This is a genomic window from Stenotrophomonas sp. Steno-Z10-BAI, assembly GCF_056393115.1.
Window position 1 is genome coordinate 164,370 of record NZ_JBWJOZ010000007.1, and the last position, 57,257, is coordinate 221,626.

The window sequence follows — 57,257 nt, forward strand, 5'->3', positions numbered from 1 at the left end:
ACTGCTGCGCAAGATGATTTCGGTGGACCCGGTGGCCGGGCTCGGCGTGGAGAGTCTGTATCTGTTCCTGCCGGCGATCGGGTTCGCGCTATGGAGCGAGAATGGGCACGGGGGCGCTTTCTTCAGCGGCTGGGGCTGGCGCAACGATGCGCTGTTGATCTTCGGTGGTGCGGTGACGGCGCTGCCGTTGATCGGGTTTGCGTATGGGGTGAAGCGGATTCCGTTGTCGCTGGTGGGGATTCTGCAGTACATCGCGCCGAGTATCGGGTTGTTGTTGGGCGTGTTCTTTTTCCGCGAGCCATTCGATACGGCCAAGGCGGTGGGTTTCGCGGCGATCTGGACCGGGCTGCTGCTGTTCATCGGCGACGGTGTGTGGCGGTCGCGGGTGGGTGGTGCGTTGAGGCGCTGAAGGCTAAGAAGCTTGAGAGCTTGAGAGCTTGAGAGCTTGAGAGCGGGAGCCTTGGTTTGCCGGGCTGCTTGGCCAGGCGGGGTGTGGGTGGGTGCGCGGGACCCGCCGTGAACCCATCCATGGGGGCTCATATGCCGCCATCCATGGCGGCATATGGTCCCGCACACCCACCCACACCCCGCCTCCGACAGTGGGCTGGTGGCCAAGGTCAAAGCGACGGGCGGCTCGGCACTTCGGCGCCATTGCTGCTGCGCCAAGCGTATTGACCCGGTGGAAGCAACGACGGTCGAAGCGTGGACATGACAGAGCGCAGCCACGACAGAGCGTAGCCACGCCCGTCGAGCGAACTGGCGCGGAGTCTGTGAGGCAGAGCAAAGCAACGCTGAGCCGATCAAGCTGGGCGGATCAACGCCGAGCAGATCAAGAGCCGAGCAGATCAAGAGCCGACGCCGCGGTGCCGCTTTTCCGTTGCGCACCAGCCCATTGTCAAAGGGTGGGCACGGGTGGGTTGGCGGGACCATATGCCGCCATGGATGGCGGCATATGAGCTTACATGGACGTACTTGCAGCGGGTCCCGACAACCCACCCGTGCCCGCCCACGCCAGGGCGAGTCCAGCACTGAAGGCTCTTGCTCTGAAGGCCGTCGCTCTAAGGGCCGTCACTCTAAGAGCCATTGCTCCAATAACGAAGATCAAAAAAAAGACGGCGCCCGAAGGCGCCGTCTTACTTCCACTCAGCGGCTTGGAGAGAGTAAGCCGCAGATCAGAAAAGGTTGATCAGGCGAACCCGATCAGAAACGCTGCTGATACTTCATGTACATGTAGCGGCCGATATCGAACCCACCGTAGTACGTGAAGCTGCTGTTCGGCTGGCTGTACATGATCGGGCCCTGATGGTCGAACACATTGTTCACGCCCATCGAGACCGTGCCATTCCACGGCAGCACATAACGCACCTGGATATCGTGGAACGTGTTCGAACCCACCTTGTTGATGCCCTGGCGGCCCGTGTACGCCGAACTGAAGCCCGGATTGCTGCACTCCGTCGTGTACGCACAGTTCTCCTTCATGCTGGAGTAGTAACGCGCCGTCCAGCCCAGACCGAAGTTGCCGAACTGATAGTCCAGGTTGAGGTTCGAACGCACGCGGAAGTTGCCTTCCCAGCCCGTGTACTGACGCACCGGCGTGGTGTCGACGTTGTCGTTCTTGCGCTCCAGGTAATCCACGTACGTGGTGTTCCAGGAGACCGCGAACTTGCCGATCGCCAGCTCCGGCAGACGGTAACGGACCGACAGGTCATAGCCGGCCGTTTCCTGATAGCCCGCGTTCAACAGCGTGCGGTCCAGACCGTTGACCTGGCCGATGGTGCGGCCCGACTTGGCACGGGTGAAGCGGTCGCATGCGGCATCCACACCCAGCACGTAGCACTGGTTGAGCATGTCCGTGGCCGACTCACCGACGATCACGTCATTGATGCGGATCTTCCACCAGTCCAGGCTCAGGTCCAGGCCCGAGACGAACTCCGGGCTGTAGACCACGCCCACGGTCCAGGTCTTGGCGGTTTCCGGCTTCAGTGCGGCGTTGGAGCCCGAGCTGAAGTCCGTGCCACCCTGCTGGCCCGGTACCGTCGCGGCGGTGCCGTCAGCGGCGAGCTGGCGGAAGTTGGCCGGGACACCGTTGGCCAGGCAGCGCGCCAGGACCTGCGGATTGTTGGCGGCCGCGCCGAAGCTGGTGTCGCACGGATCGGTGTACGAATCGCGCGTGCTGGTGGTGCCGCCGTACAGATCTTCCACGGTCGGTGCACGGAAGCCGGTGCCGTAGGTGGCGCGCACCAGCAGGCTGTCGATCGGCTTCCACTTCAGGCCGAACTTGGTGTTCGTGGTCGAGCCGAAGTTGTTGTAGTCCGAATAGCGACCGGCCATGTCCAGCGACAGTTCACGCGCGAAGGCCATGTCGGCCAGCAGCGGGACCTGCAGTTCCAGGTAGACCTCGTTGAGCGAGTAATCGCCCTGGGTCGGCTGGCCGGTGGTGCCGGCGATCAGGCCCTTCTGGACCATCAGGTCCGGCGAGTAGCTGGCTTCTTCACTGCGGTGCTCCACACCCAGTGCACCCAGGATGTCACCGGCTGGCAGGCTGAACAGCGAGCCGGAGATGTTCGCGCTGGCCACCTTGGTGGTGCTCTGCATCGTGTCGGTGAAGCGGGTGAACAGGAAGTCCTGCACGTCCTGGTTGCTCAGCGAGCCCGGGCCGTTATAGCCCATCGGGGCCAGCGGGTTCCACGGGGTGCAGCCGGCGATCACGTTGCCGACGCTGCCGCAATGGGCGACGTTGTTGGCATCCAGGAACGACGGGCCGACCGACTGGTTCACGTTCGGCTGGTACATGCTGCCCGTGCCGATGCGCTCGCCTTCGTTGCGGTTGTACATGTAGCTGACGTTCCAGTCCCAGTACCGCGAACCGGTCTCGAAGCTGCCTTCCAGGCCCAGGCTGGCGCGCTTGGTGGTCAGGTTGTTCTCGGTACCGCGCGGCAGCTCTTCGGTGCGGTGCGCAAAGGCAACGTCGCGGCCGAACGGGTTGAACGCGCTGTCCTTGGAGAGCAGCGCACGCGAACCGGTGCTCTGGTACGGGTAGCCGGCCAGCTGCTTGCTGGACTCGCGCTCGCTGTACAGCGCATCGGCGACCAGGCGCAGGTCATCGGTGATCGAGAAGCCACCGTTGGCGAACACCGACTTGCGCTGCAGCCCGGTGACCAGGCTCATGTTGGTCTTGGTGTTGGCGTCGTTGGCCTTGTCCGCCGGCTTGAAATTGCCCAGCTGGGTCGGATCGCCGCCCGGGCCCACGCTGAGGTTCTTGCCATCCACGGTCGCGTAGCCCCACGGCGTGACACCGCTCAGGCCGTCGCCGGTGTGGCGCGGGCCATTCGGGTACGCGGTGAACTCACGTGCGCCGCCCAGGACCGGATCTTCGTCGGTGTACTCGCCGCCCACCGTTACCCAGCCACGCTCGAAGGTCTTGCCGAAGGTCGCGCTGTAGGCGGTCTTCTGGCCGTCGCCTTCGCTGTACTGGCCGACGTAGGCGCTGACTTCGGCACCGTCGAAGTTCTTGCGGGTGATGATGTTGACCACGCCGGCGATGGCGTCCGAGCCGTACAGGGCCGAGGCACCGTCGGTCAGCACTTCCACGCGCTCCACGATCGAGGACGGGATGGAGGCCAGATCGGAGTAACCGCCGGCGCTGACGCCCATGCGGCGGCCGTCGATCAGCACCAGGCTGCGTTCCGGGCCCAGGTTGCGCAGGCTCACGTACATGCCGCCGAAGTCGCGACCCGATTCCAGCGAGGAGGCACGGCTCATGCTCGGCGAGCCGGCGGCGGTGACGTCCTGCAGGATGTCGGCGACGTTGACGTAGCCCTTCTTCTCGATCTCGGCGCGGTTCAGCGCGACGACCGGCTGGGCCGATTCGACACTGGCCTGGCGGATGCGCGAGCCGGTGATCTCGATGCGATCCAGGTTGGTGGTGCCGTCATCGGCACTTTGTGCGAAGGCGGGGGCACTGCAGCTGGCGACAAGCGCGATGGCGATCGCGTTGCGCAGCGGATTGGTCTTCAAATACATCCGTGCGTTTCTCTTTCTCTGTAAAAACATTCGCCCGTTGGGGCGGCGTGGGGAACAACACACCACGACGTGGGGGGCGGGAGTCTAATGACTTTTCAAATTTTTTACTTTCATTTGAAAGCGTAAAAAGCGCTGTAAATGAACGATGGCTGACAAAACCACGCATTCAGACGAAACCTTTTTCACATCGTCGTGAGGTGCACACCAAACAGCACCCTCGCGTGGGGCCGAGGCAGCAATAGCGGCGAGGTGCGAAGCAACTTGAGTGGATACGACCTGCCGTCGCAGCCTGCGTACAGCTGCGCGCTCCACAGCTAAACGTGCAGTGAACACGCACGCATAAAAAAAGAACCGCACTCTTGCAAGTGCGGTTCCGAAGTTGCTATTTCGCGTGCGCGATCACGCGCAGGCGCGTTGTTCAAACGTATCGCTCAGGTCTCACGCAACGCCGTGGTGATCGGCAGCCGCGCTGCGCGCAGGGCCGGGAACAGGCCGCCGACCAAGCCGATGCCGAGCGCCCACTTCAAGCCTGTCCACAGCAGCTGCGGCGAGACCTGGAACTGGAACACCACCTGGCTGAAGTTGTTGCCCAGCGTGGAGACGGTGTAGTTGTTGAACACCAGCCACGCCACCAGCCCACCGAGCAGGCCGCCGAGCAGGGCCAGCAGCATCGTCTCCAGCATCACTGCGGTCACCACCGGCACGCCGCGGAAACCGATCGCCCGCATCGTTGCGATCTCACGCGCCCGTGTCGCCACGGCCGCATACATGGTGTTGAGTGCACCGAACACCGCGCCGATCGCCATGATCGCGCCGATCACCGTGCCCAGGATGCTGATCAGCTTGCTCAGGCCGCCGGACTGCTTGCGGTAGTAGTCGCGGGTGGTCTCCACATCCAGCTTCAGGCGCGGGTCGGCCTCCATGGCGTCCTTGAACTGCTTGAAGCCCGCCGCCCCTTCGGTGCGCACGTTGACCGACTGATACGCACTGCGGTTGTACGTGGTGGACAACGTCTGCGTGTCCGACCACAGCTCCGACTCATGCACGTCATTGGAGGCGAACACACCCACCACCGTCCATTCCTGCTTGCCCAGCTGCAGGGTCTTGCCGATCTCCAGGCCCTCGAACTGCGCCTGCGCGCCCTTGCCGACCACGATCTCGCGCAGGCCCGGCTTGAACCTGCGTCCCGCGATGATGCGCACGTTGTCGCGCACGGCCCATGCCTGCTCGCCGACGCCGCGGAACTGCACGTTGGTATCGCTGTGGTCGCTGCGCGAGAGCAGGCTGATCACCTGCGACAGCTCGGCGGAGATCAGCGGTTTGCCGTCGCTGCCGCGGGCCACGCCGGGCAGGTTCTCGATCAGCGGGACCTGGTCGCGCATGATCACCGAGTTGGTTTCCGCCTGCGAGCCGCCGCGCAGCACGATCGCCACGTCATCGCTGCCGCTGCGCTCCAGGGTGGCCTTGAAGCCATTGCCCATGGCCAGCATCGCCACCAGCACCCCGACCACGCCGGCGATGCCGACCACGATCACCGAGGAGGCACCCCAGCGCTGCGGCAGGCTGGCAATGCCGATCCGTGCAGCCGCCAGCGACAAGCGGCCACTGCGGGTCAGCACCAGCCACGCGGCCAGCAGCACCGCGATCGCCAACACCATCCACCACGGCAGCACGATCCACACCACCAGGGCGACCAGCAGCGCCACTACGGTCAATACGTTCCACATCCAGTGCGTTTTCATGGTGGTCTCCTCAGCGCCCCGCAAGTGCATCGACGATCTTCAACCGCTGCGCGCGCAATGCCGGCAGCAGGCCCACCACGATCCCGATCACCGCCATCAGGCACAGCGCCATCACCCACGTCTGCGCCGGCACGCCGGGCAGGCTGATCATGCCCTGGCTGCTGGCGCTGATCACCGGCATCACGACCGAGGCCAGGCCCATGCCGATCAGCCCGCCGAGCACGATCAGCAGCACCGACTCGACCATCACCAGCACCAGTACCGTGCCATCCTTGAAGCCCAGCGTCTTGAGGATCGCCAGCTCCGGGACGCGCTCGCGCACGGCCTGGGCCATGGTGTTGCCGGTCAGCAGCACGAGGGTGAAGAACACCGCGGCCATGATCCCGGTGACGATCAAACCGATATCGGCGAACTGCTTGGCAAACGCCTGCGAGAAGGAGGCCTCGGTCTGCGACTTGGTCTCATGGTCGGAGTTCAGCGACAGCGCATCGATCGCCTGCGCCACGCGTGAGGCGTGGGCAGGGTTCTCCAGTTGCACGGTGTAGAAACTGACCTGGTTCTTGATGTAGTCGTTGGATTCATCGAAGTAGCTCCAGTGCAGCATCATCTGGCTCTCCGCACCAGCGTTGTTGCGGTCCTTGGCCCGGTAGATGCCGCTCAATACCAGCGGCCAGTCGTTGCTGCCCTTGCGCGGGAAGATCGTGGCCTGCATCGGAATGGTGTCACCCACCTTCCAGCCGAAGCGCTTGGCCAGGGCTTCACCGACCAGTGCACCGGTGCGGGTGTTCTTGAATGCCTCGGCCTGCTCGGGCGGCAGCTCGAACTCCGGGTACAGGTCCATGTAGTTGTCCGAGACCGAGAAGCTCGGGAAGAAGTTCTTCTGGTCCTGGTAGATGCCGCCGAACCACATCGCGTAGTTGACCTTGCGCACGCCCGGGGTGGCTTCGATATCGCGCAGCAGCCGCAGGGGCAGGCTCTGGGTGATCGAGAGCTTGGAGGAGACCACCAGCCGCTTGGCGCCTTCGATGGTGTCACCGCCGGAGTTGAACGCTACCCGGACCGAATCGAGCATGCCGAACAGCAGGAAAGCCGCCACCACCGACAACAACGTCAGCAGGGTGCGGGTCTTGCTGCGGAACAGCTGTGCCCAGACCAGCGAGAAATATTTCATCGCCGCATCCTCCGTCAGTGGGCCGCTGGCGCGTCGGCCAGTTCGCCCTTGTCCAGGTGCACCGTGTGCGTGGCGTACTCGGCGGCCTTGGGATCATGGGTGACCATGATGATGGTCTTGCCGTGTTCGCGGTTGAGCTGCTGCAGCAGCCCCAGGATCTCCTCGGCGGACTGGCGGTCCAGGTCACCGGTGGGCTCATCGCAGATCAGGAAGGTCGGGTCGGAAACGATCGCACGGGCAATCGCCACGCGCTGCTGCTGGCCACCGGAGAGTTCATTCGGGCGGTGGCTGCGGCGGTCGGCCAGGCCGACCAGGGTCAGGGCGATCTCGGCGTTGCGCTTGCGCTGCGCGGCGCCCAGGTGCGTGAGCAGCAGTGGCAGCTCCACGTTCTTCTGGGCGGTCAGCATCGGCATCAGGTTGTAGAACTGGAACACGAAGCCGACGTGGTGGCTGCGCCAGGTCGAGAGCTGGCCGCCGCTCATGCGGTCGATGCGCTCGCCTTCGATCTCGATCTCGCCGGCGGTGGGCGTATCCAACCCACCGATCAGATTCAGCAGGGTCGTCTTGCCCGAGCCGGACGGGCCCATCAACGCGACGAAATCGCCGGCCTGGATGTCCAGGTCGATGCCGTGCAGCACCTGCACTTTCTCGGGGCCGCGCTGGTAGGTCTTGGTGATGTTGCGGAGCGAAACCAGGGTGGACATGGGTGGTTCTCCGTGGATCGGGAAGAAAGGGCATTCGGCGCGTCCGGGCGAGGGCCGCCGGGTTCCACAGTGACGGGCAGCCGCCACCGTGCGCGCCGTGACGGCACGAGGGAATCGCACTTGCCGCGAGCGTGAGAGTGGCTCGCGTGACGCAGCTGCTGACCCGTCAGGGGGTTTCGGTGACCTTGCTGCCGTCGTGCAGCTCGGCCGGTGGTGTGGTCACCACGACCTCGCCGGCGCTCAGGCCCCGGGTGACCTGGCGGTCGTTGTTGAGCGTGGTGCCCACGGTGATCGCGCGCTGTTCCACCCGCGCGTCGTCCTTGACCACGAAGGCGACCGTCTTCTGCTCGCGCTCCACGATCGCCGAGGCCGGGACGCGCACGCCCTGCGGTTTGGCGGCTTCGGCAGGCTGGGCGCTCTCCAGGAAGCTGACCCGCACGCCCATCTCGGGAACGATGCGTGGGTCCTTTGTCTTCAGCGCCACGCGCACTTTCACGGTGGCCTTGCCGCGGTCGGCGGTGGGGATGATCGCGATCACCTCGGCCGGAATTTTCCAGTCCGGGTAGGCATTGAGCGTGGCCTCGACCGGCATCTTCGGCTGCACGCGGCCGATGAAGGATTCGCCGACCTCGACTTCGATCTCCAGCGAATCCATGTCCACGATGGTGCCGATGCCGGTGCGGGTGAAGCCGCCGCCCGCCGACAGCGGCGAGACGATCTCGCCCGGCTGGGCAGCCTTGGCGGTGACCACGCCGGAGAACGGCGCGCGCACGATGTTGTTGTCCACGCCCAGGTCGGCGATCGCCAGCGAATCGCTGGCCACGGTGGTGTTGCGCTGGGCGGTTCTGAGCTGGGCGCGGAGGTTGTCGCGCTGAGCGATGGCCAGGTCGTACTGCGAGCGCGAGACCAGCTGCTGGCCAACCAGTGCCTGCAGGCGGCCCGCTTCGGCGTCGGCCTGGGCCACCTGGGCCTGCAGCCCGGCCAACTGGCTGCGTGCGGCTTCAAGCTGCGAGGCGGAGAGGCTGCGCTGGGCGTTGGCATCGATCGGGTCGAGTGTGGCCATCACCTGGCCCTCTTCCACGCGCATGCCTTCCTCGATCATCACCTCCCGGACCTTGCCGGTGATCTTGGCCGAGACGGTGGCCATGCGCCGAGCGACCACGTAGCCGCTGGCGTCGAGCACCGAGCTGCTGGCGCCGCCCTGCTGGATCGCCACCACGGGCGCGGTGGTCACAGCGATCGGGCGCTCGCGGCCGAGCACGAACCAGGCCAGGCCGGCCAGCACAATGAGAAGGACGATCGCCAGCACGATCCAGCGGCCACGTCGCGAGGGCGACGGGGGCGGCGAACCGGCCTTGCGGTCGATGCGGAGTTCCTTGAGCAGTTCAGCGGATGCGTTCATCGTGAGTCTGGACGGGGAATCGGGCCGAGTGTGACCGCATCGGCGGCCGAGGGGCAAACCGGCACGGTGGCCGGGGTGGTGCACAGCATGCCCGGCAGCCTGCGGCGCCGGCAGTGACAGCTGTCACCCGCATGGGCTGACGACGGCCACTGCGGTGGGCCGCGCCGATGACGGACGCTGTGGCTGTCCTCTTCGGGAGTCCGCCATGACTGAATCCATTGCCTCTCCAGTGGCCTGCCTTCGCTGGCACCGCTGTGGCCGACCTGGCATCTGGCCCAGCTGGCATTGCCGGCGGTCGGCCAGCCGGCGCAGGGCAGTGCTTGGGTGCATGTGGCCGTGCTGCTCTGCATTACCGTCATGGCGCTTGGGCTGGCACGGCGCCGCCTGCGGCGCATCGGCTGAAGTGGCATGATCGCGCCTGTTCGTTCTGCCCTGGAATCGTCCGTGTCCTTCAGTCGGCCCGCCTCCCTGTTGCGCCCTGCGCCGGATTCGGCCGTGGCCGAGAACCTGCGGCGCGGCAGATCGCCGTGGGTCGATGCGATCCACCTGCTGTGGACGCTGTGGGTGTTCCTGACGCCGTTGTTCGGCGGTGGCTACACGTGGCGCTGGGCGGCGCTGACCCTGCTGACCTATCCGGTGTTCCTGGTCCTGTACGCCGCTGTGCTGCTCGCACCGCGTTGCCACGCACCGCGCTATGCGCTGTCGATGGTGGTACTGGGGCTGGTGCCGCTGGCGTGGTACCCCTCGGCGGTGAGCTACTTCATTTTCGGCTGTGTCACCCTGCGCGTCTCGCGCCGCAGTGGCTACGGGCGCTATCTGCTGCAGCTGGTGGGCTTGAACGCGTTGTTCGTGGTGGTGGGTCTGTTGGCCCACTATCCGTGGCAGGCGCTGATCTGGATCCCGAGCATGGCAATGATCATCAGCCTGGTGGTCAATTTCGAAACCGCGAGCCATGAACAGGATGCAGCGCTGCAGCTGTCCCAGGATGAAGTGCGCCGGCTGGCGGCGACTGCCGAACGCGAGCGCATCGGCCGCGATCTGCACGATCTGCTGGGGCATACGCTGTCCTTGATCACCTTGAAGCTGGAGCTCTCGCGCAAGCTGGCCGACCGCGATCCGGTGGGCTCGCGCCGCGAAGTGGACGAGGCTGAAACGATCGCGCGGCAGGCGCTGGCCGAAGTGCGCAGCGCGGTGACCGGTATCCGCGCCAGCGATCTGGCCGCCGAACTGGCTTCGGCCCGATTGCTGCTGGAGTACCAGCATGTGCATCTGCACTACGCGCCGCCGCCGCCGATGCCGGTCGATACCGAGCGTGCGCTGTCGCTGGTGCTGCGCGAGGCGGTGACGAATGTCGCCCGCCATGCGCAGGCGCGGCAGGCGTTGATCACCTTCGAACAGGACGGGCGCAGTCTGTTGATGCAGATCCGTGATGACGGGCGCGGCGGCGTCCACGTTGATGGGAACGGGCTGACCGGGATGCGCGAACGCGTCGCTGCACTGCGTGGCACCCTGGCGGTGCAGTCGGCAAAAGGGGAGGGCACCTGCGTGACGGTGCGGGTCACCTTGCCGGCCGCGACCACCGCCGTGGTGGCGCCGGTGGAGATGCCGACCGCGCCGTCGCTGCCTGCCGGGGGCGCATCATGATCCGCATCGTGCTCGCCGAAGACCAGGCGATGGTGCGTGGCGCCTTGTCCGCGCTGCTCGGGCTGGAGCCGGACATCGAGGTGCTCGGCAGTGCGGCCGACGGCGAGGCCGCGTGGCGGATGCTGCAGCAGCTCAAACCGGACATCCTGGTCACCGACATCGAAATGCCTGGGCTGTCCGGGCTGGAGCTGGCGCAGCGGATCGCCCGCCAGGGGCTGCCGATCAAGGTGGTGATCGTCACCACCTTCGCGCGTTCGGGTTTCCTGCGCCGCGCGCTGGATGCCGGCGTCTGCGGCTACCTGCTCAAGGACGCCCCGGCCGAGCGCCTGGCCGATGCGCTGCGCCAGGTGCAGCACGGCGGCCGCGCGATCGACCCGCAGCTGGCATTGGATGCATGGTCGCAGGCCGATCCACTCAACGACCGCGAGCGTCAGGTGCTGCGCCTGTCCGGCGACGGCCGCTCGGCCAGCGAGATCGCCACCCAGCTCGGCCTCTCGCACGGCACGGTGCGCAACTACCTGTCCGAGTGCATCGGCAAGCTCGGCGTCGCCAACCGCATCGAAGCGTATCGGCTGGCGCGGCAGAAAGGCTGGCTGTAACGCGGTCGGTGGCTACCAGGATGCCAGGCAGCCTGATTTATCCGGCATCATCGTTGCGCTCTTTCTCCGGCCCCTTCGCCATCGCCTGGAACACGCCATCGCGGCGCACCCACAGGTGGAACAGCGCCGCTGACAGGTGCATCACCACCGTGGCGAACAGCACATAGGCGAGCAGGCTGTGTGCGTTGCGCAGGGCGGCGTACAGCGCCGGGTTGTGTGGCAGGATCGCCGGCAGGTGGACGCCTCCTCCCATCACGATCGGGTAGCCGCCGGCAGAGAGCATGCCCCAGCCGACCAGCGGCATCGCCAGCATCAGTCCGTACAGCACCCAGTGCGAGGCATGCGCGGCCGCGGCCTGCCAGGCGGGCAGATCGGCTGGCAGCGGCGGTGGGCGATGCCGCAGGCGGTTGTACAGGCGCACCAGCACCAGCAGCAGGATCGCGATGCCGAGTGGTCGATGCAGATCGATCAGCATCGGCCGCCAGTGCAGCGAAGCGACCATGGTCACACCGACGAACAGCATGGTCAGGATCATCGCCGCCATCAGCCAGTGCAGGACGCGTGCGAGGAGATTGAAATGGCCGGCATCACGGTTCATCGCGCACCTTCCTTGCCCGTCGCAACGGGTGCTTTGCCGCTGGCGATTTCGCGCTCGCGGCGATTGAACGATTGCGAATACACCGCCGAGCGTGCGGCCAGGATGGGATCATCCGTGCCCGCTACACCACTGGGCAGGATCAGCGGATCGTAATTGAGATCGCGGCACGCGCCGGTGGCCTGCGGCTGCATGCTGCTCAGGGTGAGTGTGCCGGCCTTCACCTGGCGGCGGTCCTCCGGCCAGACCTGCGAGGGATCATTGACCGGGTCGCCATCATTGGCGAGGGTCACCCACATATCCCAGCGCACCGGGCCCTGCGCCAGCCGCTGCGCGAACTCCTCACTGAGGAGATCATCGTCGGACTGCGCGCGCTGCTCCGGCGTCATGTCCTCGAAGGGCGCCTGCGGGCGCATGCTCCAGCGCACGAAGCGGTGGCTGCCATCGGTGGCGGTGAAGCGGAAACTGTTGACGCCGTTGTAGGTGGTGTTGGCCCAGCTGTTCGACCACGGGGCGGTCTTGGCCCACTGCTGGAAGGCACGCGCGGAGGGGTACTTCTCCAGCACGGCGGCCATCTTTGCCGGGTCCGGTTTACCGGTGGCCGGGTCCGGGATGCCGGCGCGGGTCTGTTCCAGGAAGGCCTCGGCAGTGGGCACCGCGAAGAACGGGAAGCTGTTCATCGCCATGCGCCATTCCTGGCCGTCGTCGCTGACCAGCTGCAGCGCCATGCTGCGCACGCGGGCCTTGTTGTCGGCGCCATGCGGGTCACCGCCGCCGATCGAGAGGCGGCCCAGTACCGGTACCTGGCGCTGGCGGAACACGCGTGCCGAACTCAGCGCCGCGCCCTCCGGTGTGCCCTGGAACACGCCGCTGACGCAGACACCTTTGGTATGCGCGCGGCGGAAGCCGGGCTGCGGGGGGCCGGTCGCCTCGATGGCATCGGTGAAGGTCTGCGCGGTGACGCGGTCGCGGCCGATCCAGCCGGCCAGCCAGGCAAAGGCCAGCACCAGGCCGCCGGCGATCAGGGCGATCAGGGCGATCCACAGCAACGGTGAGGGAGGGCGTGGGGCGCCCGGTTCGCGACCAGCGCGGGTATAGCCGAAGAGCGACATGTCCGGATTCCTGCCTTCACGATGCGTGTGGGTGGGCGACAGGAGCATGGTGTCAGAACCCGGCGCAGGCCGATATTCACATTTTCGACAACGTTTCAAAAACGACGATCCCCGCCGGGGCGGGGATCGTGTGGTTCAGCGCGTGCCGGGCATCACCCGGCCGTGCTTCAGGCGTAGCGCGTCTTGAGCATCGCCCACGCCGAGCGCAGCGCCAGCGCCTCGCCACCGGCCGGGCGGCCCGGGCGTTCGCCGTCGTTCCAAGCGTATACATCCAGGTGCGCCCAGGTCTGGCCTTCCGCGATGAAGCGCTCCAGGTACAGCGCGGCGGTGACCGAGCCGGCCATGCGCGAACCGGCATTGGCCAGATCCGCGATGTTGCTGTGCAGGTAGCGCAGGTACGGGCGCCACAGCGGCATGCGCCAGACCGGATCGCGCACCGATTCACCGGCCTGCAGCCACTGCTGGGCCAGGGTGTCGTCGTTGCTGAAGAGCGCCGGCAGATCCGGGCCGAGCGCGATGCGGGCCGCGCCGGTCAGGGTGGCGAAATCGAGCACGATCTCCGGCTGCTGCTCGCTGGCATAGGTCAGTGCATCGGCGAGGATCACGCGCCCTTCGGCGTCGGTGTTGTCGATCTCGATGCTCAGGCCCTTGCGGGTGGCGATCACTTCGCCCGGGCGGAACGCATCCGGACCGATCGCGTTTTCCACCGCCGGGATCAGCAGGGTCAGCTGCACCGGCAACTGCTGGGCCATGATCAGGCCGGCCAGGCCCAGTGCGTGCGCGGCGCCGCCCATGTCCTTTTTCATGTTGCGCATGCCGTCGCCCGGCTTGATGTCCAGCCCGCCGGTATCGAAGCACACGCCCTTGCCGACCAGCGCCACATGCGGCTGGCCCGGGTTGCCCCAGCGCAGCACGATCAGGCGCGGCGCGCGATGCGAGGCGCGGCCCACCGCGTGGATGGACGGGAAGTTCTGCTCCAGCAACGCATCGCCGGTGATCACCTCGATCTGCGCACCATGCGCGGTGGCCAGCTCGCGCGCGGCGTCTTCGAGCTGCTGCGGCCCCATGTCTTCGGTCGGGGTGTTGACCCAGTCGCGCACGCGCAGGCTGGCGGCGATCACGTCGCGCACTTCAGCCGAGGGCGTGGCGGCCAGCTGGGCCGGCGCGCGGTTCGGTTTGCGATACCGCGCGAAGCGGTAGCTGCCCAGGCCCCAGCCGAGCTGCAGCAGGGTCTCGATCTCCGGTGCCAGTGCATCCGCCAGCGTCCAGACGGTGCCTTCGGGCAGCGCGAACGGCGCATGCGCGTAGCTGTAGACATCCCCCGGGTCGCCCACACCGACGATGGCGCCGGCCAGGCCGTGTTCGCCCGGCAGCAGCACCACGCTGCCACCGCTGCCGTTGAACCGCTGCGCATCCAGCCACGCGCCGAGCGCGTCGGATTGCTGCGCACGCCAGCCGGCGTACTGCTCGCGGGTCATCACGTGCAGCGGCAGGGCGTTGCGCGTCTCGGAAGTGAAACCGTTGATCTGGGACATGGGATTCGAGTGCTCCTTGGGCGGCGGCTTACGCGTGCTGGGCGGATGCGTTCGCATCCAGCCAGTCGGCCAACCCGGTCAGGGTGTCGAACTGCAGATCGGGCTGCAGTGAAGGGTGGGTCCAGGTGTGTTCTTCGCGGTTGATCCAGCAGCCGCGCAGGCCGGCCTGCATCGCACCGACCACGTCCATCTCGGCGTGGTCGCCGACGTGCAGTACCTGGGCAGGTGCGATGCCGAGGCGATCGCAGGCGGCGTGGAAAATGCTGGCGGCCGGCTTGGCCGCACCGTGCTCGCGCGAGCCGAGCTGGAAGGTGAAGTGGTGGGACACGCCAATCCGCTGCAGGTCGGCATTGCCGTTGCTGAGCGCGGCGACCGGCACGCGCGCGGCGATCCGGGCCAGTGCGTCCATCGCATCCGGGTAGAACTCCACCTGGTTGCGCGCGGCGTAGAACGCCTCGTAGGCCGGTTCCAGCAGCGCCGGATCGGCGCCGCTTTTGTCCAGCGCCTCGCTCAGCGTCAACCGGCGCAGCGCGCTCAGGTCGTAGTGCAGGTGCGGGTTGTCATGGAAGGAGCGCTCGCGCAGTTCGCGCATCGCCGCCACCGGATACATCGCGGCGGTGGCGGGGCTGTGCTGGAGCATCCACTCGTACAACACCTGGTCGATGCGGGCGCCGATGGGGGCGAACGGCCACAAGGTGTCGTCGAGGTCGAGGGTGATGGCTTGGACTGGGAAATTCACCCCGCCATTCTACGCCTGCGCGCGCGGGCTTTCATGGCGCGCGCAGGCGCCGAGGTGAGGTGCTTCAGCGCAGGTCGTAGGAGCAGGCGATGGATGCCTGGCCCTCGTCCTGCCGCACGCTCAGGTCGTGGCGGCCCACTTCCAGCGTGTAGTCGCCGGCTTCATTGCGCGGAATCTTCGCCAGCGCTGCGATCTGGTCGATACCGGCCGTGCTGAAGTAGGCGGTATAGCTGTCGATGCTGTCCTCGCCGCTGGCGCCGTCGTACAGGTGCAGGCGGTTCACCGGCTGGCCCAGCACGAGCAATGGTTTGGTCAGCGCATACTCGCCATCGGACAGTTCGCCGTACGCCTGCAGCTCGGTCGGCTTGAGCACCTTTGCCAGCGCGGCGAACTGCGCAGGCGTCAGGTGACGCTTGCAGGTGACCGCCTCGATCAGCTGGCGGCTGGCCACCTCGGCGCTGGGTGGGGGAGCGGCCAACGTCGGGGCAGCAAGGGTGACAAGGCCGGCGAGGGCGAGGCAACGGACAGCGAGGGAAGACATCAGGGCCGGGATCCATCCGAAAAGGTGCCGGTATTCTGGCAGCACCGGGGATCGCGCGCCCAGCCGTATCCTTGCCCTGAACCGCTTATTCCAGCAGCTTGGCCCAGCCCTGGGTGCCATCCAGCCGCGCCAGCACCAGCTTGATGCAGACCAGCAGCGGCACCGCCAGAAGCAGGCCGATCATGCCCCACAGCCAGCCGAACACCATCAGCGCCAGGATCAGGATCAGCGGTGAGATCGCCATCCGGCGGCCGAGCACGATCGGCGTCACCACCTGGCCTTCGACGGTATGCAGGGCGAGATAGCACGCGGCCGGCAGCAGCGCCTGGAACGGATCACTGAACTCCACGAAGCCCATCAGCAGCATCAGCGCCACGCCGATCAGCGGTCCCACATACGGCGCGAAGTTCAGCAGCGCCGCCACGGTGCCCCACAGCAGCGCCTCCTGCAGCGAGATGCCGAGCAGCAGCAGGATGCCGGCGAACACCAGGCCGACCAGCGTGTTGATCACGGTGATGGTCAGCACATAGCGGGACACCTCGCGTTCGATCGAACGCAGGATGTCGGTCGTGAACCGTTGCTGCTGGCGGCTGGGGAACAGGGCGATGGCGTGCTTCTGCAGGCTCTGCCCGTAAATCATGAAGAACAGGGTCAACAGCACCACCGCCAGCACCGAAGCAGCCAACCGTGGTGCACGGGTCAGGACCTTGTACGGATCATCCATCTGGGTGCGCACGATCTGCACCCGGCGGCTGCCTTCGCCACCGGCCACCCGCGCGAAGTTCTCGGCGGCCTGGTTGGCCTGCTGCACCGGCTTGGTCAGGTTCTGTACCTGGCGGGCGACCTTGCGCAGCTGCTGCGGTGCCTCCTGGGCCCACTCCATCGCCGGGCCCACCAACTGCACGCCCAGTGCGGCAGCGCCGCTCAGGCCCACGCCAAGCACCAGCACCGCACCGAGGAAACGGGGGATCCAGATCTTCTGCAGCACCCGCAGGATCGGGTTGCCGACCAGCGCGAAGAACATCGCCAGCAGGATCGGCAGCACCACGTCCTGCGCCGCCCACAGGGTAAAGGCCACCGCCAGGGTGGCCAGGATCACCAGCGACATCGGCGCGCGTGGCCGGGGCGGGGAAGGTGCGACAGCGGCTTCAGCGGAAGGGGATACCGGAACGCTCATGCAGGTCGCACACTGGAAAGGAGCGTCATTATTGGGCAAGCCGGGTGCGCATGGCGTGTGGGGGGCGTGCAGACGAAGAAAGGCCCCGCGACGGGTATCGCAGGGCCTTTGGATAGTGCGTCCGAGCGCGGTGCGATCAGCGTTCGGACAGGTCCGTGGCGGCTTCCGCCGGTTGCGGCTGATGCGGCGAGGCCGGATCGGCACGCCGTTCCGGAGTGAGCCGTGGCGCGGCTGCTGCCGGAGCCCGAGCCGCCTGACGCGGCGCCTGATCGGTGGCGTCATCCACCTTGTCGGCCGCCTGCTCGGCGGTGTCAGCCGCTTCGCTGGCCTGCATCGAGGCGAACGCGGCCTGGGTACTGGCCACCAGATTGGAGACCGAGCCGATCATCTGCAGCCAACGCGCGCCCTGCACTTTCGCGCCGAGCCCGGTCGGCTCCAGCTTGCCGGCCAGGAAGCCGCCGGCGAGACCGACGGTGATGATGCGCAGCGGTGTCCATCCGGTACGCCAGACGGTGCTGAGGGTGGACCAGCTGCTGCGGGTTTTTTCGACCCGCACCGCCACCACCAGCTCGGCACGCTGGACGCGTTGCCGCAAGGCTTCGAAGTTCATCGCTTCACCCCCGTGGTATCCACGTCGGCATCGGGATCTTCATCGCTCGGTTCGTCATACAGGCCCAGCCGCGACAACTGGCGGCGGGTGGCATGCATGCCGGTATGGCGGAAGAAGAACGAGACCCGCCACATCGCGTAACCGGTGACGAGCAGGCTGACGATCGACGTGATCAGCAGCGAATGGAACCAGGACAGGCCCCATCGCTGCATCAGGGCGATCAGCGTACCGGCCAGCAACAACCAGGCCGACGCGCCGAATACGATCGCCACGCCGGCCCAGGCCAGTGCCCGGCCAAACGCGCTGCGCGCCAATGCGAAGTCGGCCGAGGCCAACCGTCGCAGGGAGCGCAGCGTGTGCTTGGCCGAATCCACCGTCTCGCGACCGGCCTCACCCACCTGGCGGATGCTCTCGTCCAGGCGGGGTGCTTTTTCACCGCTGTCCGGTGGCGGGGTATCCGCGCCACCGGGGGCGGGCGACTGGGCTTGATCGCTCACGCCGTTGCTTACTTGTCGCCGCCGCTGCGGGCCAGCTTGGCGATGATCCAGCCGGCGGCGAAGGCGACGCCGAAGGAGGCCAGCGGACGCTCACGGATCAGTTCGGCGGCGCTGTCGACCAGGTCCTTGCCCTTGTCCATCAGTGCATCGACCTGTTCCTTGGCAGCGGCACCACCGAACTCGGCCGCGGCCAGACCGGACAGCGCGGTATCGGACAGCTCGGCCTTGACGTTGGCCTTGCCGAGGCGCAGCTCATCACCGGCAGCGCCGGTGGCGCCCTTGATCGCACCGCCGGCAGCGGTGGCCGCCGACTTCAGGTGCGAGCCGGCTTCGCCCAGGTGTTCCTTCAGGTTCTCGGTATTGGTGGGGCTCATCGTGTATCTCCTGCTATGCGATGGGGAAGGTGACCGCGGACGATCCGACGGCAACGAACACAAGGTAATAGCATCGGCCGGGTGTAAGCGACGTTACGGCTGACGCCGCGTTCAGCGCATCACCAGCTGGCCGCCGCCATTTCCCCGGATGATCCTGAGCACCAGCTGCGCCGGGCGCTGCTGGAAGTTGGCGCGCCAGCTGGCGAGGTCGGCAAACTCACCTGCCGTTGCCGCGGTGATCACGTCGCCCTGCGCAAGCCCGGAGGCTGCCGCGCGGCTGCCGCGTTTGACGTCACTGACCAACACCCCGCTGACACCGGCCTGGCGCAGCGACTCGGGCAGATCGACGAAGGTGGCCCCGCCCAAGCGCGGATCGAGCGACTCGCCGGTGACCGCGCGTGCCTGTTCTTTCAGCGTGGCCTTGATCTGCAGCGGCTTGCCCTCACGGCGCACGTCCAGGGTCAGCGTGCTGCCGACCGGTTGCAGGCCTTCCACGTTGTGCAGCGCCTGGGCACTGTCCACGCGCTGGCCGTTGGCCGACACCACCACATCGCCCGGCTTGAGTCCGGCGGCCGCGGCACTGGACCCGGCCAGCACGCGGGTCACCAGCGCCCCCCGCGTCTCGGTCAGCCCCAGGCCCTGCGCGATCTGCTGGGTCAGGTTCTGCGCCTCGATGCCGAGCGTGCCACGCACCACCACGCCGTGTTTGACCAGCTGGTCGACCACATCGCGCGCCAGGTTGGAGGGGATCGCCAGGCCCAGGCCGATGTTGCCGGCCATGCTGCCCTGCGGATTGAAACTGGCGGTATTGATGCCGACCAGTTGCCCCTGCAGGTTGACCAGCGCACCGCCGGAATTGCCCGGGTTGATCGAGGCATCGGTCTGGATGAAGTTCTGGTAGCCCAGCCCGCGGATGCCGCTGCGGCCCACCGCAGAGACGATGCCGGAGGTGACCGTCTGGCTGAAACCGAAGGGGTTGCCGATCGCCACCACGAAGTCGCCCACGCGCAGCTGGGCGCTGTCGCCGAGCTTGATCTCGGTCAGGTTGCCGGTCGGAATGCGGATCAACGCGACATCGGTATCGGCATCGGAGCCGATGAATTCAGCCTTCACCGTGCGCCCGTCGGCCAGGGTCACCTGCACGTCGTCGGCGTTGTCGATGACGTGATGGTTGGTCAGCACCAGGCCCTCGGCGGCATCGATGATGACGCCCGAGCCCAGTGATTCGTTGATGCGTTCCTGCGGCACTTCCGGGAACAGCCGGCGGAAGAACGGGTCGTTGAAATAGGGGTTGCGCACGCGCACCACCTGCTTGGTGTTGACGCTGACGACTGCCGGCATCACCCGCTCCAGCATCGGCGCCAGCGAGGGCACCGCCTGGCCGGCGATCGCTGCGGGCAGCGCGGCCGTGGTCGGAATCGTGTACGCGGCTGGCGCCGCTTCGGCACGGTTGTCCAGGTGCGCGTTGATGGCCGTGGCGGTGAACCCGCCGAAGGCAGCGGCGAGGGCGAGCGTGAGCAGGGTCGGGAGCGGTCGCATGGTCCGGCGGTTCCGTGTCGGAGGGGACGGGGGCAGGGAAAACACGTATACGGTAATTCAACCTGAATGAGTGTGTCCGCAATCGGCTAAACCTTGGATGAAATTCGCCGCGTCGTCGGCCTTGCGGTGACGTTGCCTGGGCACGGATGGCGGGGCCGATATGGGCCGGTGGCGAGGTGCGAAGGAGGGCGGTGTGGTGTGCTTGGCAACGTCCAGGCGCACCCGGGTCATGCACCTGCAAGGCGCATCCGCGTCATCGAAACCAGCGCAAATGCCGGGTGCGAGGGCAGGGAATGGATCAAGTGCGACGATCAATCATGGGCTCATTGAATGCAGCCGACATGCGCATCGAGACACATCGCGTGCGCCACGCGCTGGAGCGCCGATGCTGTTTTCAAGGGGTTTCGTGCAAGTGGTTGGTGCGTTGCTTGCTGCCGACGATGGGGGTGCTACTGTCGGCGTGGCACGAGCATCGCATCAAGACCGTTCCACGATGGACCGCGCCGGTATAGCATCGCCAGCGATTTGACTAACCAGGCCCCTTAGGAGGCACTCAATGAGCAACGGTAATGGTGTGACCACGGTTCTCTCGCAGACCGTCGAAGATGCAAAAGAAACCGCCACCAACGTCGGCGAGACCATCGCACACGTTGCGGAAGATGCCGTCGCTTCGGTCAAGAAGACCGCCAAGCGCGCCCGCAAGGCTGCCACCACCCAGGTCGCCAAGGTCAAGAAGGCCGTGACCAAGGTCGAGAAGACCGTCGCCAAGAAGGCTGACAAGGCGGCCAAGTCGGTCGGCAAGACCCTGGCCACCGCCAAGCAGAAGCTGGAAGCGGCCAAGAAGAACGCCAAGGCCGAAGCCACTGCCATCAAGAAGCAGGTCGCCAAGAAGAAGGCCGCCGCTGAAAAGGCCGTGACCAAGACCACCAAGGCTGCCGGCAAGAAGGCCACGACCGCCAAGAAGGCCGTGACCAAGAAGGCGGCTGCTGCCAAGAAGACCGTGACCAAGAAGGTTGCCACCGCCAAGAAGGCTGTCGCCAAGAAGACCGCGACCGCCAAGAAGGCCGTGACCAAGAAGACCGCTGCCGCCAAGAAGACCGTCGGCAAGAAGGTCGCCGCTGCCAAGACCGCTGTTGCCAGGAAGTCGGCGACCGCCAAGAAGGCCGTGACCAAGAAGACCGCAGCGGCCAAGAAGGTGGCCGGCAAGAAGACCGCCGTCGCCAAGAAGACCGTCGGCAAGAAGGTCGCCACCGCCAAGAAGGCTGTGGCCAAGAAGTCGGCGACCGCCAAGAAGGCGGTGACCAAGAAGACCGCGACCGCCAAGAAGGTGGCCGGCAAGAAGACCGCCGTCGCCCGCAAGTCGGTTGGCAAGAAGGTCGCCACCGCCAAGAAGGCCGTGACCAAGAAGACCGCGGCCGCCAAGAAGACCGTCGGCAAGAAGGTCGCTACCGCCAAGAAGGCTGTGGCCAAGAAGGCCCCGGCGAAGAAGGCTCCGGCCCGCAAGGCCGCCCCGGCCAAGCGTGCTGCTGCCAAGCCGGTTGCCCGCAAGGCGCCGGCCAAGCGCGCGCGCAAGTAAGTAAGTTGTAACGTGCTGCTCCTGCCTGAGGGCGGGAGCGGCATGGTGGGAACGGCCTGTCCCCGTCCCCGGTCATTTGCCCGTCCCGGGTCATTTCGGCATCCCCGGTCGAGCGCATCGCGTCACTGTGCGATCAGGCTCCCGGATCATGCCCCCACTGTTCCGCTTCCCTCGGCTCCTGCGCCCAGCCGGAGCATGCTTGACGGTGCCTCCCTGCGTCTGTTGCTAACCTGACCGGCACACGTTCACGGGAAGATGCAATGCGCGGTCTCGACTTCAGCTCCTGGCAGGCCATGCTCTCCACCCTGGTCGGGTTGGCGATCATTACGTTGATCGGCGTCGGCATCCGGCTCCTGGTCATGCAGACCATGCAGCAGCGTCGCGAGCGCGAGAATCGTCAGATCAACGAGCGTCTGCGTACGCTGATCGCCGCTTACAAGATCCTTGGCGGCTCATTCACCGGCACGCTCGATGTCGATCCACGCCATCGCCGGGATTTCCGCGCGCTGCCCGACGGCAGCGAAGACGGCGATGCGCTGCACCTGCCGGCGGAGGCCGAGAACGGTGGCGAGCGTGCGCGGCGGATCCGTGATGCGGTGGAAGCGGCCCTGTCGGACATCGTCCTGCTGGGCACCGACGAGCAGGTGCGCCTGGCCGCCCACGCCGCCAACGAGATGGCCCAGGGTCGCCTCGTTCCCACGGCCGAGCTGGTGGTGTCGCTGCGTGACTTCATCCGTCAGGCGCTGGACCTGGATCCGATTCCAACCACGGTCACCATCCCGCGCCAGGGTCCCGCACGGCCCTCGGCCGGTGCGAAGGGCAAGGGCGATGCGGGTGACAAGGGCGGCGGCAAAGGCGGCGGCAAAGGCGGCGGAGGGATGGGCGGTGGAGGCGGTGGTGGTATGGGAGGAATGGGCGGTGCTGGCATGGGAGGTGGAGCGGACGATCCTGCCGACGCTCATCGCTGAGCGGCCCGCATCCGCTCACGGCGAGGCGGCCGCCCCGATCCGGTAGGGCGGCGGCGTCGCACCCATCAGATGGGTGACGAAGTAATCCCACATCCGGCGCATGTAGTAATCGTCGTTGCGGAACAGTTCGTGGTCCTGGTTGGGCAGGTAGAGCAGGTCGTAGTCCTTGTTGGCCAGCGTGAGGGCGCGCGCCAACTGCAGGGTCAACGCCGGCATCGCGTTCTCATCCAGGTCGCCGTAGACCAGCATCAGCCGACCCTGCAGGCGATCGGCCAGTGCATCGTTGGCCAGTGGCTGGAACAGCGCTGGTACTGCATCCGGTGCTGGGCGCACGGCGGTGCCGTCTGCATAGACCGGCTGGCCGCCGACCAGGCGGTCCATGCCGTGGATCGCGCCGCCGTACATGCCCTGGAAGCTGTGGCTGCCGGCCGAAGCCACCCCGACCTTGTAGAACGCCGGATGGCGCAGCAGGGCACGCGCCGCACTGTAGCCGCCGAAGGAATGCCCATAGATGCCGACCCGCGTCAGGTCCATGCCCGGATAACGTCTGGCCAGCTGGCGGATCGCCGCGACGTGATCGTCCAGCTGCAGATCCGCCGCGCTCAGGAAGCTGGCATCGTGGAAAGCCTTGGAACGTCCGGGTGTGCCACGCGCATCGATGCTCACCACCACGAAGCCGAGCTGGGCCAGGCTGGAGCGCGCGACGGGGTTCATCGTCGCGGTGGCGTCGACGAAGCCCACCGGGGTATTGGTGATGTGCGGTCCGCCGTACATGGCATCGATGACCGGATGCCGTCCATCCTCGCGGTAGCCAGGCGGCAGATAGACCGTGGCCTGCAGTTGGGTGCGTCCATCGGCGGCCAGGACACTCACCCGCTGCGGTGGCGTCCAGCCGGCGGCGCGCACGGCGCGGTCGTCGCCGCGCTCCAGTTCCAGCACGACCCGGCCATCGCCCGTTGAGCGCAGCACGCTGACCGGCGCCTGGTCCACCCGCGAGTAGCCATCGACCACGTACGCCGCCGAGGGCGACAGCAGGTGGGAGGGCCGCCCGCCCATGAGCACGCCGGTTCCGCCATCGATCGCGTGATCAGCTGCTTCCGGTGTCAGCAGGACCGGCGCGCCACCGTCCAGCGACACGCGGTACAGGCGTCGTTGGTACGGATCCCCCGGCTCGCGCCCGCCGGCGGTGAACAGCACCTGGCGACGCACCTCATCGACGCCGACCACATCGCGCACCAGCCATGCGCCCGTGGTCAGCTGACGGACGACACGTCCATCGCGGCGATCGACCAGGTACAGATGGCCCCAGCCATCGCGCTGCGAGAACCAGACGATGCCATCGTCGCGCTGCAGAACGTGCACCGCCGGCCGGTTGTAGGGATAGCTGTTGAGCTGCGCACGGGTATCGCTGCGCTCTTCCCGTACGGTACGCACGCCGCCGGTGCGGACATCCACCTCGACCAGACGCAGCCGCGCGGGGTGGTCATAGCGCACGATCGCCGTATAGACCTTGGCGGCATCGGCCGACCAGCCCAGCACGCCGGCCTCGGTCAACGTGTGCCAGCCCTCGGGAACGGCGATGCTGCGTGTGCCGCCGACCACTTCGGTGACGAACCATGCATCGCGGACCTGCTCGGCGTCGCCCAGCAGGCCCAGGCGTACTTCATGCACGACCGGGCGGAACCCGGTGGTCGGCGCAGTCGCCAGGTAGGGATAGGGCAGGACCTTGCGTTCGTCGTAGCGCGCGCCGAATAGGCGCTGGCTGTCCGGTGACCAGGTGACCGCGAACGGCGGCATCTGCATCCGGCCTTCCCGTCGCGGAATGCCGCGCAATGCAAAATCGGGCAGTACCCCATAGCCGTACGAGGGCTCGCCATCCACGGTGAGCGCCCGTCGTTCACCGTCGGCACCACGCCGCAGCCACAGGTTGTCCTGCCCGACCCGCACGCTGTGTCGACCGTCCGGCGCAGGCAGGTCGCGGGGATCGGCGACCGCTGAGGTTTGCAGCGCACACGGCAGCGGCAGCGTGCAGGCCACGACCTGCCTTGCGTCCACGCGCAGCGTGATCCGCAATCCATCGCCGCTGCGGGCGACGCGGTCCACCTGCTGCATCACCGCGCCTGGATCGGCGACCCCGGCAGCCTGCAGTGCCGCCTGCATGACGTTTTGGTCAAACAGCGCCGTGCGCGTGGAGGCCGCCGGATCGACCAGCAGGTAGCGGGTGCGGCCATCGTCCTCCTGGCGGGCATACCAGAAGCGACCGTCCTCCAGCCAGTGTGGCGCGACGGTAGCATTGCGGACCTTGCCGCGCAGCCGCTGGTCGAGCACACGTTCGGCGCGCTGGTACTGCATCAGGCCCGGTGCCTCGGCCTTGGCCGGCGGGCTGGCGGTCGCGGTGACCGCCAGCCCCAGAACGAGCAGACAGTGAAACATTCCCGAACGTGCTGCGGCCATGCGTCTCGCTCCCTGATGACGGTCGCCCGGCAGGCAGCATCGTCCTCATGGCGCGTGCTCCTGTCAGCCTGGAGCCCCGAGCATGCCGGTGCTCCAGCGCGCACTCAAGCGGCGCTGCCGCAGCGGGTATGCCCTTCCTGGCCCCGCTCAGCTCTTGAGTTCCACCACCGGCACGAAGCCGCCGTAGATCATCCGCTTACCGTCGAACGGCATCGGATTGTTCTCCGGGTTCATCCGCGGGTCCTCCATCATCTTCTGCATGCCGGCATCGCGCGTGGCCTTGTCCGGCCATTCGATCCAGGAGAACAACACGGCCTCATCATCCTTGGCCGCTACCGCGCGATGGAAGTCGGTCTGCTTGCCGTGCGGGACATCGTCGCCCCAGCACTCCACCACGCGCAGCGCACCATGCTCGATGCAGATCGCATCGCCCATGTGCGCGTGTTCCAGGAATTTCGCTTTGTTCGCGGTCGGCACGGCAAGTACAAAACCATCGATATAGGCCATGGCAAAAGCTCCAGATGACGCGCCGGGATGGGCGCCTTCATGACATACGACGAACCGGGGGATGGAACATCGACAGTGCGCGCGGTGGCCGTTGCGGGCGGTGAATCTGTCCAGGACGGTCACGAAGTGAACAAATTCAGCATCCAATCCGCCAATTTCGGCGGCCTTCGGGACAAACCTCAGAAAACTCTGAGTCATGGTGCGGAACATCCTGATAGGCCAGCTGACGCATTCAGCACATGATGGCCTTGCCGGGCAGGACGCCCCACGGCGCCCTGCGGTCCAACGCCCCACGGCACGGACCTCGGTGCATCCAGGAGGATGGACGCGTTAGCCGATAACTCCCCAAGAGCGGCTTCCCCAGCGCGTGACGCCCCGAAAGGGCACCGTCGTGACCAGAATCCTTTCCCCGCGCGGTTCCCGCGCGTGGCCTTCGCCCCGCCCCTTTTCAGTTACCCGCGTGATCGCCGCGCAGGACGGGCATTCACGTCCTCATCGCCTGAAAAAGGCCACGCGCGTATGCCAGAGCGCGTCTGAACGGCGCCCCAAAATTCACTTTTGTCGACGCGGTCAACTTCAGGGCGGGTTGTGTCGAATAACGGAGAATTTACATTCCCGATGCAGTCCGGCCTCCATGCCGGGTGCAAGTAGTCCAAGACATAAAGGTGTACCCCCATGAAGACTTCGTTGATTGCTCTGGCCCTGGCCGCCGCCCTCCCGTTCACCGCTTCGGCGGCTGAAGGCCTGTCCTACAACTACGCTGAAGCCGACTACGTCAAGACCGACGCAGATGGCGGCAAGGCCGATGGTTGGGGCGTGAAGGGTTCCTACGCCTTCCACCCGAACTTCCACGCCTTCGGCGAGTACAACCAGCAGAAGACCGACATCGGCAACTTCAAGGTTGACCAGTGGCGCGTCGGCGTCGGCTACAACCAGGAAATCGGCAACAGCACCGACTTCGTGGGCCGCGTTGCCTACAACAAGTTCGACCCGAAGGAAGGCCTGGATTTCAACGGCTACAGCGCTGAAGCCGGTATCCGTACCGCGTTCGGCCAGCACGCCGAAGTCTATGCCATGGCCGGCTATGAGGATTACAGCAAGAAGCACGGCGTCAATCCGGATGGCCAGTTCTACGGCCGCCTGGGTGGCCAGGTGAAGTTGAACCAGAACTGGGGCATCAATGGCGACATCAAGATGGATCGCCATGGTGACAAGGAATGGTCGGTCGGCCCGCGCTTCAGCTGGTAATCCCAGCGTGACCGCATCGTCACGTGCCTGACCGGCGTGGCAGAAAAAGGCCCGGCACATTGCCGGGCCTTTTTCGTGGGCGCGATGTCCGCAGCGGGCGCGAGGGATAATGCGGCACTCTCATGGAGATGCCCAATGCCCCCGTCCTCCGATCTGCAGCAGCCTCGCCTCGGCTGTGGTGCCGTGATCCAGCGCGCCGACGGCGCGATCCTGCTGGTCCAGCGTGGGCGTCCGCCCGAGCAGGGGCATTGGGGGCTGCCCGGTGGCAAGGTCGATTGGATGGAAACCGTCGAACACGCGGTGATCCGTGAGGTGGAGGAGGAGACCGCACTCCAGGTGACGGTGGAGCGTCTGTTATGCGTGGTCGATCATTTCGAGCCGGCGCTTGCCCAGCACTGGGTCGCCCCGGTGTATCTGGTGCGCGCCCAGGACACCACGATCGCGTCCGTGCAGGAGCCCGAGGCACTGCTCGGGCTGGGCTGGTTCACCGCCGATGCACTGCCCGCGCCGCTGACGCTCTCTACGCGCAAGGCCCTGGAACACCTCTCGATCGCGCACTGAGTCCTCGCGCGCAGGGCGCTCAGCGTCGTGCGGCGGCGCCATCTCCCTGCGCCACGGCCTCTACTTCGGCCAGGCTGGTGATGGCGTAGTCGCCCGGCGTGGACATCGCCAGCGCGCCATGTGCCGCACCCAGATCCACGGCCGCCTGCTCGCCCTTGCCGCTGAGCAGGGCATGCACCACGCCGGCCACGAAGGCATCGCCGCCGCCGACACGGTCGAGCAGATCCACTTCGCGAGCGTCGGAGACAAACAGCTGCGACCGCGTGCGCAGCGCACCGGCCCAGCCGTGGCGGGCGGCGTTGGCGGCGTCGCGCAGCGTGAACGCCACCGCCTGCAGCGCCGGGAACTGCGCCATCGCGCGCACGGCGGCTGCCTCCGCCGGACCGACATCCATCGGCGTGTGGCGGCGACCAAGATCGCTCAGGTCCATCCCCAGGCACGCGGCGAACGAATACTCATCGCCGATCAACAGATCGCACTCGGCCGCGATGGCGCAGTTGGCGTGACGCGCGGCATCCGGGTCGGGATGGCTGTTCCAGAGGCTGGCGCGGTAGTTGAGATCGTAGGAGACCGCCACGCCGTTCCGGCGTGCGGCCCGCACCGCGGTGATCGCGGTCTGCGCGCTGTGCTCGGACAGCGCGGCGAAGATCCCACCGGTGTGCAGCCAGCGCACGCCGTGTTGCCCGAACAGCGCATCCCAGTCGAACGCCTCCGGCTGCAGCTGCGAGGCCGCCGAGTACGCGCGATCGGAAATACCCAGCGGCGCACGCACCCCGAAACCGCGCTCGGTGAAGTTCAGGCCCATGCGGGTGTTGCGGCCGATGCCATCATAGTCGCGCCACACGATCTGGCTGGCATCCACCCCGCCGGCCTGGATCAGCTGCTGCGCAAGCAGGCCCAACTCGTTGCGCGGCAGGGCGGTGAGCACCCCGGTGCGATGGGCGAAGGTGCTGCACAGGCCGCGGGCGACGTTGTACTCGCCACCGCCCTCCCACACGTTGAACTGGCGGGCGCTGCGGATCCGGCCTTCGCCGGGATCGAAGCGCAGCATCACCTCGCCTAGCGCCAGCGCGTCCCAACGCTGGCCATTCTCGGCCGCAACCTGGAAGGTCAGGGCACTCATCGCGCCGGGCACCCGAGCAGCGCCAGATCGATCCCCTCGGCCATCCGCCGGTAGCCCTCGTCGTTGGGATGCAGGTGGTCGCGGGTGATCTCCTCGGGCAGGTTCTCCGGATTGGACGGATCGCGCAGGATCTGGTCGAAGTCGATCAGGCCATCGAAACCGCTGCGCCCGCCGCGCATCCAGGTGTTGAGCGTGGTGCGGGTGGCGGCGGCGATCGGCTCGTACCGGTCCGAACCACCGAAGGGCGTGATCGTGGCGGCGATCGGGCGAATGCCGTTACTGTGCAGGCGCTCGGCGATCTGCCGGTAGCCCAGCACCATGTCCTCTGCGTTGCGGCCGGCCACGGGTGGGGTGCCGCCATCATGGCGGATGTCGTTGATGCCTTCGAACAGGATCACGCGGTCCACGTTCGGCAGCGCGATCACATCGCGGTCCAGCCGCGCCAGCGCGCTGTGGCTGCGGCCGTGGTCCATGACCTTGTTGCCGCTGATGCCGGCGTTGACGACCACCACCTGATCCGGGCACGCCTGCTGCAGACGGGCGGACAGCAGTGCAGGCCAGTCGCCATTGCTGCCGCGGGTGGCGGTGGCGCCTTCGGTGATGGAGTCGCCGAGGGCAACCACCACGATCGGCGTGCGCGTGCGTTCGGCGAGCACGGCGGAGACCACGTTCTGCCGGTAGGCGAGTTTGACCGCGTCGCCCACGGTGGCTGCGCGGCCATCGGCGATGCGCAGCGCGGTGCGGCGCACGGCCGGCCGTGTGGCATCCGGGAAATACACGGTGAGCGAGACGTCGGCCAGCGCCGGCGCCGTGATCGCGACCGGGTCGCTGAGCAGCGCAGCGCCGACCGGCACCACGATCTCGCCGCGACCATTGAAGGTGACCGGCTTGGCCGCGGTGGCGGTGCCGGTGAGGTGGGCCGAGGCCCCGCCGATATGCAGCGGGGCCTGGCCGAGTTCATTGCTGATGCGGAAGCGCAGGGCGCGGGCCGAACTGGCCAGGCGCATGTCCTGGCGCACGGTCTGGTTGGCGAACTGCACCGGGGCCTCGGGGGTGCCATCAAGACGATCCGGCGCCGGCGAGGCGGTCCAGGCCGGCACCCAGACCTGGGCCTGGGCGGGCAGCGCCGCAGCGCTGGTGGCAAGTGCAAGAGAGAATGCAGTGATCCAGCGCAGCATGGCGGCCCTCCCAGGCGGTCAGCGGGTCAATCAGGAGAAGTAGGTGCCGCCGTTGACGTCGACGTTGGCACCGGTGATGAAACCGGCCGCATCCGAGGCCAGATACACCGCGGTATCGGCGGCTTCCTGCGGTCGGCCCTGGCGGCGCAGCGGGGTATTGCCGGCCACGGCGGTGCGCACTTCCGGCTTGGTGAATTCGTCATGGAAGCGGGTGGCGATCATGCCGCAGCACAGTGCGTTGACACGGATGCCGCGCGGGCCCAGTTCCTTGGCCATGGCGCGGGTGAAAGTCATCACAGCAGCCTTGGCTGTGGCGTAGATCGCCGCGCCCGGGCCACCGCCATCGCGCCCAGCCTGCGAGGCGAAGTTCACGATCGCGCCGCCTTCGGGCATGTGCGGCACCACCGCATGCGTGGTCAGGTAGACCGAGCTCATGTTGAGGTCCATCACCTTATGGAAGAACGCCTCATCGATCTCGGCCAGCGGACGGCGCTGGACCATGCCACCGGCGACGTTCACCAGCACGTCGATCTGCGGGCCGAACGCGGCTTGCGTCGCAGCGACCATGGCCGCCACGGCCTTGGCATCGGTGACATCGGCGCGATGCACGATCGCGGTGCCGCCGGCGGCTTCGACCTGCTTGAGGGTCTCCTGCGCGCTGGCTTCGTCGTTGGCGTAGTTGATGCAGACCTTGGCACCGGCCGCGGCCAGCTTGAGCGAGATCTCGCGGCCGATGTCACGGCCGCCACCGGTGACGATCGCCACCTTGTCCTTGAATTGGGTCATGAAACACTCCTTTGATGCGTTGGGGGAAAGGGAAGAAGCGGGCTCAGCGGCGCTCGACCGGGCCGTGGAGTTTTTCCACGCGACCGGTGACCAGCCACAGCGCCAGCAGGGAGGCCGGCACCAGGGCGGCCACCAGGATGAAAATGGGTGCGTAGGATTCGTGGGTCATCGCCGGCACCAGCCAGGTGGTGATCAGCGTGCCGGCCACCGCGGCCATGCCGCCCAGGCCGGCGACCGAGCCGACCGATTTGCCGCTGAAGATGTCGCCGGGCAGGGTCTGGATGTTGCCGATGGCGATCTGGAAGCCGAACAGTACGAAGGCGATGGTCACCACGGCCCAGACCGGATCGGTGGCCAGCACCGCGCCCAGCAGCGCCGGGGCCATGATCGCGCCGCCCAGGGTGATCACCACCTTGCGGGCCTTGTCCACGCTCCAGCCGGCGCCGATCAGGCGCCCGGACAACCAGCCGCCGCCGAGGCTGCCGATCATCGCGCCGACATACGGCACCCAGGCGAAGATGCCGATCTGCTTGATGTCGAAACCGAAGGTATCGGCCAGGTAGAGCGGCAGCCAGGACACGAACAGCCACCAGATCGGGTCCAGGAAGAACCGCGAGATCAGGATGCCCCAGGTCTGCCGATGGCCCAGCAGCTGGCGCATGCTGGGCACGTACTCGGGGACCGGCACGGCTGGTTGTTCGGTGGGTGCATCCAGGATCAACGCGCGCTCGGCCGCGCTCACCCACGGGTGCTTGTCCGGGCCTGCGCGGTAGATGATCAGCCACGGCAGCAGCCAGATGAAGCCGATCGCACCGATCAGGATGAAGGTGCCGCGCCAGCCCAGCCACAGGAACAGCACGGCGATCAGCGGTGCCGACACGATCGCGCCGATCGACGCGCCGGCATTGAACACGCCCTGTGCCAGCGCACGCTCACGCGCCGGGAACCACTCGGCATTGGCCTTGACCGCACCCGGCCACGCGCCAGCTTCGCTGATGCCGAGCATGGCGCGCACGATGCTGAAGGACAGGATGGAATGGGTGACCGAGTGCAGCGCGATCGAGATCGACCACACCGCGATCGACAGCGCGAAGCCCAGGCGCGTACCGATGATGTCGAACAGGCGGCCGAACACGAACTGGCCGGCGGCGTAGAACAGCATGAACACCGTGACCAGCAGCGCGTAGTCTTCCTTGGTCGCACCGACGTCCTTGGAAATCTGCGGCCACATCACGGCCAACGCGTTGCGGTCGATGTAGTTGATCACCGTGGCAATGGCGATCAGCGCCACGATCAGCCAACGGACATAGGTGCGGGCCTGCGTGGTGACCTTCATTTGCCGTCCTTGCCGGTACGGGTGCCGGTATCGAAGCGGTTCCAGCCACCGTCCCAGCGCCAGCTGTGTCCGCCGCCGCTCACTTCATGCGATCCGCCCTTGGCCGGATCATCGGCGATGCCCACGGCGAGCTGCTTGCCGCCGGCCAGGTCGAGCACCAGCACGTCTGCATCCTTGCCGCGGTAGTGGGTGAGGCGGTCGATGCGGCTGTTGGCGCCCCGCACGGTTTCGGCGGTGCCGTCGTACTGGCCGTGCGGTTCGAGCACGCCGTAGAACGTGGTGGCGGCCTGGCCATCCACCCGCTGCAGCAGCATCGGCTCACGGCGCAGGTTGAACGAGGGATCATTCGCGCCGCTCTCGCCGATCAACGCACGCGAGGGCGCGGTGCTGGCGAACCGGTAGGTATAGAAGCGGCCGTCCAGCAGCCAGGTCAGGCTGCGTGCGTCGCGGGTCGGCTCGCTGGCCGCATCGATCCACACATGCTGGTAGCCGTTGGCCTTGCCCAGCACCGGACGTGCGGCGACCGCGGACTGCGTCTTGAAGCCCACGTCCATGATGTGACCGTTGAAGTGCAGCGGCAGGTCATAGCGCGCGGCCTTGCTGCCGGTGACGCGCAGCAGATCCAGCACCACAGGCTCGCCCAGCGAGGGGTGCGAGAGCAGTGCCTGGGTACGGGTGAAGCTGACCCCGTCATAGGCGCCTTCCATCCGTGCCGAGGCGATCTGGGTGTCGTCGCTGACCGCGAACAGCAGCGGTGTCGGCGCCAGTGGCTGGCCCTGCTTCCAGTCGCCGCCGAAGTGGCTCTGTTCGTTCACCACCAGCGTGTTGTGCGCGATGGTCTGCCGGGCCCAGCTGCTGTTCTCCGGCAGGTAGATGCCACCGGCCTTCGCCTCGATGTTGAGAAAGCGCGCCGCGCCGTAATCGGTCACCACGCGCTGGCCGTTGTCGTAGAACAACCAGTTGAGCTTGTCGAAGTGGCCGTGGCCCATGCCCTGCTTGGTGTTCTTCATCACCAGCGCCTGGCCGTTCTCGCCGCCCATGCGCAGGATCGCCAGTGCGCCTTCGGTGCCGTCCGGGCCATCGCGCAGCAGGGTCGGTACGAAGGCGAACGGCTTGGCCTTGTTGTCTGCCAGTGCCTGGGCCACCTGCAGGCCTTCGGGCGAGAGCAGCACGCGCTTCTGTGTTTTGGCGACGGACAGCAGGCGTGCATCACCGGTCTGCGCGTAGGCGATATCGATGCCGGCCACCAGTTCCTCGGTGTCCAGGCCCTTGTCGAGAATGGCGTCGTTGATCGGGAAGAAGTAGCCGCCGTAGCTGCTCTGCACCAGCGCATCCACGGCCTTGAGCAGCACGCCATCGCGGCGCTTGAAGATACCGCGTTGCGGTTCGTTGCGCTCGATGGCGTTGGCGAACAGGATGAACGGGGCCAGCGCATAGCGCTGGTAGTACGGGCCTTCTTCGTAATACCCGTCCGGCGAGAACAGCTGATCCACCTGTTTCAGGAAGCCGGCGCTGCCATCGCGTTTGCTGCCCTGCAGGGCCTTGTCGACGTAGCTGGTATCGCGCAGCACGTAGCCGGTCATGCCCACGGCAGCGACCGCCCAGGTGGCGTGGTTGTGGATCTTGTCGAAATTTTCCGGCGTGCCGGACAGGAAATCGGCCATCGCGCGGAACACGTTGTCGTCGATCGTCTTGCGATCCGCGTCACTGAGCGTGTCGCGGATCGCGTCGTAGCCCTGCGCCGCGCTGACCAGCCAGACCGAATCGTTGAGGGTCTGCCAGAACAGCCGGCCGGGAATCTGGCCGCGGCCCTGCGGGTGCGCGCCCAGCCCCGGGTAGAGCTTGGCGTAGCCCAGCAGCAGGTCGCGGGCGAAGGTGGCATAGGCCTTGTCACCGGTCAGCCGATACAGCGCGCCGGCGGCCTGGATGGCCTGGTAATTCCGCTTGTGCTGTTCGTGCGTGTAACCGCCGCCTTTGTCCTTGGGCACCGGCACGTCGATGCCGGCCTTCATCATCGCGCGCACGCGCTGTTCGGCACGCTGTTGTTCCTTGGCGAACAGCGGCGAGCGCGCACCCTCGGCACGCATCTGCGTCCACTGCGCGGCGGTGACCAGCACCGGCGCGGTGGCGGCCTCGGCGGGCGCCTGCCGGGCGGCGGGTGCGGCCTGCGCAGCGGGCAACGCGGCCCCGCCAAGGGTGGCGGCGAGCAGCAGCATCAGGGGCGGGGCGTGATTCATGGCAGGGCCTCAACAGGGGTATCAGACAGCAACGGCGCGGTGGCCGTCAGCGGGTTGTCGCCCATGCGCAGGGTCGGTTCCCCGACGCGATGGCTGAAACGGATGCGGCCGCTGCGGTCGAAGCGGTTGCCGCGGATGCTGGCGAACTGCACGCCATGCAGGCGCAGGCTGGTGTCATCGGCCACCCCGGCCTGCTCGAACTGGTTGCCGTGCACCTGCAGCGCCGGACCGAAGGTGCTTTCGTCGGTGCCGCCGCGATACAGGTTCACCACCGGCCCGCCGATGCGGCGGAACGTGGAGTCCAGCAGATCGACCTGCTCGGCGTTGTAGGTGCCCAGATCATCGGTCTCGGCGGCCGCGGCGATCACGCTGCCGGTGATGTCCTCCACCGTGACGTTGGCCAGTGCGATCTGCGCGGCCAGGCTGCCCTTGCCGGTGGCGATCACATCGAAGGCCTTGTTGGCGGTCAGCCCGTGTACGCGGCTGTCCTCGATGCGCAGCGTGTAGTTGAAGGCCTGGCTGCCCGGCGGCACGCGGATCACCGCGTTGCCGGCGGCATCCGGGGCGAGCGCGCCATCGATGTCCAGCCGCGCCAGGCGCAGCGAACCACGCGCGCCGATCTCGAACAGGCTCGGCCGCGAGAACTGCACGCTGGCCTGGCCATGTGCGGGGCCGACCACGCTGAGCGGATGGTTCACCGCCAGCACCTGGCTCACGGTGTAGCGGCCGCGCTGCAGCTGCAGGCGGTCGCCGGGGGCGCTGGCCGCCACGGCGGCGGTCAAGGTGTCCTCGCCCGGTGCGACCCTGCGCACCGCGCCACTATCCAGTGCGGTGCTGGGCAGTGTCTTGGGGTACCAGTCCACGCCCACCTGATCGCGGGGAATCGGGGTCAGATCGCGCGGGGCACCGGCATCGATGGCGGCGGTGGGGTAGAGCAGGCCGTTGGCCGCGCGCTGCAGGGACACGGACTGGCCGCTGACACCGCCGGGGAAGCCGGGTGACACGGCAGGGCTCTGCACGTTGCCGGCGAAGGTGATGCCGGAGAGATCGCCCTGCGTACGCAGCAGATCGCGTTTCCCATCGCCGATGAACAGGTTGCCGGCGATGCGGCTGTTCATCGGCATCGCATTGCGCTCTTCATCCAGCCCCGCGCCCAGCAACAGCGTGCCGACCTGGATGAAGCTGTTGCGTTCGATCACCGCGTGATCGATCTGCTCGTAGCGGTTCAACGGCGCGTTGTGGGTACCGGCCATCACGCTCAACGCCGCAGCGAAGTTGTCGCCGGCGATGCCTTCGAAGTAATTGTCGCGCACGGTCTGGTTGCGGTTGATCACGCGCACGCCGCCGGTATGCGCCTTGCCATGGCCGAGGAACACATTGCGTTCGACCTGATTGCCGTGGCCGTGGCGCAGCACCAGCGAGCCGCGCGAGTCCTGGAAGACGTTGCCGCGGTACGTGTTGCCGCCGGACTTGTTGGAGACGATCTCCACCTCGCCATCGCACTGCTCGAACCAGTTGTTCTCCACCACGGTGCGCGAATCGGACTGCGAGTCGTGGCTGGTGCCGATGCGCATCGTCTCGCCGCCGTTGGAGCCGAGGTTGGGGCGCGGGCCGAACCAGTTGTGGTCGATGCGGTGCTGGTTGTCCAGGCCGCTGGTGGCGTTGCGCACCACCACCAGGGTGGTGCCCGCATTGGTCTTGCCGACCAGCTGGCTGTGGTCGAAGCGGTTGTGCTGGCCGTACAGCGCCACCCAGTGATCGGACTGCTGGCGATCCGGCTTGTTGTAGCGGTCGATCACGATCCCGGTCACCCGGCTGTGGTTGGCCCATTCGCTGGCTGACCGCCGGAACGAGATCACTTCACCGCCAGGCGCCCAACCATCCCGGAAGACGAGATGGGACACCTCCAGGTGCTCACCGGCCAGACGCAGCTGGGACTGCCCGCTGAGAATCACCTTGCCGGGCGTCTGCGCCGTCAACTTAATTGGTTGACCAATTTTGCCGGTGCCCCGGAAAAGCAGGTCCACGTCGCGCCAGACGCCGTTCGCCAGGATCACCGTATCGCCGGGGGCGAGGGCGCGTACGGCGGTGGCATAGGCAGCAGCGTCGCGCACCAGATAATCGGCCGCCACGGCAGGGAATGCCGCCAGGGACAGGCTCAACAGCAGGGCCTTGGCCATGGGACGCCGCGCCAACGGCGCATGCGAGTGTTGCAAAGTCACGGGCTTACCCTCCCAGATGAACCGTGGCGACTGACGCGAGCCACGATCCTAACAGGTTGCCGGGCGCGCACGTCAACCACAATCGCATACCACTTTAGATGAATGTGGTATGTGGTTTGCGCATTTTTCTGCTGCATCCGCACATTAATTCCATGCAAAGTGGTCTGGACAGTGGTGCGGGGTAGACTTTAGTACCAATTCATTGACATTGGTTCATCAGTCGTGAATCGTCCGGATCGAATCCGTGTAATCGGACGATCCATCCTGGGAGGGAGATCACGATGTTGCATGACCGCCGTACGGCCTCACCACGAGGCCTCCGCCGCACCGCGCTGCACAGCGCGCTGTTCTATGCCCTGTGCGCCACCGCCGCACTGCCGCTGGCCCACGCACAGGATGCCGACGCACCGGCCTCGCCGCCGGGGCAAGCCACCACCCTGGATCAGGTCCAGGTGACCGGCATCCGCAGTACCATCCAGACCTCGATCGACAAGAAGCGCGAGGAGACCGTGGTCTCCGATGTGCTGGCCGCCGACGACATCGGTGATCTGCCGGCGCTCTCGATCGGTGAAGCGATCGAGACGATCACCGGTGCCTCCACCCATCGCGAGAAGGGCGGTGCGTCGGAAATCTCGATCCGTGGCCTGGGCCCGTTCCTCGGTTCGTCCACCTTCAATGGCCGCGAGGCCACCAATGGCAGTGGCGACCGCTCGGTGAACTTCAACCAGTTCCCGTCCGAGTTGATCAACACCGTGGCGATCTACAAGACCCAGCGCGCCGACTTCGTCGAAGGTGGCGTGGCCGGCACGATCAACATGGAGACGGTCAAACCACTGGAGTACGGCAAACGCACGTTCCAGCTCGATGGCCGGGGCACCTGGCAGGACTACGATGACCGCCTGAAGGACAAGGACGGCGTCGGCTGGCGCGGTACCGCCAGCTACATCGACCAGTTCGACATGGGCAACGCCGGCAAGCTCGGTGTCTCCATCGGTGTGCAGGCGCTGGAAGGCAGCAACCCGGAAGAGATGTTCTCCAGCAGCTCCACCTGGGTGGCCTGCGATGGCCGTGAAGTGGTCGGCGCGACGCGCAACTGCACCCAGGTCAACGGCAACCAGGTCGCCAACGGCGTGCCGTATTACCTGGTGCCCAGCAGCCGCATCTACCGCCAGTTCATCGAGCACGACAAGCGCGATTCGCAGTTCGCCGCGCTGCAGTGGCGGCCCAGCGATACGGTGGAAGTGAACCTGGATTACCAGCACTCCAAGCGTGATTACACCGAAGACCGCTCGGATCTGTCGCTGTCCTCGATGATGCGCAACCTCAACAACCGCGTGGTCACCGACGACGGCGCGCTGCTGCACCACACCGGCAGCACCACGGTCGATTCCACCGGCAATTTCCTGGAGCGCCAGGAGGAATACACCGGCGGCGGGCTCAACGTGATCTTCCGGCCGAGCCCGGCGTGGACGTTGTCCACCGATCTGTCCTACTCCAACACCGAGCGCGATCAGATCGAACGCAGCACCCGCCTGCGCGCCGGTCGCACCGACGTCAACGGTCGGCCGGTCGGCGGCATCAAGAACACCCGTTACGTCGATTACACCTATGACTACAGCGGTGACGTGCCGAGCATCTATCTTGATCCCGCGTTCGATGTGAACAACCCGGACAACTTCACCGATTCGGCGCTGGTGCGTCGTCGCCAGCAGCATCGCGAGCACACCATCCGTGCCGGCCGCTTCGATGCCACGTTCACCCCGGAAAGCGGCTTCTTCACCGCGATCAAGGGCGGCCTGCGCCGCTCCGAGGCGACCTACACCGATTACACCGACACCGTGGATGTGACCACCACCAATGTCGCTGCGATCCGCGCTGCCAACCTGGCCTGCCGCCAAGCCTTCCCGCAGGACGATTTCCTGGCCAATGCCAGCGGCAACACCATCGACCAGTGGGCCAGCTTCGACAGCCGTTGCCTGTTCAAGGCCTTCACCGGCGTGGACGACACCGGCCTGAGCGCGGACCTGCGCAACCCGGCCAATAACGATGTCACCGAGAAAACCAGCGCGCTGTACCTGATGGGCGATTACAGCGCCGAATGGTTTGGCCTGCCGGTGACCGGCAACATCGGCGTGCGCGGCGTGCGGACCGAAGTGCGCTCGGTCGGCCTGCGCAGCGGCCTGGATGTGATCAACAATCCCGACGGCACCGTGACCCTGGAGCCGACCGGCGATTTCACCTCGCAGGTACTCAAATCCAGCAATACCGAATGGCTGCCCAGCTTCAACGCCGCCTTCGAACTGCGCCCGGACCTGCTGCTGCGCGTCGGTGCGTATCGGGCGATGTCGCGCCCGGACCTGGCCGCTGAAGGCTACGGCCGCACCTTCAACCTGGGCGAGGTGGATACCGAGTTCAACAGTGTGGGCGATGCGCTGCGCAGCATCACCGCCACCGGCAACCCGCGCGCCAAGCCGTTGATGTCGTGGAATGGCGATCTCTCGCTGGAGTGGTACGCCAACGAAGACACCATGCTGTCCGGTGCGCTGTACTACAAGCAATTCAACGGCGGCTCGATGCCGGTGATCGTCAACGAGACCTTCGATATCGACGGTCAGAGCGTGACCGTGCCGGTGGAGCAGCTGGCCACCAGCGACCAGAAGAGCGATTTGTTCGGCGTGGAGTTCACCGCCTCGCACAGCTTCTCCTACCTGCCGGGCATCTTCTCCGGGCTGGGCGTGAAGGCCAGCTACAACTACGCCGATTCCAACTTCAAGACCGAAGACCTGCGCCTGGGCGAGTCCACCGACCCCTCGACCGGCGTGGTGACACCGGGCATCGTCGAACCGGCCAACATCTTCGGCCTCTCCAAGCATGTGGCCTCGGCGCAGGTGTACTGGGGCCTGGGCAAGCTCGATCTGCAGGCGATCTACAAGTACCGCTCCGACTATTACCAGCAGTTTGTCGGCGACCCGTCGCAGAACCGCTATGTGCGGGACAATGGCTCGCTGGACTTCCGCGCCACCTACAAAGTGAACAAGCACTTGTCGTTGTCGCTGTCGGCCAGCAACCTCACCGATGAGCCGCGGGTGTCGGATATGCCCATCCTCGGCAGCTTCCGCGAGTACACCACGTACGGGCGGCGGTATTATCTGGGGGTGCGCTACCGCTTCTGAGGTCAGTGGCGCGGTTTTTCCGACCGCGCCGCTCTCTGAAGGCGCGGTCGCCTGTCGGTCCCCAGCCACCTGTCAGCAGGCCTTTGATGATGTCCGAACCCCGTCTTTACCAGTCCATTGCTGCCGAAATCGTCGCGCTGATCGAGAAGGGCGAATTCCCGCCGGGCTCGCGCCTGCCGGGCGAGCGCGACCTGGCCGAACGTCTGGGCGTGAGCCGGGTGACGGTGCGCGAGGCAGAAATCGCGCTGGAAGCACAGGGCCTGATCACCATCAAGACCGGCTCCGGCGTTTACGTGAAGGCCAAGCCGTCGCAGGCGCCGGGCGCACTGCCCGACGTCTCGGCGTTCGACCTGACCGCGGCACGTGCGGTGATCGAGGCCGAGGCGGCCGCGATGGCGGCCAGCCGCATCACCGATGCCGAACTGGAGGACCTGGCCGGCCTGATCGCGGCCATGGTCGACCCGAATTCGGGCGAGGCAGCGGCCAGCGAGGCGGATCGGCAGTTCCACCTGTCGATCGCGCGGATCGCCGGCAACCCGGTGGTGGAGCACTGCGTGCAGCTGATCTGGCGGATGCGCAACGAGCTGCCGCGGGTCAAGCAGGTCTACGCCAACGTCTGCCACAACGACGATGACACCCGCGACGAGGAACACACCCGGATTCTGGATGCCCTGCGCCAGCGCGACCCGGCAGCGGCGCGGTCGGCCATGCGCAACCACTTCCAGCGGCTGTTCGAATCGATGCTGGAAGCCACCGAGAATGAAGCGCTGGCTGAAATCCGCCGGCGCACCCAGCAGGACCGCGAACGCTTCATGGCCGCGACCGGGCACTGAGCCCGGCGCGCACCGGCGGGCTTACTCGCCCTGGTACTGCTTTTCTTCGACCAGCTGCGAGCCGGCGATGCGGTTGATCTCGTTCTTCACTTTGACCCGCTCGCCATTGGTGCCATAGACACCGCGCGCCAGCTGGATGAAGGCATCGTCGAACACCTGCGCCGCTTCCTTGTCGCGCAGCTGATCCTGGATCTCCCACATGCGCTCGTTGATTGCCTTGAGCTGCGTCTTCAATGCCTCCAGCCCCGGCTGAGCGCTTACCTGCTGCTGCCACAGCGGCCACAGGCCCTCGAGTTCCTTGCGGACGTTGGCGTTCTTGCCCGCATCGGCGATGCGGTCGGCCTTGATTTCCAGGATGGTGATCTTGTCGATCAGCTCGCCAATCGATACCGGGGTCAGGATCGCGTCCACGCCATTACTCGCAACAGGTCAGAGTGGCCATGATACCGCGCACCCGCGGGCGCCATCCTGACGCAGGATTTACAGAAACGTTGCGCCGATCGCGCGGGTAGGCCATGGCGGCGTTACGGCCCACCTGGGGAGACTATCGCTCTCGACGGCGCGGCCGTCATCTGGAGTGGGACACGTGGTGGATCAACAGTGGAAACAGCGCCTGCGCTGCGGCGTGGTGCTGGTGGGGCTGGTCATGAGCGGGGCGGCCGCGGCCGCGGTGGAAGGCAATGCAGCGCTGACCTCGGATTACATCTGGCGCGGCAGCTCGCAGAGCGACGGCGATCCGGCCGCGCAGGCCGGCGTGAAGCTCAGTACGGCCAACGGCTGGTATGCCTCGGCGTGGGGCTCGGGCGTCTCGTTCCGCCCGGACAACGGCGCGCGCAGCGAATTCGACCTCATCGCCGGCTGGAGCGGTGCGCTGACGCCGGACTGGAGCGTGGACGTCAATCTGACCCGCTACCTTTATCCCTCGACCACGGTCGATCTGGACTGGACCGAGCTCAATGGCACGGTGACCTGGCGGCAACGCGCCTGGCTGCAGGTCGGCGTGTCCGACAACGCGCTGGCCGGCGGCCACGGCGGCACCTATGCGCAGCTCGGCGCGCGTTTGCCGCTGGGCGAGCAGTGGCGTGTCGAGGGCGCGGTGGGCCATTACTGGCTGGACAGCGCGCAGGCCGATGATTACCTGCACGGCCAGCTCAGCGTGGTGTGGCGTGTGCACGGCCCGTGGGAGCTGCGGGTGACCGGGCACGACACCGGCGGCGCCGCGAAACGCCTGTTCCCGGGCAATGCGGGATCGCGCGTCGAGGTCGCGGTACAGACCACCTTCTGAGGCGCGTTCGGGTAGATCCACACCATGCGTGGATCTACCGTTCCCTTGCCTACGTCCCGCGGTGGCGTGGTTTCAAAGCTCCCGCTTTGCCTGCGACACCGCCCAGATGCCCATCGCCACCAGCGCAACGCCCGCACCGGTGAGGCACACGCCGGTCCAGCCGAAGCGATCAAACACCTGCGCCGAGGCCAGTGAGCCCAGCGAGCCGCCGATGAAATACCCGGTCATGTAGCCGGCATTGAGCCGGTTGCGTGCTTCCGGTCGCAGGGCGTACACCACGTTCTGGTTGCTCACGTGCAACAGCTGCGCGGCCAGGTCGAGCACGATCACGCCCAGCACCAGTGCGATCAGCGAGTGCGTGGAGAAGCCCAGCGGCAGCCACGATGCGGCCAGCAGCACCAGCGCCACGGTCGTCGCCAACGCGGCCTTGCCACGGTCGGCCATGCGCCCGGCTACACCGGCGGCCAGCGTGCCGGCTGCACCCACCAGCCCGAACAGGCCGATCGTCGCATCGCTGTAGCCATACGGTTCGGCCGCGAGCAGGAACGCCAATGGCGTCCAGAAGATCGCGAACATCGCAAAGCTCAACGCGCCCAGTACGGTGCGCAGGCGGAACACCGGTTCCTGCGCGAACAGCGTGCCGATCGAGCGCAGCAGCTGCAGATAGCCCAGCCCGGCGGTTTGATGGAAGCGCGGCAGATGCCGATACAGCATGCCCGTGGTCAGCACCAGCGCGGCTGCGGCGATCCAGTACACGGTGCGCCAATCGCCCAGCGAGGACAGCGCCCCGGCCACCGTGCGCGCCAGCAGGATGCCGAGCAGCAGGCCGCTCATTACCGTACCGACCACCTGGCCGCGCTCTTCCGGCCGCGCCAGCGTTGCCGCGAACGGCACCAGCACCTGCGCCACCACCGAGAACAGCCCGGTCAGCGCGGTGCCGACCAGCAGCCAGACGAACTGATGGCTGAGCGCGCTCAGCACCAGCCCCGCCGCCGACAGCAGCGACATCACCACGATCAGCCGGCGCCGTTCGAACAGATCGCCCAGCGGCACCAGCAGGATCAGGCCCGCCGCATAGCTCAGCTGGGCCACGGTCACCACCGTCCCGGCACGCGCGAAGGACACCCCGAACTGCCCGGCGATGGTGTGCAGCAGCGGCTGCGCGTAATAGTTGCTGGCCACGGCCACACCGGTGGCGAAGGCCATCAGCAGCACCTGCCAGCGGCTGAGTGGCGAGGGCACGTCGTGGGTCATGACGGGCTCCAGGAAAGAAGGGGCGCCAGTGTCCGCCCGATCCGAAAATGAGGGAAATGAATAGTTATCATCCAATGCATCTGAAAATGAGATGGCACGATGAACCTCAAGCAACTCGAGTTCGCGGTGGCGCTGGCCGAAGAAGGCAACTTCACCCGTGCCGCCCAGCGCTGCCACGTCGTGCAGTCGGCGCTGAGCCACCAGATCGCCCATCTTGAAGACGAACTGCAGGCCACGCTGTTCGAGCGCCTGCCGCGTCAGGTCAGGGTAACGCCCGCCGGTGAAGCACTCTTGACGCACGCACGCCAGGTGCTCGCCTCGCTGCGGCATCTGCGCGATGACGTTGCCGCCGTCGGTGGCCAGGTGCGCGGCATCCTGCACATCGGCCAGATCACCTCGTTGACCGCGGTGGATCTGGTCGCTTGCCTGGCGGCCTTTCACCGGCGCTATCCGCAGGTCGAGTTCCGCCTGCGCATGGACAAGAGCGAAGTGCTGATGGCCGATGTGCGCGAGCGGCGGCTGGATGTGGCGCTGGTCGGGCTGTCGCCGGGCACCCCGATCGAGGGCACCCAGCACCGATTGCTGGCCGAGGAATCGATGGTCGCCGTGCTGCCTCCGGACCACCCTTTGGCGAGGCGTAAACGGCTCTCGCTGGCGACGCTGGCCGAGCTGCCACTGGTGGATTTCGCGCATGGGAGTGGTGCGCGCAGGCAGACCGATGAAGCCTTCGCCGCCGCGGGGCTGCCGCACCGGGTACCGTTCGAGATCAATCACATGGCGCTGGTGGAGCGCTTCGTACAGCAGGGCCTGGCGGTGGGCATCGTGCCGCAGGCCATCGCGGCCGGCTTCAGCGATGTTGCCTGTGTGGCGATCCAGGGCGCACCGACGCGGCGCGTACATGCGGTCTGGTCACACCTGCCCACGCCGGCGGCGCGGGCCTTCATGGAGGCGCTGCTGCAGCACGTGGCCCCGGCACCGGAGCCACGCATCAAGGCCTCACTCAGGCGGCGCGCACGCGCAGGGTCAGGCCCTTGAGGAAATTGCGCAGCATCTGGTCACCGCAGGCGCGGTAGTTCTTGTGGTCCGGCTGGCGGAACAGCGCGGACAGTTCCGGCTTGGAGACCGAGAACCCCGCGGCGTCGAACACGTCGTGCATGTCCACGTCCTTCAGCTGGAAGGCGACGCGCAGCTTCTTCAGCACCAGGTTGTTGGTGATGCGCTTTTCCACCGGGCGCACCGGCTGGCTCTCGTCGCGGCCACGGAAATGCACGATCAGGCCATCCAGGAAATGCGCCAGGGTGCGGTCGTCGCAGGGCACGAAGCCTTCTTCGTCTTCCTTGCGCAGCCAGCCGGCCACATCGGCCTTGTCGACCACGAAGGCCGGATCGGCCAGGGCACAGGTGTCGGCGATCATGCCGTCGCTGAGGTCGAGCATGTAGCGGATGCTGCGCAGTACATCGTTGTTGATCATGGGACGTCCAATACCGCCGGCGCGGCTGCGCGGCTGGCGGCCATTTTACCCCGTGCCGGGCGCGCCGCCGGCTGCGACCGGTGGTCGCTGTCATCTGGCTGCCATGAAAGTGAAGCACAGTGCCGCGATCAGGCATCGACAGGCAGTGGAGCAGGCAATGCGCAGGTGGCAGGTACTCGGGTGTGTGGGCATGTTGCTGGCGGGCCAGGCGGGCGCGCAGGTTCCGTATGTGGCGCTGGAACAGCGGCTGGATCCGCAGGCGCTGGCCGAGGTCGGGCTGACCCCGGCCCAGCTGCAGACGCTGAACCGCCTGCTGCGCCAGGCCGAGGCCGATGCCCCGGCACCGGTGGCCGTCGCGGCAGGACCTGCCGCAGGCCCGGGTGTGCCGACGCCGGCCCCGATGTTCCCCGGGCTGGACGATGGCCCCATCACCGCCAAGGTCACCGGCCAGGTGAGCGGCTGGGCTCCCGGCACCGTGTTCACCCTCGACAACGGCCAGCAGTGGCAGGTGCTCAAGGGCGAGATGACGCTCAAGACCGCCCGCAGCAACCCCGGGATTGTCGTGGTGCCGGGCATTGCCGGACGCTGGTTCCTGCAGGTGGATGAAGACCTGCCCAAGGCACGGGTGTTCCGCATCCGCTGACGCGACGCCCCGTAGCGGCAGGCAGCGGAGCAGCGCCCGGCTCTGCACCGGGCGGGCATCGGTGCGAAAATGGTCGGGATCTCCACGGAGTACCTCGATGACCCGTACCGCTCTGATTACCGGCGCCACCTCCGGCTTTGGCGCCGCCGCTGTCCACCGTTTCGCCCAGGCCGGCTGGCGCGTGATCGCCACCGGGCGCCGTGCCGAGCGCCTGCAGCCGCTGGTCGATGCCTACGGTCCCGAGCGCGTGCACGCGGCGGTGTTCGACGTGCGCGACAGCGCGGCAATGGAAGCGGCCCTGGCCGCCCTGCCGGCCGGCTTCGCCGACATCGACCTGCTGGTCAACAACGCCGGCCTGGCCCAGGGCACCGCCCCGGCCCAGAGCGCCTCGCTGGAAGACTGGCGCACCATGATCGACACCAACGTCACCGCCCTGGTGACGCTGACCCATCGCCTGTTGCCACAGCTGGTCGCACGCAAGGGCGCGATCATCAACATCAGCTCGGTCGCCGGCGTGTACCCGTACCCGGGCGGCAACGCCTACGGCGGCACCAAGGCCTTCGTCAGCCAGTTCTCGCTGGGGCTGCGCTCGGACCTGCACGGCAGCGGCGTGCGCGTGACCACGATCGAGCCGGGCATGGCCGAAACCGAGTTCACCGTGGTCCGCACCCATGGCGACCAGGCGGCCTCGGACAAGCTCTACACCGGTGCCAACCCGATGACCGCCGATGACATCGCCGAGCAGATCTTCTGGGTCGCCTCGCTGCCGGCGCACCTGAACATCAATCGCCTCGAAGTGATGCCGGTCAGCCAGTCGTTCGCCGGGTTCCAGGTCGCGCGCGACTGAAGCGCATGCCCCGCTTGCCGCCAGCGAGGGCGGCTGCCTGAAACAAGAACGCCGACCCAAGGGCCGGCGTCCAAGTTGCATCTGGAGCAACAGCCCCGTTGGAGTGCAGGGGCGCGCGCCTTATTGCGCTTTGATCGCCATCGCTTGAAGCCCGGTCCCATCCAGCTTCTGCTTGGCTTCGGCCAGCTCGCCCGCGCTGCCATACGGCCCCATGCGCACGCGGTACACCGTCTTGCCGTTGATCTGGGCAGATTCCACGCGTGCAGCCAGGCCGATCATCGCCAGCTTGGCCTTGGTCGCTTCCGCATCACCGGAGGCACCGAAGGCGCCGGCCTGCAGGATGTAACGCACGTTGCCCGCGGCCGGATCGGCGGCGGCAGCGGCGGCAGCCGGGGCGGTCGCCGCAGGTGCATCCGGCTTCGGCGCGGTGGCCACCGTGGCCGGGGCCGATGCCGCCGGTGCCGGCGTGGCAGCCGGACGTTCATTCACCGGCGCCGGCAACGCAGCGGTACTGACCGGCGCAGGCGTGGTGGTCGCGGCGGTGCTGGTCGGCGCCGGTGCGGGCGGCAACGGACGGCCTTCCAGCGCCGCCTGCGCGCGCTGCGCATCGGCCTTGGCACGGCGCTGATCTTCGGCGCGTGCGCTGGCCGCCAGCTCGGCATCGGACATTTCCACTTCCTTGCCGGGCAGCAGGGTGTAGAAGTCGTACTGCGTCGCCGCCGGCTTGGCCGGTTCGGCGGGCTTGGCGGCGCCGGGCTTGGGCAGCTCGGTGCCGACGTCGGTATCGGCATCGCTCACCGGGGCCGGCTGGGCGTTCGAGTCCGGCTGCGGGCCGACCCGCAGGAAGCCATCACCGTCGTTCTTGAACAGGTTCGGTGCCGCCAGGAACACCACGGCCGCAATCGCCACACCCGCGACCAGCCACACCCATCCCGGGGTGCCCTGGTTGCTGTTGCGCCGTGCCTGGCTCTTGCCGCGTCGTGCTGCCATTTACTGCTTCTCCACTGCTTACATTTTTTCCGGGGCGGAAACGCCCAGGATGTTCAGACCATTGGCCAGGACCTGGCGCGCGGCGCAGGCCAGCGTCAGCTTGGCGTTGCGTTCGCTTTCGTCGGCTACCAGTACCTGCGTGCCGTGATACCACGTGTGGAAGGCGTGCGCCAATTCACGCAGGTACTGCGCGATCAGGTGCGGTTCCAGCGCCAGACCGGCCGCTTCGACGACTTCCGGGAAGCGCGACATTTCCACCATCAGCCACAGCGATGCCTCATCGCCCAGTGACGACAGGCCGGTCAGACCTTCGGCCGGCGTGTAGCTCAGCTTCTTCTCCTGCGCCTGGCGCAGCAGGCTGCACACCCGGGCATGCGCGTACTGCACGTAGAACACCGGGTTGTCGTTGCTCTGCTGGCGGGCCAGATCGATATCGAAGGTCAGCTGCGAATCGGGTTTGCGCGCGATCAGGAACCAGCGGGTGGCATCGCGGCCGGCTTCTTCGATCAGGTCGCGCAGGGTCAGGTAGCTGCCGGCCCGCTTGGACAGCTTCACTTCCTCGCCGCCGCGCATCACCGTCACCATCTGGTGCAGCACGTATTCCGGCCAGCCCTTCGGGATGCCGACGTCGAGCGCCTGCAGGCCGGCACGCACGCGCGCCAGCGAACCGTGATGGTCCGCGCCCAGCTCGGTGATCGCGCGCTCGTAGCCGCGCTGCCACTTGGAGAGGTGGTAGGCCACATCCGGCAGGAAGTAGGTATAGGTGCCGTCGGACTTGCGCATCACGCGGTCCTTGTCGTCACCGAAGTCGGTCGAGCGCAGCCACAGCGCGCCGCCTTCCTCATACGTATGGCCGGCCGCGTTGAGCTGGGCGACGGTCTCTTCGACCTTGCCGTCCTTGTACAGCGAGCTTTCCAGGAAGTAGATGTCGAAATCCACGCCGAACGCGGCCAGGTCCTGGTTCTGCTCGTTGCGCAGGTAGGCCACCGCGAAGCGACGGATCGCATCGAGGTTGTCCGGGTCGCGCTCGCCGACCACCGAGTGGCCTTCCAGCTCCACCGTGGCGCCGGCCAGGTAGGCCTTGGCCACATCCTCGATGTAATCGCCGCGATAGCCGGCTTCCGGCCAGCCGGCGTCGTCGGGCTTGAGGCCCTTCGCACGCGCCTGGGTGGACAGCGCCAGGTTTTCGATCTGCACGCCGGCGTCGTTGTAGTAGAACTCGCGCTTGGCGTTCCAGCCGTTCACTTCCAGCAGGCGCGCCAGGCAGTCACCGATCGCCGCCGCGCGGCCGTGGCCGACATGTAGCGGACCGGTCGGGTTGGCCGACACGTATTCCACGCCCACGGTGCGGCCGTTGCCGCTCAGGTTGTGGCCGTAATCGGCGCCTTCCTTGAGCACGCTGGCCGCTTCGCGCTGGTAAGCGCTGGGAGCGAGATGGAAATTGATGAAGCCGGGGCCGGCGATCTCGACGCGCAGCACATCATTGCTCTTGGGCAGCGCATCGAGCAGCGCCTGGGCCAGGGCGCGCGGGTTGCTGCGCGCCGGCTTGGCCAGCAGCATCGCGGCATTGGTGGCGAAATCGCCGTGCTCACGGGTCTTCGGGCGTTCGACCACGAATTCCGGGGTCAGGGTATCGGCCGGCAGAGTGCCGTTGGCGCGCAAGGCTTCGATGCCTTGGCTGATCAGGGCGCGGAGGAGATTTTTCACAAGGCCTGCTTTGGGACTGGAGCGGCGGAATCGGCAATTTTAGCCCAGAAGCCACCCCGATCCATTGAACCGGGGCCGAGCGGCGCCGTTTCCCACCCCGGCTCAGGTGGTTCCGGGGCCCATCCAGCCGCGCGCGGCCATCGATACCGGTGCCCCGTCGCCGATCACGACATGGTCAAGCAGACGGATATCCACCAGGGCCAAGGCCTGCTGCAGCAGTGCGGTGATCCGGCGGTCCTCCAACGAGGGCTCGGCACTGCCGGAGGGATGGTTGTGGCTGACGATCACCGCGGCTGCGTTGTGCAGCAGGGCGCGGCGGACCACTTCGCGCGGGTAGACCGCCGCGGCATCCACCGTGCCGCTGAACAGCTCCTCGCAGGCCAGTGTGCGGTGCTGGTTGTCCAGGAACAACGCGGCGAACACCTCGTTGGGCCGGGCGCGCAGCCGCTGCTTGAAGTAGCGCCCGGCGGCGGCCGGGTCGCGCAGGCTCTCGCCGCGGGCCAGCTCGGCCGCCAGATGCCGATGCGCCAGTTCCAGCCCGGCCACCAGCTTGCAGCTGCGCGCCGGCCCAAGGCCGGGCAGGGCCGCCAACGCGGCGGCCGGGAGGTCGAGCAGGTTGCGCAGGGGACCGTGGGCCTGCAGCAGGTCGCGGGCGGTTTCGACCGCGTCGCGGCCGCGCAGGCCGGACCCCAGGAAGATCGCCAGCAGCTCGGCATCGGACAGGGCGCCGGCGCCTTGGGCAAGCAGCTTTTCGCGGGGACGCTCGGCACTGGGCCAGTCTCGGATCGACATGGCCCCAGTCTCCCTCGGTGCGGAGCGGGCCACCATCGGTGAACCGGGCGGCATCGTGTCGGTAAATGCAGGGCATCGTGCCAAGTCAGGCGGTTCCTTATGACGAAAACCTGCCTCCTTATGCCGCTGGCGCATCAGGCGGCTTACGGACCATCGGGTAAGCTAATCGCCTCGGTTCGACAGGAACACCCAAGGTGGCTGACTCCCCCCAGGCTTCTCCGGCGTCCGCGCGCCCGTTGGAAGGCCAGAAGCTGTTGTTGTGCGTTGGTGGCGGGATCGCTGCCTACAAGTCGCTGGAACTGGTGCGCCGCCTGCGCGATGCCGGAGCCCAGGTGCAGGTCGCGATGACCGCCGGGGCCCAGCAGTTCGTCACCCCACTGAGCTTCCAGGCGCTGTCCGGCCAGCCCACCCGCACCACCCTGTGGGACAGCGCGGCCGAGCAGGCCATGGGCCATATCGAGCTGGCACGCTGGGCTGATCGCGTCGTGGTCGCGCCGGCCACGGCCGATCTGCTCGCGCGCCTGGCCAACGGCCACGCCGACGATCTTGTCACCACCCTGTGCCTGGCCACGACCGCGCCGCTGACCGTGTGCCCGGCGATGAACCACCGCATGTGGCTGCACCCGGCCACGCAGGCCAATATCGGCCTGCTGCGCGAGCGCGGTGCCCAGGTGATCGGGCCGGAAGACGGTCCATTGGCCGAAGGCGAGTCCGGCCCCGGTCGGCTCACCGAACCGAACGCGATCGTGGCCGCGCTGGCCGGGCTGCACGCGCCGGCCCCCGCCGAGCCACCGCCGAGCAGTGAACTGAAGGGCCTTCGCGTGCTGATCAGCGCCGGCCCCACCTATGAAGACATCGACCCGGTGCGCTACGTCGGCAACCGCAGCAGCGGCAAGATGGGCTACGCCCTGGCCGCCGCCGCCGCCCGCCTGGGCGCGCAGGTGGTGCTGGTCAGTGGCCCGGTCCAGCTGGCCACGCCCGCCGGTGTGCAGCGCGTTGATGTGCGCTCGGCCGCGCAGATGCGCGAAGCGGTGCTCGGTGCGTTGCCGGCCGACATCTATATCGGTGCGGCCGCGGTGTCCGATTACACCCCGCGCCAGGTTGCCCCGCAGAAACTCAAGAAGACCGCCGACACCCAGAGCCTGACCCTGGAACTGGTGCGCACCCCGGACATCCTGGCCGAAGTGGCCACGCAGACCAACGCGCTCAAGCTGGTGGTCGGCTTCGCCGCCGAGACCCACGATGTGGAGAAGTACGCGCGCGGCAAGCTGGTCGACAAGCGCCTGGACCTGGTGATCGCCAACCAGGTCGGGATCAGCACCGGCGGTTTCGAGAGCGATGAAAACGCGGCCACGGCCTACTGGCAGGGCGGCGAACAGGTGTTCCCCGGCACCTCCAAGGCTGTGTTGGCCGAACAACTGTTGTCCCTGATTGCCCAGAGGTTGCACGCATGACCATCGATTCCTCCCTGCAGCCGTTGCAGGTCAAGCTGCTCGACCCGCGTTTCGGCGACGAATGGCCGCTGCCGGCCTACGCCACCGAACACAGCGCCGGGCTGGATCTGCGCGCCGCGCTGGAGACCGAACTCACCCTGCAGCCCGGCGACACCGCGCTGATTCCCAGTGGTATCGCCATCCATATCGCCGATCCGAACCTGGCCGCCGTGGTGCTGCCGCGCTCCGGGCTTGGCCATCGCCACGGCATCGTGCTGGGCAACGGCACCGGCCTGATCGACGCCGATTACCAGGGCCCGCTGCTGATCAGCGCCTGGAACCGCGGCCGTGAGCCGTTCACGCTGCAGCCCGGCGATCGCATCGCCCAGCTGGTGGTGCTGCCGATTGCACGCGTGGCGCTTCAGGTAGTGGATACTTTCACCGACAGCGCCAGGGGAACGGGTGGATTCGGCCATACCGGGGTGCGCTGACAGGGGAGCTTCATGAGCAAGGCGAAGGCGGAAGGACGGCCGCGGTTGACCACAGGGCGCTCGGTGCCGCTGTTGGCCGTGCTGCTGGTGTTGTTGGCGGTCTGGTTCGGGTGGAGCGGTGTGCGCCAATGGCGTCAGGCGGCCGTTGGCGCCGAGCTTGAACAGTCGCGCGATCAGGTGGTCGAGGGGCTGCAGACGGCGCTGACCGGTCAGCTCGGCACGTTCGGCAAGGTGCTCAAGACCGAGCGCGTTGCCAGCGCACTGGCCAGCGGCAACGCACACGGTGCCGCCGTCGCCATCCGCGAAGGCTGGCCCGGTGTGGAAGACGTCCAGATCCTCACCGCCGATCTCGATGCGGCCTACGCCGATCCGAAGGCCTTCGGCTACTCGCGCCTGGCCCTGCTCGAGGCGGCCATCGCCGATGACAAACCCGTCGGCCGCGTGGTGCGCGATGCCGGCGGACAGCGCCTCGGCCTGGCCGCGGCGGTGGAGCTTGGCCCGCAGGGGGCGGCCGTGGTCTACGTGCGCCAGCCGCTGCTGCGGCTGACCGGCATATTCGACCAGGTTGCCGTGCCGGGCGCCGGCTATCTCGCCCTGCGCCAAGGCAATCACAACGTGATTGAACAGGGCAGCCGCGGGCTGTCCGGCGGCGCTGAAGCGCTGGCACGTCCGGTCGGCACCAGTGGCCTGCGTCTGTCTGCCGCGGTGCCGGACATCGAACCGGGCCCGTTGGGCCTCGGCGCGATCTCCAGTGCGGTTGTCGCCGTGTTGCTGCTGTTGATCGCCGTGCTGCTGGTGCTGGGCAAAGGCAAGGTGCCGTTGCCGCGCCGCCGCGGTGCCGCCGACAGCGCCGCCGACACCGGCCCGACCTTGAGCGAAAGCCTGGCCCAGGCCCCGCTCGCGGTGGCCGCCGTCGAGAACGTTGACGAAACCGCAGCGGCAACGCCGCCGCCGTCCGTGCCGGGCGAGACCGTCGCGGCCGAGATCTTCCGCGCCTACGACATCCGCGGCATCGTCGGCCGCGAGCTGACCCCCAAGGTCGCCGCCCTGATCGGCCAGGCGGTCGGCTCGGTGCTGCAGGTCCAGGGCCTGCGCGACATCGTGGTGGGCCGCGATGGTCGCCTGTCCGGCCCCGAGCTCACCGCCGGCCTGATCGAAGGCCTGCGCCGCGCCGGCTGCAACGTCACCGATATCGGCCTGGCGCCGACCCCGGTGGTGTACTTCGCCAGCTACCACCTGCGCGCCGGCAGCTGCGTGGCGGTGACCGGCAGCCACAACCCGCCGGATTACAACGGCTTCAAGATCGTGGTCGGCGGCGAAACGCTGTCCGGCGATGCGATCACCGAGCTGTACCACCGCATCCGCGATGGCCAGTTGCACGTGGCACCCGAGCCGGGCAGTTTCCAGACCCGCGACGTGAATGCCGATTACATCCAGCGCATCGCCGACGACGTGCAGCTGGATCGCCCGCTCAAGGTGGTCGCCGACGCGGGCAATGGTGTCGCCGGCGAGCTTGCCCAGCCGCTGCTGGAGGCGATCGGTGCCGAGGTCATTCCGCTGTACTGCGATGTGGACGGCACCTTCCCGAACCACCATCCGGACCCGAGCGACCCGCACAATCTGGAAGACCTGATCCAGACGGTGAAGCGCTTCGATGCGGATATCGGCCTGGCCTTCGATGGCGACGGCGACCGTCTCGGCGTGGTCACCCGCGAAGGCAGGATCATCTACGCCGATCGCCTGCTGATGCTGTTCGCCGCCGATGTGCTGATGCGCAACCCGGGCGCGCTGGTGATCTACGACGTGAAGTGCAGTGGCAAGCTCTCCGATTACGTGCTGCGCAACGGTGGCAGCCCGCTGATGTGGAAGACCGGCCATTCGCTGATGAAGGCGAAGATGCGTGAAACCGACGCCGAGCTGGCGGGCGAGATGAGCGGGCACTTCTTCTTCAAGGAACGCTGGTTCGGCTTCGACGATGGCCTGTACGCCGCCGCGCGCCTGCTGGAGATCCTTGCCCAGCGCGAAGAGAGCCCCTCGGAGGTGTTGGACGAACTGCCCGACAGCGTCTCCACCCCGGAGCTGAAGGTGCCGGTGGACGCGGGTACCCCGCACGCGCTGGTGTCGTTGTTCGTGTCCTCGGTGCAGGTGGAGGAGTCGCCGTTCGCCGGTGCGCGCCTGTCCACCATCGACGGCCTACGTGCCGATTTCCCCGATGGCTGGGGCCTGGTGCGCGCGTCCAACACCACCCCGGTGCTGGTGCTGCGTTTCGAGGCCGATGACGAGGCGGCGCTGGAGCGCATCAAGGCGCTGTTCCGCGCGCAGCTGCAACCGCTGCTGCCGGGTGTGGATCTGGGCTTCTGATCTGGACGGGTACCGACCAATGGTCGGTACCTACCCCTTGAACCGCAGCCCCACGCCCGGCTCGGTGAACAGATAGCGCGAATCCAGCGCCGAGTCACCCAGCTTGTGGCGCAGCTTGCCGACCAGAATCCGCAGGTAATGCGTGTCGTGCTGATGCGTCGGCCCCCAGATCTCCTGCAGGATCTGCGGCTGGGTCACCACCCGGCCGGCATTGCGCAGCAGCAGCGACAACAGCGCGTACTCCTTGCGCGTCAGCGCCACCGGCGTACCGTCCAGATGTACTTCGCGCCGTACCAGGTCGATATGCAGGTGCCCATCATCGAACTGCGGCAGCACGCCCTCGCTGGAGACCGTGCGCGAGCGCAGCAGCGCCCGTACGCGCGCCATCAGCTCCTGCGTGCCGAACGGCTTGGTCACGTAGTCGTTGGCGCCGGCGTCCAGGGCCCGCACCTTCTCGGTCTCGCTGGCGCGCACGGTCAGCATGATCACCGGCACCTGGCTCCACTGGCGCAGCTCGCCCAGCACGTCATGGCCTTCCATGTCGGGCAGGCCGATATCCAGGATCACCAGATCCGCGCCTTCGCCGACCAGCGCTTCCAGACCGGCCTGGCCGGTGGCGGCCTGGGACACGCGGTAGCCCTGCGCGCGCAGGCTGATCTCCAGGAAGCGCCGGATCTGCGCTTCATCGTCGATCACCAGCACGCGCGCCGGGGGCACGCCGTGGGAAGCCTCAGGAATCGTCGTTGTCATCGGCAGGGTGGGGGTGCAGCAAGGGCAGGGTGATGCGGATCAGGGTACCGCGTCCGTCGCGCCCCGGCAGCGCCTGCACGCTGCCGCCATGCGCGCCGATCATGCCCTGGCAGATGGTCAGGCCCAGGCCGGTGCCATGCCGGCCGCGGTCGCCGCGCTCCACGCTGTAGAACATATCGAAGATGCGCGCGCGCTCGTCGTCGGGAATGCCCGGGCCGGCATCGAGCACGTCGATGCGCAGCTCACCTTCGACCAGCCGCGCCTGCACCTCCACCGCCGCACCAGGCGGAGAGAACTTGGCCGCGTTCTCCATCACGTTGAATACGGCCTGCTCGACCAGCGCTGGGTGCACCCAGATCGGGGCCAGTTCAGCGGGAATATCCAGCTTGAGCAGCACGTCGGGCTGATAGCGCTGCAGGCGGCGCGCGGCCGAACCGACCAGCTCGTCCACGCCGATCCAGTCGCGGTTGATCTGCAGCCCGTCATGGCCGAGCCGGGTCATGTCCAGCAGGTTCTGGATGTAGCGGTCCAGGCGCTCGCCTTCGACCAGGATGGTATCGAGCAGGGCGCGCCGGTCGCTGGCATCCATCGCATCGGCATAGCTGGAGAGGCTGTCGGCCGAGCCGATCATCGCTGCCAGTGGCGAGCGCAGGTCATGCGACACCGAGGACAGCAACGCCGAGCGCAGCCGCTCGGTCTCGTTGCTCACGTGCGCCTTCTCCAGATCCGCCACCAACTGGGTGCGCAGCGCGGCCTGGGCAATGTCGTCCACCATTGCCTCGGCCAGCTGGCGCTGCTCCGGCGTCAGCCGGGGCGCCTCGCGCGGGAAGCGCATGCCGGCCACGCCGATGGCCCGGTCGTCGCCGTCCAGCAGCGGCAGGAACCACCAGCCCGCACCGGCCAGCGTATCGGTGAAGCGCCCGCTGGGCTGCCCGTGCCGGTGCGCCCAGTCGGCCGCGGCCAGATCCGTATCGCCCGGCGCGGCGCTGCCACTGGCGCTGGTGTGGTGCCCGATGCGCAGCCACGCCGGGGCATCCATCGCCTGTTCCAGCGCCTCGCGGCCGGCCTGCGCGACCTGCTCGTTGCTCGGTGCACTGGCCAGCTGCCGGCCAAGCACCTGGCGCGCATGCGCGTGCCGGTTGGCCGCGCGCAAGGCCACCACCTGCATGCGCAGGCGCGAGGCCAGTCGCCCGGCCACCAACGCGGCGGCCAGGAACAGGAAGACCGTGATCACGCCCTGGCGCGCGCTGATCGCGAAGGTGAATCGCGGCGCGATGAAGAAGAAGTTGTAGGCCAGGAAACACAGCGCCGCGGCGATCACCGCCGCACTGGTGCGGCTGCGCGCAGCGACCATCACCACCGCCACGATGAACACCATCGAGAGGTCGTACAGCCCGATCCAGCGTTCGGCGATCAGCGCCACCAGGCAGGCAACGGCCGTAGCGCCGAGCGCCAGCAGCGCATCCTTGCCGGCACTGCGGCTGGGTATCGACAGCCCGGACCGGCGCGCCCGCGCGCGCGCCTGTGGCGTACCGATGATGGTGATCTCGAAATGCGCACCGCGCCGGATCAGCTGCTGGGTCAGCGTGCGGTTGAGCATGCGCGCCAGCGGGCGCTCGCGCGTGCGGCCGAGCACCAGCGTGGAGACACCGTTGTGTGCGGCATGGTCAAGCAGTGCATCGGCGATGCTGGAGCCATGCAGCAGCTCCGCTTCACCGCCGAGGCGGCGGGCGAGGGCGAACGCCGCATCGATCTCGCGTCGGGTCTGCTCGTCATGCGCGCGCGCCTGCACCGTCACCACCGTCCACGGCGCATCGCGCCGCTCGGCGATGCGCCGGCCGACCCGCACCAGGTACTCACTCTGGCCGCCGCCATCGATCGCCACCAGCACCCGCCGGCGCAGCGGCAGGTTGCCTTCGCCGCGCGCGGCACGGGTCTCGCGCAGGCTGCTGTCCACGCGGTCGGCCGCTTCCTGCATCGCCAATTCGCGCAGCGCGGTCAGGTTGGCCGGCGAGAAGAACGCCTGCAGCGCCTGCGCGGCCTGCTCCGGCACATAGACCTTGCCCTGCTGCAGGCGCTCGATCAGCTCGCGCGGCGGCAGGTCCACCAGCACGATGTCGTGCAGGCGGTCGAGCACCGCATCGGGCACGGTCTCGCTGACCCGCACCCCGGTGATCCGCATGACCACGTCGTTGAGGCTTTCCAGATGCTGGATGTTGACCGTGGTCCACACGTCGATGCCGGCATCCAGCAGCTCCATCACGTCCTGCCAGCGCCGCTCGTGGCGGCTGCCGGGCACGTTGCGATGCGCCAGTTCGTCCACCAGCACCAACGCCGGGCGACGCGCCAGCACTGCATCCAGGTCCATCTCGTCCAGTGCGTGCTGTTGATACTCGCGCTGCAGCAACGGCACCTGCGGCAGGCCCGCCAGCAGCGTCGAGGTCTCGGCGCGGCCGTGGGTTTCCACCAGCCCGATCACCACGTCCACGCCGCGGCGCAGCTGCTCGTGTGCGCGGGTGAGCATGCTGAAGGTCTTGCCCACGCCGGGGGCCGCACCCAGGAACACGGTGAGTTTGCCGCCCGCTTCGCGCTGCAGGCTGTCGACCAGGGCATCGGCCTGGCGGGTACGGGAGTCGCTCATGGGCGGGGATTGTGCGCCCAGGACAATGCGCAGCGCATCAAGGCATGCCGTGCAGCCGGGCCGTGCCCTGCTGCGCGTCGAGAGCAACGTTCAATGTCATCACGTTCACCCGCGGCTGGCCGAACACACCCCATTGCGGGCCCCGGGTATTGGCCTGCACCAACGCGGTGACGCGCTCCACCGGCAGGCCACGGCTGCGCGCCACCCGGGCGATCTGCACCTGCGCGGCGGCCGGGGAGATCTCCGGATCCATGCCGGCGCCGGACTGGGTGACCAGATCGCCGGGCACCTGCGCAGCGGGTACGCCCTCGCGTGTGGCGACCGCAGAGATGGCGGCCTGCACGCGCTCCTGCAGCGCCGGATTGCTGCGCGCCATGTTGCTGCCG

48 protein-coding genes (2 of these 48 cut by a window edge) are annotated in these 57,257 nt (G+C 67.3%); 16 read left to right on the plus strand and 32 right to left on the minus strand.

Going from position 1 to position 57,257, the window contains the following annotated elements:
* Positions 1–409, plus strand: the final stretch of a protein-coding gene (gene rarD, locus AC06E9_RS16640) for an EamA family transporter RarD (protein ID WP_121044202.1). The gene continues 512 nt to the left of window position 1, outside the view; only the last 409 of its 921 coding nucleotides appear in the window; the start codon falls outside the window, past its left edge; its stop codon occupies positions 407–409.
* A 791-nt stretch (positions 410–1,200) separates the two neighbouring features.
* On the opposite strand, the gene AC06E9_RS16645 is transcribed toward rarD, so the two are convergent.
* From AC06E9_RS16645 to AC06E9_RS16665, 5 genes are all read right to left on the minus strand, one after another.
* Entirely contained in the window at positions 1,201–4,023 is a 2,823-nt protein-coding gene (locus tag AC06E9_RS16645; RefSeq protein WP_478056466.1) for a TonB-dependent receptor plug domain-containing protein, read from the minus strand.
* 431 nt (positions 4,024–4,454) lie between these two features.
* Positions 4,455–5,765, minus strand: a complete 1,311-nt coding sequence (locus AC06E9_RS16650; protein ID WP_478056467.1) for an ABC transporter permease — start codon at positions 5,763–5,765, stop codon at positions 4,455–4,457.
* A 10-nt stretch (positions 5,766–5,775) separates the two neighbouring features.
* Positions 5,776–6,936, minus strand: coding sequence for an ABC transporter permease (locus AC06E9_RS16655; protein ID WP_478056468.1), 1,161 nt, complete (start codon positions 6,934–6,936; stop codon positions 5,776–5,778).
* A gap of 14 nt (positions 6,937–6,950) precedes the next feature.
* Positions 6,951–7,640, minus strand: coding sequence for an ABC transporter ATP-binding protein (locus AC06E9_RS16660; RefSeq protein ID WP_102788867.1), 690 nt, complete (start codon positions 7,638–7,640; stop codon positions 6,951–6,953).
* Between the two features lie 166 nt (positions 7,641–7,806).
* Positions 7,807–9,042 (minus strand): efflux RND transporter periplasmic adaptor subunit, encoded by a 1,236-nt coding sequence (locus AC06E9_RS16665; RefSeq protein ID WP_121044189.1) that lies wholly within the window; start codon positions 9,040–9,042, stop codon positions 7,807–7,809.
* A 408-nt stretch (positions 9,043–9,450) separates the two neighbouring features.
* Here AC06E9_RS16665 and AC06E9_RS16670 point away from each other — a divergent pair, with 408 nt between their 5' ends.
* Both AC06E9_RS16670 and AC06E9_RS16675 read left to right on the plus strand, forming a co-directional pair.
* The gene (locus tag AC06E9_RS16670; RefSeq protein ID WP_478056469.1) at positions 9,451–10,686 is read left to right on the plus strand and encodes a sensor histidine kinase; all 1,236 of its coding nucleotides are present in this window, start codon (positions 9,451–9,453) and stop codon (positions 10,684–10,686) included.
* Entirely contained in the window at positions 10,683–11,285 is a 603-nt protein-coding gene (locus tag AC06E9_RS16675) for a response regulator transcription factor (RefSeq protein WP_046274363.1), read from the plus strand. The genes AC06E9_RS16670 and AC06E9_RS16675 overlap by 4 nt, the downstream gene beginning before the upstream one ends.
* 37 nt (positions 11,286–11,322) lie before the next feature.
* On the opposite strand, the gene AC06E9_RS16680 is transcribed toward AC06E9_RS16675, so the two are convergent.
* The 10 genes from AC06E9_RS16680 to AC06E9_RS16725 all read right to left on the minus strand — a co-directional run bounded on the left by AC06E9_RS16680 (position 11,323) and on the right by AC06E9_RS16725 (position 20,004).
* Complete coding sequence (locus AC06E9_RS16680) at positions 11,323–11,883, minus strand: cytochrome b (RefSeq protein ID WP_121044183.1); 561 nt, start codon at positions 11,881–11,883, stop codon at positions 11,323–11,325.
* Complete coding sequence (locus AC06E9_RS16685) at positions 11,880–12,992, minus strand: catalase family peroxidase (protein ID WP_478050227.1); 1,113 nt, start codon at positions 12,990–12,992, stop codon at positions 11,880–11,882. The genes AC06E9_RS16680 and AC06E9_RS16685 overlap by 4 nt, the downstream gene beginning before the upstream one ends.
* Positions 12,993–13,159: 167 nt before the next feature.
* Positions 13,160–14,527: a leucyl aminopeptidase family protein gene (locus AC06E9_RS16690; RefSeq protein WP_152152882.1), complete on the minus strand. Its 1,368-nt coding sequence runs from the start codon at positions 14,525–14,527 to the stop codon at positions 13,160–13,162.
* A 28-nt stretch (positions 14,528–14,555) separates the two neighbouring features.
* A complete protein-coding gene (locus tag AC06E9_RS16695) occupies positions 14,556–15,266 on the minus strand; it encodes an HAD family hydrolase (protein WP_121044173.1) in 711 nt (236 codons plus the stop codon).
* Between the two features lie 64 nt (positions 15,267–15,330).
* Complete coding sequence (locus AC06E9_RS16700) at positions 15,331–15,807, minus strand: hypothetical protein (RefSeq protein ID WP_282258598.1); 477 nt, start codon at positions 15,805–15,807, stop codon at positions 15,331–15,333.
* An 85-nt stretch (positions 15,808–15,892) separates the two neighbouring features.
* Positions 15,893–16,984: an AI-2E family transporter gene (locus tag AC06E9_RS16705; protein ID WP_121044167.1), complete on the minus strand. Its 1,092-nt coding sequence runs from the start codon at positions 16,982–16,984 to the stop codon at positions 15,893–15,895.
* A 136-nt stretch (positions 16,985–17,120) separates the two neighbouring features.
* Positions 17,121–17,594 (minus strand): protein sip-5, encoded by a 474-nt coding sequence (locus tag AC06E9_RS16710; protein ID WP_121044164.1) that lies wholly within the window; start codon positions 17,592–17,594, stop codon positions 17,121–17,123.
* Entirely contained in the window at positions 17,591–18,091 is a 501-nt protein-coding gene (locus AC06E9_RS16715) for a phage holin family protein (RefSeq protein WP_193222801.1), read from the minus strand. The genes AC06E9_RS16710 and AC06E9_RS16715 overlap by 4 nt, the downstream gene beginning before the upstream one ends.
* 8 nt (positions 18,092–18,099) lie before the next feature.
* Positions 18,100–18,465: a hypothetical protein gene (locus AC06E9_RS16720; protein ID WP_121044161.1), complete on the minus strand. Its 366-nt coding sequence runs from the start codon at positions 18,463–18,465 to the stop codon at positions 18,100–18,102.
* A gap of 111 nt (positions 18,466–18,576) precedes the next feature.
* On the minus strand, positions 18,577–20,004 hold the full coding sequence (locus AC06E9_RS16725) for a Do family serine endopeptidase (protein WP_121044158.1): 1,428 nt from the start codon (positions 20,002–20,004) through the stop codon (positions 18,577–18,579).
* 556 nt (positions 20,005–20,560) lie between these two features.
* Between AC06E9_RS16725 and AC06E9_RS16730 the strand changes: the two genes are divergently transcribed.
* Positions 20,561–21,580, plus strand: coding sequence for a histone (locus AC06E9_RS16730; protein ID WP_461770744.1), 1,020 nt, complete (start codon positions 20,561–20,563; stop codon positions 21,578–21,580).
* A 260-nt stretch (positions 21,581–21,840) separates the two neighbouring features.
* Positions 21,841–22,548 carry a hypothetical protein gene (locus AC06E9_RS16735; RefSeq protein ID WP_478056470.1) on the plus strand — a complete coding sequence of 236 codons (708 nt, stop codon included), beginning with the start codon at positions 21,841–21,843 and terminating at the stop codon, positions 22,546–22,548.
* A 15-nt stretch (positions 22,549–22,563) separates the two neighbouring features.
* Here the strand turns inward: AC06E9_RS16735 and AC06E9_RS16740 are convergent, their stop codons facing one another.
* Both AC06E9_RS16740 and AC06E9_RS16745 read right to left on the minus strand, forming a co-directional pair.
* Positions 22,564–25,002, minus strand: coding sequence for a S9 family peptidase (locus AC06E9_RS16740; protein WP_259462218.1), 2,439 nt, complete (start codon positions 25,000–25,002; stop codon positions 22,564–22,566).
* 147 nt (positions 25,003–25,149) lie between these two features.
* Positions 25,150–25,509 (minus strand): DUF1428 domain-containing protein, encoded by a 360-nt coding sequence (locus tag AC06E9_RS16745; protein ID WP_282258849.1) that lies wholly within the window; start codon positions 25,507–25,509, stop codon positions 25,150–25,152.
* A 675-nt stretch (positions 25,510–26,184) separates the two neighbouring features.
* On the opposite strand from AC06E9_RS16745, the gene AC06E9_RS16750 reads away from it, so the two are divergent.
* Both AC06E9_RS16750 and AC06E9_RS16755 read left to right on the plus strand, forming a co-directional pair.
* Positions 26,185–26,757 (plus strand): OmpO family porin, encoded by a 573-nt coding sequence (locus tag AC06E9_RS16750; protein WP_478056471.1) that lies wholly within the window; start codon positions 26,185–26,187, stop codon positions 26,755–26,757.
* Positions 26,758–26,892: 135 nt separating this feature from the next.
* Positions 26,893–27,318, plus strand: a complete 426-nt coding sequence (locus AC06E9_RS16755; protein WP_121044139.1) for an NUDIX domain-containing protein — start codon at positions 26,893–26,895, stop codon at positions 27,316–27,318.
* A 19-nt stretch (positions 27,319–27,337) separates the two neighbouring features.
* Here AC06E9_RS16755 and AC06E9_RS16760 read toward each other — a convergent pair whose 3' ends face one another.
* From AC06E9_RS16760 to AC06E9_RS16785, 6 genes are read right to left on the minus strand one after another with little or no spacing between them, the layout of a single operon-like run.
* Entirely contained in the window at positions 27,338–28,441 is a 1,104-nt protein-coding gene (locus AC06E9_RS16760) for a sugar kinase (RefSeq protein WP_478056472.1), read from the minus strand.
* Positions 28,438–29,619, minus strand: coding sequence for a GDSL-type esterase/lipase family protein (locus tag AC06E9_RS16765; RefSeq protein WP_478050231.1), 1,182 nt, complete (start codon positions 29,617–29,619; stop codon positions 28,438–28,440). Before AC06E9_RS16765 ends, AC06E9_RS16760 begins: the two co-directional genes overlap by 4 nt.
* 30 nt (positions 29,620–29,649) lie before the next feature.
* Complete coding sequence (locus AC06E9_RS16770; protein ID WP_019185567.1) at positions 29,650–30,405, minus strand: SDR family NAD(P)-dependent oxidoreductase; 756 nt, start codon at positions 30,403–30,405, stop codon at positions 29,650–29,652.
* Positions 30,406–30,448: 43 nt separating this feature from the next.
* Positions 30,449–31,741 carry an MFS transporter gene (locus AC06E9_RS16775; RefSeq protein WP_121044130.1) on the minus strand — a complete coding sequence of 431 codons (1,293 nt, stop codon included), beginning with the start codon at positions 31,739–31,741 and terminating at the stop codon, positions 30,449–30,451.
* Positions 31,738–33,978, minus strand: coding sequence for an oligoalginate lyase (locus tag AC06E9_RS16780; protein WP_478056473.1), 2,241 nt, complete (start codon positions 33,976–33,978; stop codon positions 31,738–31,740). Before AC06E9_RS16780 ends, AC06E9_RS16775 begins: the two co-directional genes overlap by 4 nt.
* Entirely contained in the window at positions 33,975–36,158 is a 2,184-nt protein-coding gene (locus tag AC06E9_RS16785) for a polysaccharide lyase 6 family protein (protein WP_478050233.1), read from the minus strand. The genes AC06E9_RS16780 and AC06E9_RS16785 overlap by 4 nt, the downstream gene beginning before the upstream one ends.
* A gap of 323 nt (positions 36,159–36,481) precedes the next feature.
* On the opposite strand from AC06E9_RS16785, the gene AC06E9_RS16790 reads away from it, so the two are divergent.
* Positions 36,482–39,373 (plus strand): TonB-dependent receptor, encoded by a 2,892-nt coding sequence (locus AC06E9_RS16790; protein WP_121044120.1) that lies wholly within the window; start codon positions 36,482–36,484, stop codon positions 39,371–39,373.
* Positions 39,374–39,462: 89 nt separating this feature from the next.
* Positions 39,463–40,206, plus strand: coding sequence for a FadR/GntR family transcriptional regulator (locus AC06E9_RS16795; protein WP_088432357.1), 744 nt, complete (start codon positions 39,463–39,465; stop codon positions 40,204–40,206).
* A 21-nt stretch (positions 40,207–40,227) separates the two neighbouring features.
* Here the strand turns inward: AC06E9_RS16795 and AC06E9_RS16800 are convergent, their stop codons facing one another.
* Positions 40,228–40,617 (minus strand): DUF6165 family protein, encoded by a 390-nt coding sequence (locus AC06E9_RS16800; RefSeq protein WP_121044117.1) that lies wholly within the window; start codon positions 40,615–40,617, stop codon positions 40,228–40,230.
* A 235-nt stretch (positions 40,618–40,852) separates the two neighbouring features.
* Between AC06E9_RS16800 and AC06E9_RS16805 the strand changes: the two genes are divergently transcribed.
* Positions 40,853–41,491, plus strand: a complete 639-nt coding sequence (locus AC06E9_RS16805; RefSeq protein ID WP_121044508.1) for a TorF family putative porin — start codon at positions 40,853–40,855, stop codon at positions 41,489–41,491.
* Positions 41,492–41,563: 72 nt separating this feature from the next.
* Here AC06E9_RS16805 and AC06E9_RS16810 read toward each other — a convergent pair whose 3' ends face one another.
* A complete protein-coding gene (locus AC06E9_RS16810; RefSeq protein WP_121044113.1) occupies positions 41,564–42,745 on the minus strand; it encodes an MFS transporter in 1,182 nt (393 codons plus the stop codon).
* A gap of 99 nt (positions 42,746–42,844) precedes the next feature.
* Between AC06E9_RS16810 and AC06E9_RS16815 the strand changes: the two genes are divergently transcribed.
* Entirely contained in the window at positions 42,845–43,780 is a 936-nt protein-coding gene (locus AC06E9_RS16815) for a LysR family transcriptional regulator (protein ID WP_478056474.1), read from the plus strand.
* Here the strand turns inward: AC06E9_RS16815 and AC06E9_RS16820 are convergent.
* Positions 43,746–44,216 carry a YehS family protein gene (locus AC06E9_RS16820; protein WP_152152868.1) on the minus strand — a complete coding sequence of 157 codons (471 nt, stop codon included), beginning with the start codon at positions 44,214–44,216 and terminating at the stop codon, positions 43,746–43,748. The genes AC06E9_RS16815 and AC06E9_RS16820 overlap by 35 nt on opposite strands.
* 157 nt (positions 44,217–44,373) lie before the next feature.
* Here AC06E9_RS16820 and AC06E9_RS16825 point away from each other — a divergent pair, with 157 nt between their 5' ends.
* Together AC06E9_RS16825 and AC06E9_RS16830 are read left to right on the plus strand one after the other, a co-directional pair.
* A complete protein-coding gene (locus AC06E9_RS16825) occupies positions 44,374–44,859 on the plus strand; it encodes a hypothetical protein (RefSeq protein ID WP_478050234.1) in 486 nt (161 codons plus the stop codon).
* Between the two features lie 97 nt (positions 44,860–44,956).
* Positions 44,957–45,706 (plus strand): SDR family NAD(P)-dependent oxidoreductase, encoded by a 750-nt coding sequence (locus AC06E9_RS16830; RefSeq protein ID WP_121044105.1) that lies wholly within the window; start codon positions 44,957–44,959, stop codon positions 45,704–45,706.
* Positions 45,707–45,826: 120 nt separating this feature from the next.
* On the opposite strand, the gene AC06E9_RS16835 is transcribed toward AC06E9_RS16830, so the two are convergent.
* From AC06E9_RS16835 to radC, 3 genes are all read right to left on the minus strand, one after another.
* Positions 45,827–46,696 carry an SPOR domain-containing protein gene (locus AC06E9_RS16835; RefSeq protein ID WP_478056475.1) on the minus strand — a complete coding sequence of 290 codons (870 nt, stop codon included), beginning with the start codon at positions 46,694–46,696 and terminating at the stop codon, positions 45,827–45,829.
* An 18-nt stretch (positions 46,697–46,714) separates the two neighbouring features.
* Positions 46,715–48,403, minus strand: coding sequence for an arginine--tRNA ligase (gene argS / locus AC06E9_RS16840; RefSeq protein WP_121044099.1), 1,689 nt, complete (start codon positions 48,401–48,403; stop codon positions 46,715–46,717).
* A 102-nt stretch (positions 48,404–48,505) separates the two neighbouring features.
* Positions 48,506–49,195 (minus strand): RadC family protein, encoded by a 690-nt coding sequence (gene radC, locus AC06E9_RS16845; RefSeq protein WP_121044096.1) that lies wholly within the window; start codon positions 49,193–49,195, stop codon positions 48,506–48,508.
* A gap of 194 nt (positions 49,196–49,389) precedes the next feature.
* Here radC and coaBC point away from each other — a divergent pair, with 194 nt between their 5' ends.
* From coaBC to AC06E9_RS16860, 3 genes are read left to right on the plus strand one after another with little or no spacing between them, the layout of a single operon-like run.
* The gene (gene coaBC, locus AC06E9_RS16850; protein WP_121044094.1) at positions 49,390–50,649 is read left to right on the plus strand and encodes a bifunctional phosphopantothenoylcysteine decarboxylase/phosphopantothenate--cysteine ligase CoaBC; all 1,260 of its coding nucleotides are present in this window, start codon (positions 49,390–49,392) and stop codon (positions 50,647–50,649) included.
* A complete protein-coding gene (dut, locus tag AC06E9_RS16855) occupies positions 50,646–51,119 on the plus strand; it encodes a dUTP diphosphatase (RefSeq protein ID WP_046272982.1) in 474 nt (157 codons plus the stop codon). Before coaBC ends, dut begins: the two co-directional genes overlap by 4 nt.
* 12 nt (positions 51,120–51,131) lie before the next feature.
* Positions 51,132–53,480, plus strand: a complete 2,349-nt coding sequence (locus tag AC06E9_RS16860; RefSeq protein ID WP_478056476.1) for a phosphomannomutase/phosphoglucomutase — start codon at positions 51,132–51,134, stop codon at positions 53,478–53,480.
* Between the two features lie 30 nt (positions 53,481–53,510).
* Here AC06E9_RS16860 and AC06E9_RS16865 read toward each other — a convergent pair whose 3' ends face one another.
* The 3 genes in view from AC06E9_RS16865 to kdpC are tightly spaced (at most 37 nt apart) and all read right to left on the minus strand, a layout consistent with a single transcriptional unit that may run on beyond the window.
* Positions 53,511–54,230 carry a response regulator transcription factor gene (locus AC06E9_RS16865; RefSeq protein ID WP_478056477.1) on the minus strand — a complete coding sequence of 240 codons (720 nt, stop codon included), beginning with the start codon at positions 54,228–54,230 and terminating at the stop codon, positions 53,511–53,513.
* On the minus strand, positions 54,211–56,871 hold the full coding sequence (locus AC06E9_RS16870; protein ID WP_478056478.1) for an ATP-binding protein: 2,661 nt from the start codon (positions 56,869–56,871) through the stop codon (positions 54,211–54,213). Before AC06E9_RS16870 ends, AC06E9_RS16865 begins: the two co-directional genes overlap by 20 nt.
* A gap of 37 nt (positions 56,872–56,908) precedes the next feature.
* Positions 56,909–57,257, minus strand: the 3' portion of a protein-coding gene (kdpC, locus tag AC06E9_RS16875; protein ID WP_152152862.1) for a potassium-transporting ATPase subunit KdpC. 314 nt of this gene lie beyond the right edge of the window; the window shows 349 of its 663 coding nt (coding positions 315–663); the start codon falls outside the window, past its right edge; it ends in the stop codon at positions 56,909–56,911.

Excerpts from the sequence above, each read along its gene's own strand:
- AC06E9_RS16645 (WP_478056466.1), bottom strand. The coding sequence starts at position 4,023 with ATGTATTTGAAGACCAATCCGCTGCGCAACGCGATCGCCATCGCGCTT.
- AC06E9_RS16650 (WP_478056467.1), bottom strand. The coding sequence starts at position 5,765 with ATGAAAACGCACTGGATGTGGAACGTATTGACCGTAGTGGCGCTGCTG.
- AC06E9_RS16655 (WP_478056468.1), bottom strand. The coding sequence starts at position 6,936 with ATGAAATATTTCTCGCTGGTCTGGGCACAGCTGTTCCGCAGCAAGACC.
- AC06E9_RS16660 (WP_102788867.1), bottom strand. The coding sequence starts at position 7,640 with ATGTCCACCCTGGTTTCGCTCCGCAACATCACCAAGACCTACCAGCGC.
- AC06E9_RS16665 (WP_121044189.1), bottom strand. The coding sequence starts at position 9,042 with ATGAACGCATCCGCTGAACTGCTCAAGGAACTCCGCATCGACCGCAAG.
- AC06E9_RS16670 (WP_478056469.1), top strand. The coding sequence starts at position 9,451 with ATGATCGCGCCTGTTCGTTCTGCCCTGGAATCGTCCGTGTCCTTCAGT.
- AC06E9_RS16675 (WP_046274363.1), top strand. The coding sequence starts at position 10,683 with ATGATCCGCATCGTGCTCGCCGAAGACCAGGCGATGGTGCGTGGCGCC.
- AC06E9_RS16680 (WP_121044183.1), bottom strand. The coding sequence starts at position 11,883 with ATGAACCGTGATGCCGGCCATTTCAATCTCCTCGCACGCGTCCTGCAC.
- AC06E9_RS16685 (WP_478050227.1), bottom strand. The coding sequence starts at position 12,992 with ATGTCGCTCTTCGGCTATACCCGCGCTGGTCGCGAACCGGGCGCCCCA.
- AC06E9_RS16690 (WP_152152882.1), bottom strand. The coding sequence starts at position 14,527 with ATGTCCCAGATCAACGGTTTCACTTCCGAGACGCGCAACGCCCTGCCG.
- AC06E9_RS16700 (WP_282258598.1), bottom strand. The coding sequence starts at position 15,807 with ATGTCTTCCCTCGCTGTCCGTTGCCTCGCCCTCGCCGGCCTTGTCACC.
- AC06E9_RS16705 (WP_121044167.1), bottom strand. The coding sequence starts at position 16,984 with ATGAGCGTTCCGGTATCCCCTTCCGCTGAAGCCGCTGTCGCACCTTCC.
- AC06E9_RS16710 (WP_121044164.1), bottom strand. The coding sequence starts at position 17,594 with ATGAACTTCGAAGCCTTGCGGCAACGCGTCCAGCGTGCCGAGCTGGTG.
- AC06E9_RS16720 (WP_121044161.1), bottom strand. The coding sequence starts at position 18,465 with ATGAGCCCCACCAATACCGAGAACCTGAAGGAACACCTGGGCGAAGCC.
- AC06E9_RS16725 (WP_121044158.1), bottom strand. The coding sequence starts at position 20,004 with ATGCGACCGCTCCCGACCCTGCTCACGCTCGCCCTCGCCGCTGCCTTC.
- AC06E9_RS16730 (WP_461770744.1), top strand. The coding sequence starts at position 20,561 with ATGAGCAACGGTAATGGTGTGACCACGGTTCTCTCGCAGACCGTCGAA.
- AC06E9_RS16735 (WP_478056470.1), top strand. The coding sequence starts at position 21,841 with ATGCGCGGTCTCGACTTCAGCTCCTGGCAGGCCATGCTCTCCACCCTG.
- AC06E9_RS16740 (WP_259462218.1), bottom strand. The coding sequence starts at position 25,002 with ATGGCCGCAGCACGTTCGGGAATGTTTCACTGTCTGCTCGTTCTGGGG.
- AC06E9_RS16745 (WP_282258849.1), bottom strand. The coding sequence starts at position 25,509 with ATGGCCTATATCGATGGTTTTGTACTTGCCGTGCCGACCGCGAACAAA.
- AC06E9_RS16750 (WP_478056471.1), top strand. The coding sequence starts at position 26,185 with ATGAAGACTTCGTTGATTGCTCTGGCCCTGGCCGCCGCCCTCCCGTTC.
- AC06E9_RS16755 (WP_121044139.1), top strand. The coding sequence starts at position 26,893 with ATGCCCCCGTCCTCCGATCTGCAGCAGCCTCGCCTCGGCTGTGGTGCC.
- AC06E9_RS16760 (WP_478056472.1), bottom strand. The coding sequence starts at position 28,441 with ATGAGTGCCCTGACCTTCCAGGTTGCGGCCGAGAATGGCCAGCGTTGG.
- AC06E9_RS16765 (WP_478050231.1), bottom strand. The coding sequence starts at position 29,619 with ATGCTGCGCTGGATCACTGCATTCTCTCTTGCACTTGCCACCAGCGCT.
- AC06E9_RS16770 (WP_019185567.1), bottom strand. The coding sequence starts at position 30,405 with ATGACCCAATTCAAGGACAAGGTGGCGATCGTCACCGGTGGCGGCCGT.
- AC06E9_RS16775 (WP_121044130.1), bottom strand. The coding sequence starts at position 31,741 with ATGAAGGTCACCACGCAGGCCCGCACCTATGTCCGTTGGCTGATCGTG.
- AC06E9_RS16780 (WP_478056473.1), bottom strand. The coding sequence starts at position 33,978 with ATGAATCACGCCCCGCCCCTGATGCTGCTGCTCGCCGCCACCCTTGGC.
- AC06E9_RS16785 (WP_478050233.1), bottom strand. The coding sequence starts at position 36,158 with ATGGCCAAGGCCCTGCTGTTGAGCCTGTCCCTGGCGGCATTCCCTGCC.
- AC06E9_RS16790 (WP_121044120.1), top strand. The coding sequence starts at position 36,482 with ATGTTGCATGACCGCCGTACGGCCTCACCACGAGGCCTCCGCCGCACC.
- AC06E9_RS16795 (WP_088432357.1), top strand. The coding sequence starts at position 39,463 with ATGTCCGAACCCCGTCTTTACCAGTCCATTGCTGCCGAAATCGTCGCG.
- AC06E9_RS16805 (WP_121044508.1), top strand. The coding sequence starts at position 40,853 with ATGAGCGGGGCGGCCGCGGCCGCGGTGGAAGGCAATGCAGCGCTGACC.
- AC06E9_RS16810 (WP_121044113.1), bottom strand. The coding sequence starts at position 42,745 with ATGACCCACGACGTGCCCTCGCCACTCAGCCGCTGGCAGGTGCTGCTG.
- AC06E9_RS16815 (WP_478056474.1), top strand. The coding sequence starts at position 42,845 with ATGAACCTCAAGCAACTCGAGTTCGCGGTGGCGCTGGCCGAAGAAGGC.
- AC06E9_RS16820 (WP_152152868.1), bottom strand. The coding sequence starts at position 44,216 with ATGATCAACAACGATGTACTGCGCAGCATCCGCTACATGCTCGACCTC.
- AC06E9_RS16825 (WP_478050234.1), top strand. The coding sequence starts at position 44,374 with ATGCGCAGGTGGCAGGTACTCGGGTGTGTGGGCATGTTGCTGGCGGGC.
- AC06E9_RS16830 (WP_121044105.1), top strand. The coding sequence starts at position 44,957 with ATGACCCGTACCGCTCTGATTACCGGCGCCACCTCCGGCTTTGGCGCC.
- AC06E9_RS16835 (WP_478056475.1), bottom strand. The coding sequence starts at position 46,696 with ATGGCAGCACGACGCGGCAAGAGCCAGGCACGGCGCAACAGCAACCAG.
- radC (WP_121044096.1), bottom strand. The coding sequence starts at position 49,195 with ATGTCGATCCGAGACTGGCCCAGTGCCGAGCGTCCCCGCGAAAAGCTG.
- dut (WP_046272982.1), top strand. The coding sequence starts at position 50,646 with ATGACCATCGATTCCTCCCTGCAGCCGTTGCAGGTCAAGCTGCTCGAC.
- AC06E9_RS16860 (WP_478056476.1), top strand. The coding sequence starts at position 51,132 with ATGAGCAAGGCGAAGGCGGAAGGACGGCCGCGGTTGACCACAGGGCGC.
- AC06E9_RS16865 (WP_478056477.1), bottom strand. The coding sequence starts at position 54,230 with ATGACAACGACGATTCCTGAGGCTTCCCACGGCGTGCCCCCGGCGCGC.
- AC06E9_RS16870 (WP_478056478.1), bottom strand. The coding sequence starts at position 56,871 with ATGAGCGACTCCCGTACCCGCCAGGCCGATGCCCTGGTCGACAGCCTG.